General features: G+C 67.3%; 49 protein-coding genes and 1 riboswitch (2 of these 50 only partly in view). Of the genes, 24 read left to right on the top strand and 25 right to left on the bottom strand.

Annotated features, from left to right (window positions below; translation table 11 throughout):
• The 4 genes from gltB to ACQHGV_RS14665 form a co-directional block, all read left to right on the top strand.
• Positions 1-919 carry the end of a glutamate synthase large subunit gene (gene gltB, locus ACQHGV_RS14680; RefSeq protein ID WP_440978742.1) on the top strand. Its footprint begins 3,596 nt before the window's first position, so 919 of the gene's 4,515 nt are visible here — the last part of the coding sequence; the start codon falls outside the window, past its left edge; its stop codon occupies positions 917-919.
• A gap of 348 nt (positions 920-1,267) precedes the next feature.
• Positions 1,268-2,347, top strand: coding sequence for an AI-2E family transporter (locus ACQHGV_RS14675; protein ID WP_440978741.1), 1,080 nt, complete (start codon positions 1,268-1,270; stop codon positions 2,345-2,347).
• Positions 2,348-2,470: 123 nt separating this feature from the next.
• Positions 2,471-2,992, top strand: coding sequence for an OmpA family protein (locus tag ACQHGV_RS14670; protein ID WP_440978740.1), 522 nt, complete (start codon positions 2,471-2,473; stop codon positions 2,990-2,992).
• A 27-nt stretch (positions 2,993-3,019) separates the two neighbouring features.
• Positions 3,020-3,298, top strand: a complete 279-nt coding sequence (locus tag ACQHGV_RS14665; protein ID WP_440978739.1) for a hypothetical protein — start codon at positions 3,020-3,022, stop codon at positions 3,296-3,298.
• Between the two features lie 30 nt (positions 3,299-3,328).
• Here ACQHGV_RS14665 and ACQHGV_RS14660 read toward each other — a convergent pair whose 3' ends face one another.
• Together ACQHGV_RS14660 and ACQHGV_RS14655 are read right to left on the bottom strand one after the other, a co-directional pair.
• Positions 3,329-3,601 (bottom strand): hypothetical protein, encoded by a 273-nt coding sequence (locus ACQHGV_RS14660; RefSeq protein WP_440978738.1) that lies wholly within the window; start codon positions 3,599-3,601, stop codon positions 3,329-3,331.
• Between the two features lie 94 nt (positions 3,602-3,695).
• Positions 3,696-4,751, bottom strand: a complete 1,056-nt coding sequence (locus tag ACQHGV_RS14655; protein WP_440978737.1) for a threonine aldolase family protein — start codon at positions 4,749-4,751, stop codon at positions 3,696-3,698.
• Positions 4,752-4,798: 47 nt separating this feature from the next.
• Positions 4,799-4,910: riboswitch (SAM-I-IV-variant riboswitch) on the bottom strand.
• 112 nt (positions 4,911-5,022) lie between these two features.
• On the opposite strand from ACQHGV_RS14655, the gene ACQHGV_RS14650 reads away from it, so the two are divergent.
• Both ACQHGV_RS14650 and ACQHGV_RS14645 read left to right on the top strand, forming a co-directional pair.
• Entirely contained in the window at positions 5,023-6,090 is a 1,068-nt protein-coding gene (locus tag ACQHGV_RS14650) for a LacI family DNA-binding transcriptional regulator (protein ID WP_183949643.1), read from the top strand.
• A gap of 349 nt (positions 6,091-6,439) precedes the next feature.
• Positions 6,440-7,852 (top strand): sugar porter family MFS transporter, encoded by a 1,413-nt coding sequence (locus ACQHGV_RS14645; RefSeq protein WP_440978736.1) that lies wholly within the window; start codon positions 6,440-6,442, stop codon positions 7,850-7,852.
• A gap of 196 nt (positions 7,853-8,048) precedes the next feature.
• On the opposite strand, the gene ACQHGV_RS14640 is transcribed toward ACQHGV_RS14645, so the two are convergent.
• Entirely contained in the window at positions 8,049-9,290 is a 1,242-nt protein-coding gene (locus ACQHGV_RS14640) for an ROK family protein (protein ID WP_440978735.1), read from the bottom strand.
• 104 nt (positions 9,291-9,394) lie between these two features.
• The gene (locus ACQHGV_RS14635; protein WP_440980218.1) at positions 9,395-10,594 is read right to left on the bottom strand and encodes a PQQ-dependent sugar dehydrogenase; all 1,200 of its coding nucleotides are present in this window, start codon (positions 10,592-10,594) and stop codon (positions 9,395-9,397) included.
• Between the two features lie 192 nt (positions 10,595-10,786).
• Between ACQHGV_RS14635 and rimP the strand changes: the two genes are divergently transcribed.
• The 6 genes from rimP to rbfA all read left to right on the top strand — a co-directional run bounded on the left by rimP (position 10,787) and on the right by rbfA (position 17,377).
• Complete coding sequence (rimP, locus tag ACQHGV_RS14630) at positions 10,787-11,365, top strand: ribosome maturation protein RimP (protein WP_183949647.1); 579 nt, start codon at positions 10,787-10,789, stop codon at positions 11,363-11,365.
• Positions 11,365-12,981 (top strand): transcription termination factor NusA, encoded by a 1,617-nt coding sequence (nusA, locus tag ACQHGV_RS14625; RefSeq protein WP_440978734.1) that lies wholly within the window; start codon positions 11,365-11,367, stop codon positions 12,979-12,981. The genes rimP and nusA overlap by 1 nt, the downstream gene beginning before the upstream one ends.
• Positions 12,981-13,217 carry a tautomerase family protein gene (locus ACQHGV_RS14620; RefSeq protein ID WP_312490529.1) on the top strand — a complete coding sequence of 79 codons (237 nt, stop codon included), beginning with the start codon at positions 12,981-12,983 and terminating at the stop codon, positions 13,215-13,217. Before nusA ends, ACQHGV_RS14620 begins: the two co-directional genes overlap by 1 nt.
• Positions 13,198-14,001, top strand: coding sequence for a DUF448 domain-containing protein (locus ACQHGV_RS14615; protein ID WP_440978733.1), 804 nt, complete (start codon positions 13,198-13,200; stop codon positions 13,999-14,001). The genes ACQHGV_RS14620 and ACQHGV_RS14615 overlap by 20 nt, the downstream gene beginning before the upstream one ends.
• Positions 13,998-16,868 carry a translation initiation factor IF-2 gene (gene infB, locus ACQHGV_RS14610; protein WP_440978732.1) on the top strand — a complete coding sequence of 957 codons (2,871 nt, stop codon included), beginning with the start codon at positions 13,998-14,000 and terminating at the stop codon, positions 16,866-16,868. The genes ACQHGV_RS14615 and infB overlap by 4 nt, the downstream gene beginning before the upstream one ends.
• Before the next feature lie 101 nt (positions 16,869-16,969).
• Positions 16,970-17,377 (top strand): 30S ribosome-binding factor RbfA, encoded by a 408-nt coding sequence (rbfA, locus tag ACQHGV_RS14605; protein WP_440978731.1) that lies wholly within the window; start codon positions 16,970-16,972, stop codon positions 17,375-17,377.
• A gap of 549 nt (positions 17,378-17,926) precedes the next feature.
• Here rbfA and ACQHGV_RS14600 read toward each other — a convergent pair.
• Positions 17,927-18,496 (bottom strand): YceI family protein, encoded by a 570-nt coding sequence (locus ACQHGV_RS14600; protein ID WP_440978730.1) that lies wholly within the window; start codon positions 18,494-18,496, stop codon positions 17,927-17,929.
• A gap of 95 nt (positions 18,497-18,591) precedes the next feature.
• Between ACQHGV_RS14600 and ACQHGV_RS14595 the strand changes: the two genes are divergently transcribed.
• The 5 genes from ACQHGV_RS14595 to ACQHGV_RS14575 all read left to right on the top strand — a co-directional run bounded on the left by ACQHGV_RS14595 (position 18,592) and on the right by ACQHGV_RS14575 (position 24,732).
• On the top strand, positions 18,592-19,203 hold the full coding sequence (locus ACQHGV_RS14595; protein ID WP_440978729.1) for a thymidine kinase: 612 nt from the start codon (positions 18,592-18,594) through the stop codon (positions 19,201-19,203).
• A 10-nt stretch (positions 19,204-19,213) separates the two neighbouring features.
• Positions 19,214-20,233, top strand: coding sequence for a tRNA pseudouridine(55) synthase TruB (truB, locus tag ACQHGV_RS14590; RefSeq protein WP_440978728.1), 1,020 nt, complete (start codon positions 19,214-19,216; stop codon positions 20,231-20,233).
• 12 nt (positions 20,234-20,245) lie between these two features.
• On the top strand, positions 20,246-20,515 hold the full coding sequence (rpsO, locus tag ACQHGV_RS14585; RefSeq protein ID WP_007406197.1) for a 30S ribosomal protein S15: 270 nt from the start codon (positions 20,246-20,248) through the stop codon (positions 20,513-20,515).
• A 246-nt stretch (positions 20,516-20,761) separates the two neighbouring features.
• Positions 20,762-23,110 carry a polyribonucleotide nucleotidyltransferase gene (gene pnp / locus ACQHGV_RS14580; protein WP_440978727.1) on the top strand — a complete coding sequence of 783 codons (2,349 nt, stop codon included), beginning with the start codon at positions 20,762-20,764 and terminating at the stop codon, positions 23,108-23,110.
• 230 nt (positions 23,111-23,340) lie between these two features.
• Complete coding sequence (locus ACQHGV_RS14575) at positions 23,341-24,732, top strand: methyl-accepting chemotaxis protein (RefSeq protein ID WP_440978726.1); 1,392 nt, start codon at positions 23,341-23,343, stop codon at positions 24,730-24,732.
• A gap of 26 nt (positions 24,733-24,758) precedes the next feature.
• On the opposite strand, the gene ACQHGV_RS14570 is transcribed toward ACQHGV_RS14575, so the two are convergent.
• The 4 genes from ACQHGV_RS14570 to ACQHGV_RS14555 all read right to left on the bottom strand — a co-directional run bounded on the left by ACQHGV_RS14570 (position 24,759) and on the right by ACQHGV_RS14555 (position 32,625).
• Positions 24,759-25,754, bottom strand: a complete 996-nt coding sequence (locus ACQHGV_RS14570) for a glycosyltransferase family 2 protein (RefSeq protein ID WP_183949666.1) — start codon at positions 25,752-25,754, stop codon at positions 24,759-24,761.
• Positions 25,755-26,058: 304 nt separating this feature from the next.
• On the bottom strand, positions 26,059-27,474 hold the full coding sequence (locus ACQHGV_RS14565) for a M48 family metalloprotease (protein WP_183949669.1): 1,416 nt from the start codon (positions 27,472-27,474) through the stop codon (positions 26,059-26,061).
• Positions 27,475-27,894: 420 nt separating this feature from the next.
• Positions 27,895-29,994 carry a RelA/SpoT family protein gene (locus tag ACQHGV_RS14560; protein WP_440978725.1) on the bottom strand — a complete coding sequence of 700 codons (2,100 nt, stop codon included), beginning with the start codon at positions 29,992-29,994 and terminating at the stop codon, positions 27,895-27,897.
• 219 nt (positions 29,995-30,213) lie between these two features.
• Positions 30,214-32,625, bottom strand: a complete 2,412-nt coding sequence (locus tag ACQHGV_RS14555) for a ligase-associated DNA damage response DEXH box helicase (RefSeq protein ID WP_440978724.1) — start codon at positions 32,623-32,625, stop codon at positions 30,214-30,216.
• Between the two features lie 19 nt (positions 32,626-32,644).
• Here ACQHGV_RS14555 and ACQHGV_RS14550 point away from each other — a divergent pair, with 19 nt between their 5' ends.
• Positions 32,645-33,643 carry a ligase-associated DNA damage response exonuclease gene (locus tag ACQHGV_RS14550; RefSeq protein ID WP_440978723.1) on the top strand — a complete coding sequence of 333 codons (999 nt, stop codon included), beginning with the start codon at positions 32,645-32,647 and terminating at the stop codon, positions 33,641-33,643.
• A 99-nt stretch (positions 33,644-33,742) separates the two neighbouring features.
• On the opposite strand, the gene mdoH is transcribed toward ACQHGV_RS14550, so the two are convergent.
• Positions 33,743-35,542: a glucans biosynthesis glucosyltransferase MdoH gene (mdoH, locus tag ACQHGV_RS14545; protein WP_440978722.1), complete on the bottom strand. Its 1,800-nt coding sequence runs from the start codon at positions 35,540-35,542 to the stop codon at positions 33,743-33,745.
• On the bottom strand, positions 35,539-37,053 hold the full coding sequence (locus ACQHGV_RS14540; protein WP_440978721.1) for a glucan biosynthesis protein: 1,515 nt from the start codon (positions 37,051-37,053) through the stop codon (positions 35,539-35,541). The genes mdoH and ACQHGV_RS14540 overlap by 4 nt, the downstream gene beginning before the upstream one ends.
• A gap of 210 nt (positions 37,054-37,263) precedes the next feature.
• Here ACQHGV_RS14540 and ACQHGV_RS14535 point away from each other — a divergent pair, with 210 nt between their 5' ends.
• Positions 37,264-40,209 (top strand): TonB-dependent receptor domain-containing protein, encoded by a 2,946-nt coding sequence (locus tag ACQHGV_RS14535; RefSeq protein WP_440978720.1) that lies wholly within the window; start codon positions 37,264-37,266, stop codon positions 40,207-40,209.
• Between the two features lie 372 nt (positions 40,210-40,581).
• Here ACQHGV_RS14535 and ACQHGV_RS14530 read toward each other — a convergent pair whose 3' ends face one another.
• Complete coding sequence (locus tag ACQHGV_RS14530) at positions 40,582-41,190, bottom strand: TlpA family protein disulfide reductase (protein ID WP_440978719.1); 609 nt, start codon at positions 41,188-41,190, stop codon at positions 40,582-40,584.
• A gap of 16 nt (positions 41,191-41,206) precedes the next feature.
• Here ACQHGV_RS14530 and argH point away from each other — a divergent pair, with 16 nt between their 5' ends.
• From argH to ACQHGV_RS14505, 5 genes are all read left to right on the top strand, one after another.
• The gene (gene argH, locus ACQHGV_RS14525) at positions 41,207-42,574 is read left to right on the top strand and encodes an argininosuccinate lyase (protein WP_440980217.1); all 1,368 of its coding nucleotides are present in this window, start codon (positions 41,207-41,209) and stop codon (positions 42,572-42,574) included.
• Positions 42,571-42,807: a hypothetical protein gene (locus tag ACQHGV_RS14520; RefSeq protein ID WP_409789662.1), complete on the top strand. Its 237-nt coding sequence runs from the start codon at positions 42,571-42,573 to the stop codon at positions 42,805-42,807. The genes argH and ACQHGV_RS14520 overlap by 4 nt, the downstream gene beginning before the upstream one ends.
• Complete coding sequence (lysA, locus tag ACQHGV_RS14515; RefSeq protein WP_440978718.1) at positions 42,807-44,069, top strand: diaminopimelate decarboxylase; 1,263 nt, start codon at positions 42,807-42,809, stop codon at positions 44,067-44,069. Before ACQHGV_RS14520 ends, lysA begins: the two co-directional genes overlap by 1 nt.
• 148 nt (positions 44,070-44,217) lie before the next feature.
• Entirely contained in the window at positions 44,218-44,991 is a 774-nt protein-coding gene (locus ACQHGV_RS14510) for a precorrin-2 dehydrogenase/sirohydrochlorin ferrochelatase family protein (protein WP_440978717.1), read from the top strand.
• Positions 44,988-45,941: a zinc transporter ZntB gene (locus ACQHGV_RS14505; RefSeq protein WP_440978716.1), complete on the top strand. Its 954-nt coding sequence runs from the start codon at positions 44,988-44,990 to the stop codon at positions 45,939-45,941. Before ACQHGV_RS14510 ends, ACQHGV_RS14505 begins: the two co-directional genes overlap by 4 nt.
• A gap of 409 nt (positions 45,942-46,350) precedes the next feature.
• Here ACQHGV_RS14505 and ACQHGV_RS14500 read toward each other — a convergent pair whose 3' ends face one another.
• The 13 genes from ACQHGV_RS14500 to ACQHGV_RS14440 form a co-directional block, all read right to left on the bottom strand.
• A complete protein-coding gene (locus ACQHGV_RS14500) occupies positions 46,351-46,770 on the bottom strand; it encodes a flagellar export chaperone FliS (protein WP_183949691.1) in 420 nt (139 codons plus the stop codon).
• A 1-nt stretch (position 46,771) separates the two neighbouring features.
• Positions 46,772-48,256 (bottom strand): flagellar filament capping protein FliD, encoded by a 1,485-nt coding sequence (gene fliD / locus ACQHGV_RS14495; protein WP_440978715.1) that lies wholly within the window; start codon positions 48,254-48,256, stop codon positions 46,772-46,774.
• A gap of 76 nt (positions 48,257-48,332) precedes the next feature.
• Positions 48,333-49,460: an EscU/YscU/HrcU family type III secretion system export apparatus switch protein gene (locus ACQHGV_RS14490; RefSeq protein WP_409789675.1), complete on the bottom strand. Its 1,128-nt coding sequence runs from the start codon at positions 49,458-49,460 to the stop codon at positions 48,333-48,335.
• The gene (gene fliR / locus ACQHGV_RS14485; protein WP_183949698.1) at positions 49,460-50,233 is read right to left on the bottom strand and encodes a flagellar biosynthetic protein FliR; all 774 of its coding nucleotides are present in this window, start codon (positions 50,231-50,233) and stop codon (positions 49,460-49,462) included. Before fliR ends, ACQHGV_RS14490 begins: the two co-directional genes overlap by 1 nt.
• Before the next feature lie 19 nt (positions 50,234-50,252).
• Entirely contained in the window at positions 50,253-50,522 is a 270-nt protein-coding gene (gene fliQ / locus ACQHGV_RS14480) for a flagellar biosynthesis protein FliQ (protein ID WP_440978714.1), read from the bottom strand.
• A 409-nt stretch (positions 50,523-50,931) separates the two neighbouring features.
• Entirely contained in the window at positions 50,932-51,813 is an 882-nt protein-coding gene (gene fliP, locus ACQHGV_RS14475; protein ID WP_338110535.1) for a flagellar type III secretion system pore protein FliP, read from the bottom strand.
• A complete protein-coding gene (locus tag ACQHGV_RS14470) occupies positions 51,810-52,166 on the bottom strand; it encodes a flagellar biosynthetic protein FliO (RefSeq protein ID WP_183949700.1) in 357 nt (118 codons plus the stop codon). The genes fliP and ACQHGV_RS14470 overlap by 4 nt, the downstream gene beginning before the upstream one ends.
• 8 nt (positions 52,167-52,174) lie before the next feature.
• Positions 52,175-52,465: a flagellar motor switch protein FliN gene (gene fliN, locus ACQHGV_RS14465; RefSeq protein ID WP_440978713.1), complete on the bottom strand. Its 291-nt coding sequence runs from the start codon at positions 52,463-52,465 to the stop codon at positions 52,175-52,177.
• Entirely contained in the window at positions 52,462-53,448 is a 987-nt protein-coding gene (locus ACQHGV_RS14460) for a flagellar motor switch protein FliM (RefSeq protein ID WP_440978712.1), read from the bottom strand. The genes fliN and ACQHGV_RS14460 overlap by 4 nt, the downstream gene beginning before the upstream one ends.
• 3 nt (positions 53,449-53,451) lie before the next feature.
• Positions 53,452-54,126 carry a flagellar basal body-associated FliL family protein gene (locus tag ACQHGV_RS14455; RefSeq protein ID WP_409789684.1) on the bottom strand — a complete coding sequence of 225 codons (675 nt, stop codon included), beginning with the start codon at positions 54,124-54,126 and terminating at the stop codon, positions 53,452-53,454.
• Between the two features lie 10 nt (positions 54,127-54,136).
• The gene (locus ACQHGV_RS14450; RefSeq protein WP_440978711.1) at positions 54,137-55,921 is read right to left on the bottom strand and encodes a flagellar hook-length control protein FliK; all 1,785 of its coding nucleotides are present in this window, start codon (positions 55,919-55,921) and stop codon (positions 54,137-54,139) included.
• Positions 55,922-56,015: 94 nt separating this feature from the next.
• Entirely contained in the window at positions 56,016-56,450 is a 435-nt protein-coding gene (locus ACQHGV_RS14445; RefSeq protein ID WP_183949706.1) for a hypothetical protein, read from the bottom strand.
• Between the two features lie 21 nt (positions 56,451-56,471).
• Positions 56,472-56,760, bottom strand: partial view of a FliI/YscN family ATPase gene (locus tag ACQHGV_RS14440; protein ID WP_409789690.1) — the end only. The gene runs 1,049 nt beyond the window's last position; only the last 289 of its 1,338 coding nucleotides appear in the window; the start codon falls outside the window, past its right edge; the stop codon is at positions 56,472-56,474.

The raw sequence follows: 56,760 nt of genomic DNA, 5'->3' as shown, positions 1-56,760 counted from the left end.
GCATCTCGACGATCTCGACCTCAATCCGGTGCTGGCCAAGGTCGATGCGACCGATGCCGAGCGGCGGTTCAGCCTGTCGACCTTCCGCAACGAAGTGCCCGACAGCCTGGATGCGCAGATCATCAAGGACGCGGCCGCCGTCTTCTCGCGCGGTGAGAAGATGCAGCTGACCTATTCGGTGCGCAACACCCACCGCGCGGTCGGCACCCGCCTGTCGAGCGAGATCACCCGCAAGTTCGGGATGAGCAAGCTGGCCGACGGCCACGTCACCGTGCGGTTGCGTGGGAGCGCAGGCCAGTCGCTGGGTGCCTTCCTGTGCAAGGGCATCACTTTGGAGGTGTTCGGCGACGCCAACGACTATGTCGGCAAGGGCCTGTCGGGCGGCACGATCATCGTGCGTCCGGCGGTCAGCTCGCCGCTGGCCAGCCACAAGAACACGATCATCGGCAATACCGTCCTCTACGGCGCAACCTCGGGCAAGCTGTTCGCGGCGGGCCAGGCGGGCGAGCGGTTCGCGGTCCGCAACTCGGGCGCGACCGTGGTGGTCGAAGGCTGCGGCGCGAACGGGTGCGAGTACATGACCGGCGGCGTGGCCGTGGTTCTGGGTGAGGTCGGTGCCAATTTCGGCGCTGGCATGACCGGCGGTATGGCCTTCATCTACGACCCCGAAGAGCGCTTCGCGCGCCGCGCCAACCCCGAGAATATCGTGTGGCAGCGCCTGGCTTCGGCGCTTTGGGAAGGCGTGCTGCGCGGCCTGATTGAGGAGCATGCCGCGCGTACCGACAGCAAGTGGTCGAAGGGCCTGCTGGAGGATTGGGACCGTGTGGCCGGGCATTTCTGGCAGGTCTGCCCGAAGGAAATGCTGACCCGTCTGGCGCACCCGCTCGACGACAGCGTCGCGGCGGTGGCGGCGGAGTAGGGCTGTACTTTTCCTCCCCTGCAAGGGGAGGGGGACCATGCGAAGCATGGTGGAGGGGTGTCCCCGCTGACCGTGACACCCCTCCGTCAGCCCTCCGGGCTGCCACCTCCCCTTGCAGGGGAGGAATGACTAAAACCTCCGTTCAGCCTGAGCGAAGTCGAAGGCCACACGACTTCCTATCCACGCGCACGGGGCGACGGGATTCCCTTGGCCTTCGACGTCGCTCAGGCTGAACGGGGGGGGCGGGGGTTTGCGCATTCCTGCCATCGCCGCCATCCCCTGAACCAGATCACGGAACCGTTCCGCCGCCGTGACGGTTGGGGCGCGATGCGGAAAGGGGACGGCAGCATGACCATCGATCGGCAGAAGATCGAACGCGGGGGGTTCATCCTGTTCCTCGCGCTGATCACCATCGGCCTGACGGCGGTGATCTCCAGCTTTCTGATCGCGCTGCTCTGGGCGGCGCTGGCGGCGATCCTGTTCCGGTCGCTGTTCCAATGGCTGCTGACCAAGACCGGCGGGCGGCGCAATCTGGCCGCCGGGCTGACCATGTTGATCATCACCTTCGCGGTCGTCGTCCCGACGCTGCTGATCGGTAGCATGGTCGTCGACCAGGCGTCGGGCGTCTATCTGAAGATGCGCAGTGGCCAGATCGACTTCGCGCAATATTTCCAGCAGGTGCGCGACGCGCTTCCCACGCGCCTCCGCCAGGCGATGGACAATTCGGGCATGGGCAGCCTAGAGGGGCTGCAACAGCGCATCTCGCGCACGCTGAGCAGCAGCGTCAGCCAGATCGCGTCCCAGGCGCTGTCGATCGGTCGCAACGCCTTCGCCTTCGCGCTGGCCTTTGGCGTCGGCCTTTATGTCGCCTTCTTCCTGATCCGCGACGGTGAGCGTTTGGGCCCCGCCTTCGTCCGCGCGCTGCCGCTGGAGCAGGGGGTGGCCGCGCGGTTGACCGAGACCTTCGTCGCGGTGGTGCGTGCCACCATCAAGGGGTCGGTGATCGTCGGGCTGGTGCAGGGCGCGCTGGGGGCGATCACCTTCTGGATCGTCGGGGTTCCGGCCGCGCTACTCTGGGGCGTGCTGATGGCGATCGCGGCGCTGCTGCCCGCGATCGGGCCGGCGATCATCTGGGGGCCGGTCGCCATCTATCTGCTCGCCACCGGTGCGATCTGGCAGGGGGCGGTGGTCATCGCCTCGGGCGTGCTGGTCATCGGCCTGGCCGACAATATCCTGCGGCCTATCCTGGTCGGGCGCGACACCGGCCTGCCGGACTGGATCGTGCTGCTGACCACGCTGGGCGGGATCGAGTTGCTGGGGCTGAGCGGCATCGTCGTCGGCCCGGTGGTCGCGGCGCTCTTCCTGGCGGGCTGGCGCATCCTGAGTGAAGAGCGCGGCGTCGCGCTGCCCGAGACGGAAACCGCCTGACCCGCGCCGGCCCATTTCGGACCGGCGGCGCGTGCAAAGCCGGTTTGCGCCGGGCCCTCGCGCTACCTATGGTCCGCGCCCGGGGCGGGCCGGCCGGATCGGGCCGGACAATGGGGTAGGGACATGCGATTGCGACTGGGGGCCTGGGGGATGATGGCCGGGCTTGCCGGACTGTTGGCGGGGTGCGGCGATGGCGGTGCGGTGGCGCGCCGGGCGGGCTCCAGCGGTACCTCGCTCGAACTGCCCGTGCCCGAGCCTTCGCCGAGCGCCAAGGCACCCAGCACCACGGAGACGCGATCGGACGCGATGGTAATCGGCTTTCCCGAGGGCGGGGCTTCGCTGAACCGGGAAGCGAGGACGGTGCTCGACCGGCTGGCGGCCGAGCCGGCGGTGCGGAGCGGTCGCCTGACCCTGCGTGGTCATTCGGACAGCGATGGCGACGATGCGGGCAATCGCCGCATGTCGCGCCAGCGGGCCGAGGCGGTGCGCGACTATCTGGCGGGTAAAGGTATCGCGCGGGACCACATGCAGGTGATCGCGCTCGGCGAGACCCGTCCCATCGCCCCCAACGCCAAACCCGATGGCAGCGACGACCGCGCCGGCCGCGCGCGCAACCGCCGGGTGGAGATCGAGGTCACGAAATGAGTGCGCCATCGGCTTGTCACCTGTCGCATGCCCGCGCATCCTGACGCGATGGAAAGCCCGCACGCGATAACCTTCAAGCCATGGAAACTGGCCGTATCGGCCTTGATCATCGCCGGTGTGACGCTCGTAACCGTCATGGGCAACGCGGATGGCGACCGATGCCGGCAATATGGCCGCGACCATGGGGTCAAGACGCGGGCATGGTCGATCAACGAATGGGATTCATGCCAATATTTCGATGGCGGGTCGTGGCGCAGCGTGCATACCGATAAGCCGATGAAGCATCTGAGCTGGAGCTCCCGCTGAGGCCAGGGCGGGATCACCGCCCTTGGCCGCTCAATTCCGCCGGTTGCGCTCGTTGGTGCTGGTCATGTTGAGCGCGCGGCGAAACTCGCCCACGCCCTGCTGATTGACCCCGTCGAACTCGCGCCACTGGGCTTCGGTATTGCAGACGCGGGTCGGCATGAAGGACCCGGTCGGCGTCAGCGAGCGACAGGTCTTCTTTGGTTTCGGCGCGGGTGCCGGCGCTGGTTCGGCCGACTGGGCCATGGCCGGTGCGGCCGTTATCAGGATCGCCGTGGCGGCGATCGCTGTCCAGACTCGATTCATCCTGTCCTCCTCCCTCTTGTGTAGCGAGGATGCGACAGGAATGCAGACTTATCAAGCGGTTGAACGGGAAGGGGCCAGGGGCGGCCCCGATCCGTCACGCCGCCTGCAACGCCTCCATCGCCACGGCCGCGATGTCGTCACCCAGTTCGTCCACGCGCGCCGGATCGGCGTCCCAAGCGAACATGAAGCGCGCGCCGCCGCCGATGAAGGTATAGAAGCGCCAGCCCCTGGCGCGCAGCCCCTCCAGCACTGCCGGCGGCGCGCTCAGGAAGACGGCATTCGCCTCGACCGGGAACATCGGCGCGATGCCGGGCAGCCCCGCAACTCGCGCCGCCAGCCTTTGCGCACAGGCATTGGCGTGCGCGGCGTTGCGCAGCCACGCGCCGCTGTCGAGCATGCCGATCCAGGGCGCGGCCAGATAGCGCATCTTGGACGCCAGCTGCCCCGCCTGTTTGCAGCGATAGTCGAAATCCTCCGCCAGCGCAGGATCGAAGAACAGGATCGCCTCGCCGACCGCCATGCCGTTCTTGGTGCCGCCGAAGCACAATACGTCGACGCCCGCGCGCCACGTCATGTCGGCGGGCGAGCAGCCGAGCGCGGCACAGGCATTGGCGAAGCGCGCGCCGTCCATGTGCAGCCGCAGGCCCAGTTCGCGGCAGGTCGCCGACAGCGCGTGAATCTCGGCCAGCGTATAGACCTGACCCGTCTCGGTCGGCTGGGTGATCGTCACCGCGCGGGGTTTCGGGAAGTGGATGTCCGAGCGGCCGGTGGCGAGCGCGCGCACCGCCTCGGGGGTCAGCTTGCCGTCCTCGGTCTGCGCGACGAGCAGCTTCGATCCGTTGGAGAAGAATTCGGGCGCGCCGCACTCATCCGTCTCGACATGCGCGGAGGCCGAACAGATGACGCTGTGATAGCTCTGGCAAAGCGCGGCCAGCGCCAGCGAGTTGGCCGCTGTGCCGTTAAAGGCGAAGAAGACCTCGCACTTGGTCTGGAACAGCGTGCGGAACGCGTCGGCGGCGCGGTCGGTGAACGGGTCCTCGCCGTAAGCCGGGACATAGCCGCGATTCGCCTCGGCCATCGCCGCCCACGCCTCGGGACAGATTCCGGCGTAATTGTCGCTGGCGAATTGCTGGGGAATAACCGCGTCCATCACAAATCCTTCCGTCCGTGTCGCGAGTCGGAGATGAGGAATGTGGCGGATCGTCCCGTTGTTGCCGGTTCGGCCACATCCCTCCCCATATCCGGAGAGGCACCACCTTGCCGGGGGGCAGGTTGGTGCCGGGCATTGGCCCGACTCTTGATGCTGGCGCGGCGCCTAGCCCCAAGGACGGTGTGAATCAAGCGCGTATCGATGCGGCAACGGTCATAAAAGCCGCGCAAAGCATTGCGTATCGGGTGCGAAACGTGGAAGCGTAAACGTTATGAGCATCAGGACCACGCGGCGCGGCAGCAGCGCTCCCACGATCAGCGATGTCGCGCGGGTCGCCGGCGTGTCGTTGATGACCGTCTCGCGCGTCATCAACAACGAAGCCAATGTCCGCCCCGTCACCCGCGAAAAGGTGGAAGCGGCGATCGCGCAGCTCAACTATGCGCCCAATCCGGCGGCGCGCAGCCTGGCGGGTGCGGCACAGATCCGGGTCGGCATGCTCTACAGCAACCCCAGCCAGGGGTTCCTCAGCGAGTTCCTGCTCGGCACGCTCGACCAGGCCTCACGGCTCGACGTGCAGATGGTGGTCGAGAAATGCGAGATCGGCGACCATGAGGTCGAGGTCGCGCGTCACCTGATCAAGGGCGGGATCGACGGTGTGATCCTGCCGCCGCCCCTGTGCGAGGCGGAGGCGGTGCTGACCCTGCTGCGCGAGGCCGGGGTGCCCGCCGTGGTGGTCGCGACCGGCCGTCCGCCCGAGGAGATGCCCGAGGCGACGATGGCGGTGCAGATCGACGACCGCGCGGCGGCCGAGGCGATGACCCGGCATGTCATGACGCTGGGCCATCGGCGCATCGGCTTCATCTGCGGCAACCCCAATCTGACCGCCAGCGCACGGCGGTACGAAGGCTTCCGCGCCGCGCTCGACGCTCTCGGCGTGCCGTTCGACGAGGATCTGGTCGCGCCCGGCCTCTATACCTATCGCTCGGGACTGGACGCGGCCGAGCGGCTGCTCGACCTGGCCGAGCCGCCCACCGCGATCATCGCGTCGAACGACGACATGGCGGCGGCGACGGTGGCGGTGGCGCATCGCCGCGGGCTGGACGTGCCCAGCGACCTGACCGTCTGCGGCTTCGACGACACCACGCTGTCGACGACGATCTGGCCCGAGCTGACCACGATTCACCAGCCGATCGCCGACATGGCGCGCGCCGCCGTCGAGATGATGGCGACCGTCATCCGCCAGAAGAACGCCGAGGCACCGCCGCATCGCCTGCTCGACTATAGCCTGATCCGGCGCCAGTCCGATGCCGCGCCCCGGCGTAGGCCGCGCGGGATCTAGGGTTTCGTCTATTCCTCCCCTGGAAGGGAAGGTGGCAGGCCGAAGGCCTGACGGAGGGGTGTCCCGGCCGGAGAGCTGGGACGTTCCTCACCACCGGGGACACCCCTCCACCACCCTTCCGGTGGTCCCCCTCCCCTTGCAGGGGAGGAATCCGTGGCATTTGCTGGAATGTCGATCTGCTCTGCGGCGAAGCGGGACGAACCGTGTGTACATCCGCTTGACGGCGCGATGTTTTAAGATAGCGTTACCATTATGGCTGGCGGTGAATCGCGCCGGTGACAGGACATTGCCGTACGGATAGGCGAAGACGCCACGCACGGACGAGGAGAGGGCCCGAGTGACCGATAATGTGAGAGGATTGGACGCCGCGCGCGTCAATCATGGTTTCATCGCCGCCATCGTGGTCGTCGCGACCATTGGCGGCTTCATGTTCGGCTATGACTCGGGCGTCATCAACGGCACCCAGAAGGGGCTGGAGGCCGCGTTCGACCTCGGTCGCCTGGGCGTCGGCGTCAATGTCGGCGCGATCCTGGTCGGCTCGGCGATCGGTGCGTTCGGCGCCGGCCGGCTGGCCGATGCGATCGGCCGCCGCAACGTGATGATGCTCGCCGCCGGCCTGTTCCTGGTCAGCGCCATTCTGGCGGGGGCGGCCAACAGTTCGGCCATCTTCATCCTGGCGCGCATCATCGGCGGCCTGGGCGTCGGCGCGGCCAGCGTCATCTCGCCCGTCTATATTTCCGAAGTGACCCCGGCCTCGATTCGCGGCCGTTTGTCGAGCGTGCAGCAGGTGATGATCATCACCGGCCTGACCGGCGCCTTCGTCGCCAACTTCGCGCTGGCGCGTTATGCCGGTGGTTCGACCGCCGAATTCTGGCTGGGCTATCCCGCCTGGCGCTGGATGTTCTGGCTGCAGGCGATCCCGGCGGCGGTCTATTTCGCGGCGCTGTCGATCATTCCGGAAAGCCCGCGCTTCCTGGTCGCCAAGGGCCGCGATGCCGACGCGCATACCGTCCTGACCAAGCTTTTCGGCGAGGCCGAGGCGACCCGCAAGGTCGCGGACATCCGCCGCTCGCTTGCCGCCGACCAGCACAAGCCCAAGCTGTCCGACCTGATCGACAAGACCACCGGCAAGATCCGCCCGATCCTGTGGGCGGGCATCGGCCTCGCGGTGTTCCAGCAGCTCGTCGGCATCAACGTCGTCTTCTATTACGGCGCGACGCTGTGGGAGGCGGTCGGCTTTTCCGAGGATTACGCGCTCCAGACCAACATCCTGTCGGGCGTGCTGTCGATCGCGGCCTGCCTGTTCACCATCGCGACCGTCGACAAGATCGGCCGCAAGCCGCTGCTGCTGATCGGTTCGGCGGGCATGGCGGTGACGCTGGCGATCGTCGCTTATGCCTTCTCGACCGCCGTCACGGGTGCGGACGGCGCGGTGTCGCTGCCGGGTAACAACGGCGTGATCGCGCTGGTCGCGGCGAACCTGTACGTTATCTTTTTCAACGCCAGCTGGGGTCCCGTCATGTGGGTCATGCTGGGCGAGATGTTCCCGAACCAGATTCGCGGATCGGGCCTGGCCGTGTCGGGCTTTGCCCAGTGGATCGCCAATGCCGCCATCTCGGTCAGCTTCCCCGCGCTTGCGGTGTCGCCGGGCCTGAGCGTGACCTATTTCGGCTATGCGTTCTTCGCGGCGGTGTCGTTCTTCTTCGTCCGCGCCATGGTCAACGAAACCCGGGGTCGCGAGCTGGAGGATATGGCGGGATAATCGCCATCATGATGTGAGACGCCTGACAGGCCCGCCTTCCCCAAGGAGGCGGGCCTTTCTTTTTTCCACCCTCCGTTCAGCCTGAGCGAAGTCGAAGGCCAAGGGAGTCCGGTGGCCTCAAAGGCGTTGGGACAGGTTTCAGCGTGGCCTTCGACTGCGCTCAGGCTGAACGGAGCGGGGGATGGGAGTCGGGTGCCTAACCCCGCCCGGCCTGGATCAGGATCGAATCGGACGGCAGCAGCCTGTCCATGAAGGGCAGCATCGCCGCGCCGATCGCGGGGGCGTCCTGCGCCATATGCGCCGGGCGGATGTCGGGCCGGGTGGGCAGGTCGATCGCCGCCAGCGCCTGCGCGACGGCGGCCGCCAGCCGCGCGTTGAGGCAGGCGGGCAGGCGCCCACCGATCAGGATCGCGTCGGGGTCGAACAGGGTGGTGACCGCGACCAGCGGCTGGACCAGCGCCGCGACCGAATCGGCGACCCACCGGTCGATGACCGCGCGCGCCGCCGGATCGTCCATCGTCGCCAGCGCCTCGGGCGAGGCGAGGCTCTGCCCCACCGCCGCCAGCCGGGTGCGCAGCGCGGCGAGCGATACGCAGTCCTGCACCACCGCGCCCGCACGCCCGGCCGTCGGGTCGGGCATCAGCCCGATCTCCCCCGACCGGCCATGCGCGCCGCGATGATAGCTGCGATCGATCACCAACCCGCCGCCCAGGCCGGCGGTGATCAGCAGATAGAAGAAGCTGGGGCAGTCGAACGCTTCGTCATATTGCGTCTCGCCCAGCGCGGCGGCGGCGGCGTCATTGTCGCGGTAGATCGGCCAGGGCAGGACCGGGCCGAGCAGCGCGTCCAGATCGATCGCGTCCCACTGGTCATAGCCTTGGGGCTGGTCGGGCAGCGAGCGGCCGACATCGTCGGGCATCGCGACGCCGACGCCCAATATGCGGTCGTGCGCGACATCGCCCTCGACCAGCGCGGCGGGCAGCGCCTCCTGCACGAAGGCCAGTACCTGGTCGGGGCCGGCGAAGGCGATCTCGCGCGTCGTACGCGCCCGCACCCGCCCGGTCAGGTCGAGAATGGCGAGCGACAGGTGGTCGCGGTCGATGGTCAGGCCGATGCCGAACGCGCCGTCGGGACACAGCTCGATCTTGAGCGCCGGCTGGCCGCGCCCGCCATGCAGCCGCCCGGCATGGCGGATCAGCCCCATCTCGGTCAGCCGGCCGGTGATGTTGGCGATGGTCGGCGCGGTCAGCCCGGTCTGCTGGGCGATCGCGACGCGGGTCGACTCGCGGTGGACGCGGATGACCTGCAGCACGGTGCGTAGATTATAATCGCCCGCGCGCTCCAGATTGGTGCCCGACAGCCCGCGCGACAACCGGGCGTCGCGCGAATGTCCCTCGACGCGGCGGCGGCCCGGTGGAATCGGGTGCGGCGATGTCATCTATGTCTCTCCCCACCGCTTCTTCGACACGATGGGGGTATCAGGTCAAGCCGTGCCGTCACCGTCGCGCAAACGATAACGGCACGGATCGGGGGAGCGGGCGATCAGGCCGGGGTCAGCTTGATCAGGCGTCCCTGCGAATCGCCGCCATCCTCCAGGACATAGATGGCGCCGTCCGGCCCTTGCTCGACCTCGCGGATGCGCGCGCCCATGTCCCACTGGTCGCCCTTGGCGGCGCTGGTGCCGTTCAGGTCGACGCGGATCAGCGCCTTGCTCGACAGGCCGCCGATAAAGGCGTCGCCGCGCCATTGCGGGAAGAGCGAGCCCGAATAGATCATCAGCCCGCCCGGCGAGATGACCGGGTTCCACCAGACCTTGGGCGCTTCATAGCCGTCGCCGGCGCGGTGGTCGGGAATGTCGCGGCCGTCATAATGCGATCCGTTGGACGCATTGGGCCAGCCATAGTTGCGCCCCGGCAGGATCAGATTGACCTCGTCGCCGCCCTTGGGCCCCATTTCCTGTTCCCACAGATTGCCGCTGGCGTCGAAGGCGAGGCCGAGCAGGTTGCGATGGCCATAGGACCAGACGGCCGGATCGAACCCCTGCGCCGCCAGCGGATTGCCCGGCGCCGGCTGGCCTTCCGGGGTCAGACGCAGCACCTTGCCCAACGTCGCCTTGGGGTCCTGCGCGGGCGTGAACTTCTGTCGGTCGCCGGCGGTCAGGAACAGATACTGGCCATCGGGAGAGAAGGCGATTCGGCCCGAATAATGGCCGTCGCCCGTCACCGCCGGGGTCGCGGTCCACAATGTCTCGATACCGGTCAGCTGCGCGGTGCCGTTCGCCTCCTGCAAACGCCCGCGCGCCAGCACCACGCGCTTGCCGCCATCGGCGGCGGCCGAATAGGTGAAATAGACGCGTCGGCTCTGCGCGAAATCGGGGGCGAGGACCACGTCCATCAGGCCGCCCTGGCCCGCCGAATCGACCGCGACGGTCGCCACCGTCTGTCGCGCCTGCCCGTCGGCGGTGACGAGCAGCATCCGCCCGTCCTTCTCGGTCACCAGCATCCGCCGGTCGGGCAGGAAGGTCATCGCCCAGGGCGCATCGAAATCGGCGATGACGGTCCGGCCGAAGGGCTGTCCGTCGACGACCGTCGCGGGCGGGGTGGCGGAGGCGGAGGGCGAGGGACTGGGCGTGCCGGGGGTCACCGTCACCGGGGGCGTGTTCCCCGTCTCGTCGGGGCCGGGACCATTGCCCGAACAGGCGAGAAGGGCCACCGGCAGGGCGGCAAGCAACGGCATCTTCATCATCGACTCTCCCGGAGGGGCCATTTGGACCCGGATGGACCATGTCGGCCCGGCGGGCCGCTAACGCTTCGAGATGGCAGCTTGTTTCGTCATGCCATTCCAGCTATAGAATGGGCCATTCTCTTACATCGTCGGGTGAAAGAGGCTGCGGAACGGGTTCCGCGGCAGCGCACCGGCACATCTGGAGCTTTCATGGCGGACATCGCCCTTCTGACGCAACTCATCGAACCCGAGGCCAAGGCGCTCGGCTTCGAGCTCGTGCGCGTGAAGATGTATGGCGGCACGTCGGACCCGACGCTCCAGGTGATGGCCGAGCGTCCTGACACGCGCCAGCTGAACATCGACGACTGCGCCGACCTGTCGCGCCGCATCTCGGACGTGATGGACGCGCTGGAGGCCGAGGGCCGCGATCCGATCGACCATGCGTACCGGCTGGAGGTCTCCTCGCCCGGTATCGACCGGCCGCTGACCCGTCTCAAGGATTTCGCCGACTGGGCGGGGCATGAGGCGCGGATCACGCTCGCCGAGAAGCTGAACGGTCGCAAGCAGTTCAAGGGCGATCTGGCTGGCATAGAGGGCGAGACTGTCGTCATCGTCGACGGGGAGGAGGTTCGCCACGAACTGCCCTTCACCGCGATCGAGGACGCCAAGCTCGTGATGACCGACCGGCTGATCGCCGCGACGGTGCCGCTGTCCGTCGAGGGCGCGGAAGAGGTTTATTATCAGGACGCGCCCGAACAGGACGGCGCCACCACGGAAGGACGGCACTGATGGCTACCGCCATTTCCGCCAACAAGGCGGAACTGATCGCGATCGCGAATGCGGTCGCCTCGGAAAAGATGATCGACAAGGGCATCGTCATCGAGGCGATGGAGGACGCGATCCAGCGCGCCGCCCGTGCCCGCTATGGTGCCGAGAACGATATCCGCGCGAAGCTCGATCCGAACTCGGGCGACCTGCGCCTCTGGCGCGTCGTCGAGGTGGTCGAGCAGGTCGACGATTATTACAAGCAGATCGACCTGAAGGGCGCCGAGAAGCTGCAAAAGGGTGCCGCGATCGGCGACTTCATCGTCGACCCGCTGCCCCCGATCGAGTTCGGCCGCATCGCCGCACAGGCCGCCAAGCAGGTCATCTTCCAGAAGGTCCGCGACGCCGAGCGCGATCGTCAGTATGACGAGTTCAAGGACCGCCAGGGCGAGATCATCACCGGCGTCGTCAAGCGCGTCGAGTTCGGTCACATCGTCGTCGACCTGGGCCGCGCCGAGGGCGTGATCCGTCGCGACCAGCAGATCCCGCGCGAAGTCGTCCGCGTGAACGACCGCATCCGCTCGCTGATCCTGAACGTCCGCCGCGAAAATCGCGGGCCCCAGATCTTCCTGTCCCGCGCGCACCCCGACTTCATGAAGAAGCTGTTCGCGCAGGAAGTGCCCGAAATCTATGACGGCATCATCGAGATCAAGGCCGCCGCCCGCGATCCGGGCAGCCGTGCCAAGATCGGCGTGATTTCGCACGACTCGAGCATCGATCCCGTAGGCGCCTGCGTCGGCATGAAGGGCAGCCGCGTTCAGGCCGTCGTGCAGGAGATGCAGGGCGAAAAGATCGACATCATCCCCTGGTCGCCCGATACCGCGACCTTCGTGGTGAACGCGCTCCAGCCCGCCAATGTCAGCCGCGTCGTGATCGACGAGGAAGAGGACCGGATCGAGGTCGTCGTTCCCGACGATCAGCTCAGCCTCGCCATCGGTCGTCGCGGCCAGAATGTCCGTCTGGCCAGCCAGCTGACCGCCAAGGCGATCGACATCCTGACCGAGGCCGATGCCTCCGAGAAGCGCCAGAAGGAGTTCGTCGCGAATTCCGAGATGTTCCAGAACGAACTGGACGTGGACGAGACGCTGGCCCAGCTGCTGGTCGCCGAAGGCTTCGGCGCGCTGGAGGAGGTCGCCTATGTCGAGCTCGACGAGCTGGCCGCGATCGAGGGCTTCGACGAGGACCTGGCGCAGGAGCTGCAGAGCCGTGCGCAGGAAGCGCTGGACCGCCGCGAACAGGCCGCCCGCGACGAGCGTCGTGGCCTGGGCGTCGAGGACGCGCTGGCCGAGATGCCCTATCTGACCGAGGCGATGCTGGTCACGCTGGGCAAGGCGGGCATCAAGACGCTCGACGATCTCGCCGACCTGGCGACCGACGAACTGGTCGAGAAGAAGCGCGCTGAGCCGCGTCGTCGTGGTGACGATACCCCGCGTCCCGCCCCCAAGGGCGGCATCCTGGCCGAATATGGCCTGAGCGATGAGCAGGGCAACGAGATCATCATGGCCGCCCGCGCGCACTGGTTCACCGATGAGGACGAACCCGCAGCGGAAGACGCACAGGTGGAGGGCGACGAAGCCTGATGCCGTTCGTCTCGATCCGTCTGGCGGGCACCGCCTCCAAGCAGCAAAAGGCCGAGATCGTCGCCGACGTGACTCGTTCGCTGGTGGAGCGGCTGGGCAAGAACCCGGCCGCCGTCCAGATCGTGATCGAGGAGGTCTCCACCGAAAATTACGGGGCGGGCGGTCAGCTGATCGCCGACCGTGATGCGCCCACACCTCAACCCCGGGGAGACGCGCATGCGGAACCGGGACAATGAGCGCGCTGGCGTAAACAACGCTCCGGCCGAGAAGGGCCGGAGCCCCCGGAACGCAGCGAAGGCCGCCCGCGACTCGATCGACGGGCCGGTCCGCCGCTGCATCCTGTCGGGCGAGCATGACGCGCGCCCGCATCTGATCCGTCTGGCGCTCGCGCCCGATGGGCGGGTGCTGCCCGATGTCCGCGCCAAGGCGCCGGGTCGGGGCGGCTGGATTGGCGTGACCCGTACCGAGCTTGAGGCGGCCATCGCCAAGGGCAAGTTGAAGGGGGCACTGGCGCGCGCGTTCAAGACGGGCGAGTTCAGCATTCCCGACGACCTGCCCGATCTGATCACCGCCGCGCTGGAGCGGAATGCGCTCGACCGGCTGGGTCTCGAGTCGCGCTCGGGCATGCTGCTGACCGGATCGGACAAGATCGCGACGGCGGCGCGCTCGGGACAGCTGCATGCGCTCTATCACGCGTCCGATGCGGGCGAGGACGGCTGTCGCAAGCTGGCGCAGGCGTGGCGCGTGGGATCGGGGCGTGAAGGAACCGATCTCAAGGGGTTGGCACTGCCCGCCACACGCCCCATATTGTCAATGGCGTTGGGCCGCGAGAATGTGGTACATATCGGCCTGACAGATCGTAACGCGGCAAAGCGGGTGAGCGAAGCGCTCGACCGCTGGCTGCATTTTATCGGACCCGACCCTGTGGCAACGCCTTGCGAAACGGCCTCGCAAGGCGCATCGGCGTCCGACATTACCGGTGACCGAACGGCCGTGACCGTACACGAGGATTTTGAGTGAGCGAGACCGACAACGACAAGCCGAAACTCGGAATGCGCCAGCCTTTGGGGCTGAAGCGCACGGTCGAGACCGGCAAGGTGAAGCAGAGCTTCAGCCACGGCCGCTCGAACACCGTGATCGTCGAGACGAAGCGCCGTCGCGTCCTGGGCCCGCAGGGTGGCGCGCCCGAGGCGGCCGCCCCTGCGCCGACGCCGGCCCCGGCACCGGCCGCCCCCGTGGCGGCGGCGCCGGTCGCTCCGTCGCGCCCCGTTCCGTCGAACGAAACCCCGCAGGAGCGGCAGGCGCGCCTGCTGCGTGAGGCCGAGGAACAGCGCCTCGCCATGCAGGAAGAGATTCGGCGTCGCGAGGATGCCGAGCGTCAGCAGCGTGCCGAGGACGAGCGTCAGCGGGCCGAAGAGCGTGCGCGTGCCGCCGCCGAGGCCGCAGCCGCACCGGAACCGGCCCCCGCACCCGAACCGACGCCCGCGCCGGCTCCCGAGCCTGTCGCCGAGGCACCCGTGCAGGCGGACGCGCCCGCCGCGCCGACCATTTCGGTCCAGCCGCGCATGTTCCGCCCGGTCGAGCGCCCGGTGATCCCGGCGCCCGAGCCCAAGGCGGAAGAGCCGAAGGTCGAGGCACCCGCCCCGACTCCGGCCCCTGCGCCGACGCCCGCACCTGCTCCGGTCGCGGCGAAGCCCGCGCCTGCGCCCGCTCCGGCCCCCGCGCCGGTGGTGCCGACGCCGCCGATCCTGGGTCGCGATCCCTCGATGCCCGCACCGCGCCGCTTCTCGCCGGTGCAGCGTCCCGAAATCCCGAAGCCCGCGCCCAAGCCCGCGCCCGCTCCGGCCCCCGCACCCGCGGCGGCCAGCGCACCGGGCAACAACGCGGCCTCGGCACCGTCGGGCGGCGCACCGCGTTCGCTGCCCTCGGGCCAGCCGACCCCGCGCAACGCGCCCCCCAGCCGTCCGCAGCAGCGCGACCGCAAGGGTGACGAGCGTCGTGGCGGCAAGCTGACCGTCAACCGCGCCCTGAACGAGGACGGCGCCCGCGCCCGTTCGCTCGCCGCGCTGAAGCGTGCCCGCGAGAAGGAAAAGCGTGGCTTTGGCGGCCCGCGTGAGCCGCAGGTCAAGCAGGTCCGCGACGTGCAGGTGCCGGAGGCGATCACCGTCCAGGAACTGGCCAATCGTATGGCCGAAAAGGGCGCGGATCTGGTCAAGGCGCTGTTCAAGATGGGCATGCCCGTCACGATGACGCAGACCATCGACCAGGACACGGCCGAGCTGCTGGTGACCGAATTCGGCCACAACATCGTCCGCGTCTCCGACAGCGACATCGATCTGGCGCTCGACACCAGCGAGGATGCGGCCGAGAGCCTGCAGCCGCGCCCGCCGGTCGTGACGATCATGGGTCACGTCGACCACGGCAAGACGAGCTTGCTCGACGCGCTGCGCGGCACTGACGTGGTGCGCGGCGAGGCCGGTGGCATCACCCAGCATATCGGCGCCTATCAGGTCACGCTGAAGGACAAGTCGAAGATCACCTTCCTCGACACGCCGGGCCACGAGGCCTTCACCCAGATGCGCGCGCGCGGTGCCGACGTCACGGATATCGTGGTGCTGGTGGTCGCGGCCGACGACGGGCTGATGCCGCAGACGATCGAGGCGATCAACCACACCAAGGCGGCGGGCAAGCCGATGATCGTGGCGATCAACAAGATCGACAAGCACGACGCCAACGCCCAGCGCGTCCGCGAGCGCCTGCTCGAACATGACGTGCAGGTCGAGGACATGGGCGGTGAGACGCAGGACGTCGAAGTGTCGGCGCTCAAGAAGATCGGTCTGGACACGCTGATCGAGAAGATCCAGCTCCAGGCCGAACTGCTCGAACTGTCGGCCAACCCCGATCGCGCCGCCGAGGGCAGCGTGGTCGAGGCCAAGCTGGACAAGGGCCGTGGTCCGGTCGCGACCGTGCTCGTCACGCGCGGCACGCTGAAGGTCGGCGACGTGTTCGTCGTCGGCGCGGAAAGCGGCAAGGTCCGTGCGCTGGTCGACGACAAGGGCCGTCAGGTGAAGGAAGCCGGTCCGGCGATGCCGGTCGAGGTCCTCGGCCTGTCGGGCGTGCCCCAGGCGGGCGACCTGCTCCAGGTCGTCGAGAACGAGGCGCGTGCCCGCGAGGTCGCCGAGTACCGCCAGAGCGTGCTGCTCCAGAAGCGCACCACCTCGGCCCCGGCCAGCCTGGAGTCGATGTTCTCGGCGCTGAAGGCGAACCAGGCCAAGGAATATCCGCTGGTCGTGAAGGCGGATACGCAGGGGACGGTCGAGGCGATCGTGGCGTCGATCAACAAGATCGCGTCCGACCTGATCAAGGCGCGCATCCTGCATTCGGGCGTCGGTGGCATCACCGAGTCGGACGTAACGCTCGCCGCCGCCAGCGGTGCGCCGATCATCGGCTTCAACGTCCGTGCCAATGCCAAGGCGCGCGAGATCGCCGAGCGGAACAAGGTGGCGTTGAAATATTACGACGTCATCTACGACCTGATCGACGAGATCCGTGCGGGCATGGCCGGCGAGCTGGGCCCCGAGGCGTTCGAAACGGTCGTCGGCCGCGCCGAAATCCGCGAGGTCTTCTCGGCAGGCAAGATCGGCAAGGCCGCCGGTCTGCTGGTCACCGAGGGTGTCATCCGCAAGGCGCTCAAGGCGCGCATCACGCGCAACGACGTCATCATCTACCAGGGCGAGATCAACTCGCTCCGCCGGTTCAAGGACGATGTCGCCGAGGTTCGCGCCGGTCTGGAATGTGGTGTGACGTTCACGCAGAACTTCACCGACATCAAGGCGGGCGACTATCTCGAAACCTTCGAGGTCGAACTGCGCGAGCGTTCGCTCTGATGCGGGCAGGGTGGTGGGATCGCTCCTGCCGCCCGCCTCTGCCGGACATGATCGCGGTCGCCCGTCGGGCGGCCGCGATTTCCGTTTGAAGAAGAACTGACATGGTCCAAGCCAAGAACCCCACCGAACCCTCGGTCCGCCTGCTCCGCGTCGGCGAGCAGGTGCGTCACATCCTCTCCGACATCCTCGCGCGCGGCGACGTGCATGACGAGACGCTGGCCAAGCACATGGTCAGCGTGACCGAAGTGCGCATGTCCCCGGATTTGCGCCACGCGACGGTCTTCGTGAAGCCGCTGCTCGGCAAGGATGAGGAGGTGGTGATCAAGGCGCTGCGGACGAATACCGCGTATCTCCAGCGTGAGGTCGCGCACCGGGTGAAGATGAAATACGCCGCCAAGCTGAAGTTCCTGGCGGACGAGAGCTTCGACGAGGGTAGCCATATCGACTCGCTGCTGCGCTCGCCCAAGGTGTCGCAGGATCTGGAAGAGGGGGAAGCCGGGGAGGCGTAATCGCTTTCTCGTTTTGAGCCCCGCTGCCCACTATCCTATCCTCCGTTCAGCCTGAGCGAAGTCGAAGGCCACGCTTTGACCGCCGGACAATAGGGTTGCCGCGAAGTCGCGAAGGTTTTTGGATCGCGCAGAGGCGCGGAGGACGCAGAGAAGAAGAACCTTCACCCAATAGGGCAGTCCGCCCCGGCGAAGGCCGGGGTCCAGTATCTTCCACGTCGATGGCGCGCTGCGCCAAGGCGGGGGAGGCAAATGCCCCACGCCCTCGTGCATCCACTACAACTGGACCCCGGCCTTCGCCGGGGTGGTGCTTGGGGGAATTTAGGCCATGATGACATTACATGAAATCAACGCAAGCCCCTCCCCTTCAGGGGAGGGGTTGGGGTGGGGCCTCGCCACAGGCGGCATGCTTGCGGAGGTGCCCCACCCTCCGCCCCTAAAGGGGAGGGGTGAATCCATCTCATGTGATCACGCTTTAGCAGAATCCCTCTGCGTCCTCTGCGCCTCTGCGCGAACTAGAACGCTACGCCTTCGTGTGGCCTTCGACTTCGCTCAGGCTGAACGGGGGTAGGGGTTAACCCCGACCGGCATCAGATCGGCATCGATCGCGATCGTCACCTGCCGCCCCACGATCAGCGGATAGGCCGTCATGCCGAAGTCCCGCCGGTCGATCCGCGTCGTCGCGGCGATATGCACCGGCTCGCGCCCCGTCATCGCCGCGAAATCGCGGGAAAAGTCGACCGCCAGCGTCGCCGGACGCGTGACGCCGCGTGCGGCGATCGTGCCCGTGACGGTCGCACTGTGCGGCCCGGTGCGGGTCATGCCGGTCGCGTGGAAGGTCACGCGCGGATAATGGTCGACATCGAAAAAGTCCGGCCCCCGCAACCGCGACCGGGTGAGTGAATCGCCCGCTTCCAGCGCCTGGGCATCGATCCGCACGTCGAGCGTCACCGCCTTCGCGTCATGGTCGGACAAGGCGACACGCCCCTCCACCCTGGGAAAGCGCGCGGTCTTGCTGCCCAGCCCGAAAAAGCCGACCCTGGCCTGGACGCGGGCATGGGCGGGATCGATGGCATAGCCGATGGCGCCCGGACTGGCCGACCCATCCGCGGCACCGATCATGGTCGCCGCGATGATCGCCGCTCGTATCCCTGTCCTCGTCACGTCGATTCGTCCTGCCGCTCGAAATGGCGGCTCCCTTCCGATAAGGGCGGGCGATGGCCAAGCTCTATTTCTATTATGCCAGCATGAATGCGGGCAAATCGACCATGCTGCTGCAGGCCGATTTCAACTATCGCGAGCGGGGGATGAACACGATGCTGTTCACCGCCGCGATCGACGACCGCTTCGCCTATGGCACGATCGCCTCGCGCATCGGCCTGTCGCAGCCCGCCACGCCGTTCCATGCGACGACCGATCTGGAGGCCTGCGCGCTGGGCCAGCACGGCGAGACGCCGCTCGCCTGCATCCTCGTCGACGAAGCGCAGTTCCTGACGGCGGTGCAGGTGGATCAGCTGGCGCGGCTGGCTGATGTCCATCGCATCCCCGTACTGTGTTACGGCCTGCGCACCGACTTCAAGGGGCAGCTCTTTCCGGGATCGGCGCGACTGCTGGCGCTGGCCGATGCGCTCGGCGAGATCAAATCGGTCTGCGTGTGCGGCGCCAAGGCGACCATGAACCTGCGCGTCGACGCGCAAGGCCATGCCATCGCCGAGGGCGCGCAGACCGAGATCGGCGGCAATGACCGCTATGTCGCGCTGTGTCGCCGCCATTTCTGTGCGGCGCTGGCGGGAGAGCCGGTGCTTGAGGGGCGGGGCAAGCCCGACTAACGCCTTGGCGATGCATGGATGGATCATTCTCGACAAGCCGCTGGGACTGGGCTCGACGCAAGGGGTGAGCGCGGTCAAGCGCTGCTTACGCCAGGGCGGCTATGGCAAGGGCATCAAGGTCGGGCACGGTGGCACGCTCGACCCGCTGGCGACCGGCGTGCTGCCGATCGCGGTGGGGGAGGCGACCAAGCTGGCGGGCCGGATGCTCGACAGCGACAAGGTGTATGACTTCACCATTCGTTTCGGCGAGCAGACTGCGACGCTGGATGCCGAGGGCGAGGTGGTCGCGACCAGCGACGTGCGCCCGACTCGCGCAGCGCTGGAGGCGGTGCTGCCGCGCTTCACCGGGCCGATTAACCAGGTGCCGCCGGCCTATTCCGCGCTGAAGATCGATGGCGAGCGCGCCTACGACCTTGCGCGTGCCGGGGAAGAGGTGGTGCTGGCGAGTCGCGCGGTGACGATTCACAGCCTGCATTCCTCCCCATCTCCGATGGGGAGGGGGACCGCGCTCGAAGAGCGTGGTGGAGGGGCGGGGACGCTCGCCGCCGTTCTCGGCGCTGGCGCGCCGCCCCTCCACCATCCTGCGGATGGTCCCCCTCCCCAAGCGGAGCTTAGGGAGGAATTGGGGGAGGTTACCCTCACCGCCCATGTCTCGAAGGGCACATATATCCGCTCCCTCGCCCGCGACATCGCGCTGGCGCTGGGCAGCGTCGGTCACGTCACCATGCTCCGCCGCATCAAGGCCGGGCCGTTCACCCTGGCGCCTGCGATATCGCTGGACAAATTGAACGAAATGGGGCAGGCGGCCACCCTTGAACAGATACTCCTGCCGCTGAGGGCGGGGCTGGACGACATCCCGGCTCTTGCTCTCGACCCCGACCAGGCAGGGGCGCTCCGTCAGGGGCGTGTGCTGGCCGGGATTGCCGTGGACGATGGCCAATATTTCGCGATGCTGGGGGATACTCCGGTGGCGCTGGTGGAGGCGCTGGACGCTACTGTCCGGGTCGTTCGTGGTTTCAACCTCGATTAAGAAAGGATCACGATGTCGATCACCGCTGAACGCCGCCAGGAAATCATCAAGGATCATGCCCGCGCCGAGGGTGACACGGGTTCGCCCGAAGTCCAGGTCGCGATCCTGACCCAGCGTATTCAGAACCTGACCGAGCACTTCAAGACCCACGCGAAGGACAACCATTCGCGTCGCGGCCTGCTGATGCTGGTCAACAAGCGCCGCTCGCTGCTCGACTATCTGCGTCACAAGGATGGCGACCGCTATCTGGCGCTGATCGCCAAGCTCGGCCTGCGCAAGTAAGCCACGCGGCGATACGCCACGAAAAAGGGCATCCCTCACGGGGTGCCCTTTTTTTATCGGCTGGTGTATAGAGCCCCCGGCCGACCGGACGGCGCGGATGCGCCTCCCCAAAGCCCATATGTCATGAAACCCGTCGAACTGCGCGGGTAGGATCGGAGGATCGGCAATTCGGTCGACCTCCAGAGCCAATCTTGGCTCAACCCATAGGCCCCGGCGGGATAGGCCCGTCGGAGTGAAGGATATTCCATGTTCAATACCAAGAAAGTGGCCATCGAGTGGGGCGGCAAGACGCTGACCCTCGAAACCGGCAAGGTGGCCCGTCAGGCCGATGGCGCGGTGATCGCGACGCTGGGCGAGACGGTGGTGCTGTGCGCCGTGACGGCCGCGAAGACCGTGAAGGAAGGGCAGGACTTCTTCCCGCTCACCGTTCACTATCAGGAGAAGTTCTCGTCGGCGGGCCGTATCCCTGGCGGTTTCTTCAAGCGCGAGCGTGGTGCGACCGAGCGTGAGACGCTGATCAGCCGCCTGATCGATCGTCCGATCCGCCCGCTGTTTCCCGAAGGTTTCTACAACGAGATCAACTGCATCTGCCAGGTGCTCTCGTATGACGGCGAGAACGAGCCCGACATCCTGGCGCTGGTCGCCGCGTCGGCCGCGCTCACCATCTCGGGCGTGCCCTTCATGGGCCCGATCGGCGCGGCGCGCGTCGGCTATGTCGATGGCGAGTATCAGCTGAACCCGACCGACGCCGAGGCGCTGGCCGGTGACCTGGACCTGGTCGTCGCCGCCACGCACGACGCGGTGATGATGGTCGAATCGGAAGCCAAGGAGCTGTCCGAGGAAGTGATGCTGGGCGCGGTCATGTTCGCGCACAAGGCGTCGCAGCAGATCATCGACGCGATCATCGATCTCGCCGAACAGTCCGCCAAGGACCCGTGGGAGCTGAAGGTCGGCGACGACCAGAAGGCGGTCAAGGCCGAGCTGAAGAAGCTGGTCGGCAAGGACATCACCGCGGCCTACAAGCTGACCGACAAGCAGCAGCGCCAGACCGCGCTGGGTGAGGCCCGCGCCAAGGCGAAGGCCGCCATGGCCGACCGCACGCCGCAGGAGCAGCTGGTCGCCGCCAAGCTGGTCAAGAAGCTGGAAGCCGAGATCGTCCGCACCGCGATCCTGAAGGACGGCCGCCGCATCGACGGTCGCTCGACCACCCAGATTCGTCCGATCGAGGCGGAAGTGCACTTCCTGCCGCGTTCGCACGGCTCGGCGCTGTTCACGCGCGGCGAGACCCAGACGATCGCGACCACCACGCTGGGCACCCGCGACGCGGAGCAGATGATCGACGGCCTGAACGGCCTGTCGTACCAGCACTTCATGCTGCACTATAACTTCCCGCCCTATTCGGTCGGCGAAGTGGGCCGCTTCGGCGCGCCGGGCCGTCGCGAGATCGGCCATGGCAAGCTGGCCTGGCGTGCGCTGCACCCGGTGCTGCCGACCAAGGAGGAATTCCCCTACACCATCCGCGTGACCAGCGACATCACCGAGTCGAACGGCTCGTCGTCGATGGCCACCGTCTGCGGCGGCTCGCTGTCGCTGATGGATGCGGGCGTTCCGCTGAAGCGTCCGGTCTCGGGCATCGCCATGGGCCTGATCCTGGAAGGCAAGGACTTCGCGGTCCTGTCCGACATCCTGGGTGACGAAGATCACCTGGGCGACATGGACTTCAAGGTGGCGGGTACCTCCGAGGGCATCACCTCGCTCCAGATGGACATCAAGATCGCCGGTATCACCGAGGAGATCATGAAGGTCGCACTGGCGCAGGCCAAGGAAGGCCGTGCGCACATCCTGGGCGAGATGAACAAGGCGCTGGGCGAGACCCGCACCGAGCTGTCGGCCCATGCTCCGCGCATCGAGACGATGACGATCGACAAGTCGAAGATCCGCGACGTGATCGGCACCGGCGGCAAGGTGATCCGCGAGATCGTCGCGACGACCGGCGCCAAGGTCGACATCGACGACGAGGGCGTGATCAAGATCAGCTCGTCGGACGGTGCGCAGATCGAAGCCGCGATGAACTGGATCAAGGGCATCGTCGAAGAGGCCGAGGTCGGCAAGATCTACAACGGCAAGGTCGTCAACCTCGTCGATTTCGGTGCGTTCGTGAACTTCATGGGCGGCAAGGACGGTCTGGTCCACGTCTCGGAGATTAAGAACGAGCGCGTCGAGAAGGTCTCGGACGTCCTGACCGAAGGCCAGGAAGTCAAGGTCAAGGTCCTCGAGATCGATCCGCGCGGCAAGGTTCGCCTGTCGATGCGCGTCGTCGACCAGGAAACCGGCGCCGAGCTGGAGGACAATCGTCCGGCCCGCGAACCGCGTGAACCGCGCGGCGACCGTGGCCCGCGCGGTGACCGTGAAGGCGGTCGCGGTCCGCGCCGTGACGGCGGCGACCGTGGTGGCGAAGGTCGTGGTGATCGCGGCGGCGAAGGCCGTAGCGGCCCGCGTCGCGACCGTGGCGACCGTCCCCGTCGCGAAGGCGGCGAGCAGGGCGGTTCGTCCGAATTCGCCGCTCCGGCCTTCCTGACCGGTGATCGCGACTGATTCCGGCGCGAGTCGGAACGTAAACAAGGAGGCCCGGAGCGATCCGGGCCTCTTTTTTTATGCACCGGCCCGCATGTGGAGGGCATGTTGCAAAAATAATTTCAGTGATAAATTCATGATAGTGCGGCAAATGTCGCGCCTGCACGCCTAATGGCGCATCCGTTCACAACGGCTCGTTAAACCTCCCCGCCTAACCGTTCGCGCGATTGACGGAACAGAGGAACGGGCGAATGCTGGCGGTTAGGAACAAGCTGGAATGGCTGGCGACGCTGTGCAATCATTCGGGTGTGGGGCTTTGGGATGCGCTGATCCACAATGGCGATGCCGCCCATGCCAAATCACGCTGGACCTGGTCGTCCGAGTTTCGACGTCTGCTGGGCTATAGCTCCGAGGTCGATTTTCCCAATGTGATGACGTCCTGGTCGGATTTGCTGCACCCCGATGACGTCGCACCGACCTTCGCGGCCTTTGGCCAGACGCTGGAGAGCGGCATCCCCTATTGCGTGACCTATCGCCTGAAGGTGAAGAGCGGCGATTATCGCTGGTATCAGGCGACGGGCGGCGTGGTGAAGGGGCGCAACGGCAAGGTGCGGCGCGCCAGCGGCTCGCTCGTGGATATCCACACCGCCAAGACGCTGGAACTGGAGCAGCAGGAAGCCGTGTCGGTGCTGCTCGACCGGATGCGCGGGCTGGCCGCCGGACAGCTGGCGGTGCGCATCGGCGACGATTTCCCCGCACGCTTCGGGGAGCTGAAGAGCGATTTCAACGCGGCGATGGAGTCGCTGTGCACGACGATCGGCGGCGTGTCCAAGGCGTCGGGCATCATTCGCGGTGGCACCGACGAGGTTCGCACCGCGGCCGACGATCTGTCGCGCCGTACCGAGCAACAGGCCGCCTCGCTGGAGGAAAGTGCGGCGGCCATCGGAGAGATCACCGATACGGTCCGCCGCTCGGCCGAGGATGCGAGCCGCGCCAATGATCTGGTCGCGCAGGCGCGCAAGGAAGCCATCGAATCGGACGACGTCGTCGAGCGCACGATCAGCGCGATGCGCGGGATCGAGCATACCTCGAACGAGATCGCCGATATTATCGGCGTGATCGACGGCATCGCGTTCCAGACCAATCTCCTCGCGCTCAATGCGGGCGTCGAGGCGGCGCGCGCGGGCGATGCGGGCAAGGGCTTCGCGGTCGTCGCCTCCGAAGTGCGTGCGTTGGCGCTCCGCTCCGCCGATGCGGCCAAGGATGTGAAGGCGCGGATCACCGCCAGCTCCGAACAGGTCGGCACCGGCAGCAGGCTGGTGGTCGAAACGGGGCAGGCGCTGCAACGCATCAGCGGCCGGATCAACGAGATCAGCGGCCTGATGACCGACATGGCCAGCAACGCCCGGCAGCAGGCGGCGTCGCTGGAGCAGGTCAATATCGCGATCGGCGAGATGGACGGCGTGACGCAGCAGAACGCCGCGATGGTCGAGGAGGCGACCGCCCTCTCGCGCCAGTTGGCGGCGGAAGCCGAACAGTTGAACGGCCAGATCGCGCGGTTCGATGTCGGTGCCTATGGCGGACAGTCGGGCCACGCCGGGCGGGCCATGGGGCGTCCCACGCTACGCGCGGTCGGTCTGTAACGATCGGCCAGCGCAGGGGGGCCTGATCAGCGCGGCGGCGCCGTCGCCCCCTCATGCGCGCTATAGCCCAGCCGTGCATGGCCCTGCACCGGCCCGGCGACATCGGCCACCAGATAGAGCGGCCGCCGCTTCGATTCGATATAGAGCCGGCCGAGATACTCACCGATCATGCCCAGCACGAACATCTGCACCGCGCCCAGGATGACGGTGACCAGCATGGTCGAGGTCCAGCCCTGCACTGCCGTCCCCGTCAGCCAGCCGATCGCGATATAGACCAGCAGCAGCAGCGACGCCGCCGTCAGCGCCAGGCCGATATGGCTGGCCCAGCGCAAGGGTGCCGTGGAGAAACCCGTTACCGCGTCGAAGGCCAGCGCGATCATCTTGCCCAGCGGATAATGGGTCTCGCCCGCATGACGCTCGGCGCGGTCATAGGGGAAGGGGACCTGGCGGAAGCCGACCCAGGCGACCATCCCGCGAATGAAACGCGCCTGTTCGGGCAGCGACTGCAATGCGTCGAGCGCGCGCCGGCTCATCAGGCGGAAATCGCCGGTGTCGAGCGGGATCGGCGTGTCGGTCAGCCGGTCGAGCATCCGGTAGAAGAGCGCCGCCGTCGCCTTCTTGAACAGCGTTTCGCCCGCCCGCTTGCGCCGCACGGCATAGACCACATCGGCCTCTTGCGCCGCCATGGTCGCACGCATCTCGGTCAGCAGTTCGGGCGGGTCCTGCAAATCGGCGTCGATGATCAGGATCTGCTCGCCCGCGCACAGGTCGAGCCCGGCGGTCAACGCCAGCTGATGCCCGTGATTGCGCGACAGGTTGATCGCGACCAGATGCGGGTCGGCGGCGGCGAGCCGCTGCATCACCGGCCAGCTGTCGTCGCGCGAGCCGTCGTTGATCAGGACGATCTCATAATCCTCGCCCACCGCCGCGCGCGCCGCGCCCGAGATGCGCGCGTGCAGCACGTCCAGACAGGCGGCTTCGTTATAGCAGGGGACGACGACGGACAGGGCGGGGCGCTTCATGACGCCGCCGGTTTAGGGTCCGGCCCCATAAACGGCAATGGCCGTGACGGAGCCGATTTTGGTTCAGGGCAAGAAGCGAGGAGTGGAGCGATGCTTGCGCATCGAGACCGACGAGCGACGCCGTCCTGGGGCAAAATCGGCCCGCCGCACAGCGGTTGCCCTGTCGCGCCCGCCGCCTGCGTCGCACGTCTTGCAGGTAGCGCCGCTACCTGCTGCACCGCGCTCCTTGCCGGACGAACACGACAGGGCAATCACGACCGTTGCCGCTTATGGGGCCGGACCCTCGCGGCGTCCGAAGCGTCCGTCACCCGTTGACGACCAGCTTGACCAAGCGGCCCGGCGTCAGCGCCTGTTCCGCATCCAGCCCGTTCAGCGTGATGAAGCGTTCGCGCTTGTAATCGGGATAGGCCATGCGCGCCGCCAGGCTGTCGATCGTGTCGCCCTGACGGACGGTCACGATGCTGATCTTCTTGCCGCGAATGGCATTGGCCTCGGCGGTCGAGAGCGGCGCGACCGAGGCGAGCAGCGGCTGGAACGGCCCGATCCCCGAACCCGCCGGCGTGACCAGCGTGAAGGTATAGGTGGCCGAGGGGAAGCGGTACGCGACCACCGTCGCATCCACCGCGCGGCGATTGGCGGCGGCGCGCGTCGTCACATAGGCATAGGGGATGCCGTTGGCGGTGCCGTTCTGCAACTGGCCCGAGGGGGTGCCGGTGCCGAGCTGGCCGAAGCGCTGGGTGATCGCCTGGCCCAGATCGCTGCCCTGGGCGAGGCGCATCTCGGCCTGTCCGCCCTGGCCGACGATGCTCACCGCATCGCTGCCATTGGCGATGCGATAGCCGCTGGGCGCGGTGAATTTCAGCTTCAGGCCGGGATGACGGAAGGTCTGCCCGTCGATGATGCCTTCCTTGGGATCATCGTCATAGGGCATGCCGTCGAGCATCCGCAGGAAGGCGGTGTCCTGCGCCGGCGTGGTCTCGGGCCGGCCGGTCGCTTGCGCCAGCGCGGCGGCGCGGCGCACGCGGTCGGCGCTGTTGGGGTGGGTCGAGGCCCAGGTGGGCACGGCGTTGGCATCGCGCCCCGCCGTGCGCGCCGCCAGATTGCTCGACGCCGCCAGCGAGGCGAGCATGTCGGCCGAGGCATAAGGATCATAGCCGGCGGCGGTCATGTAGCGGATGCCCAGGCCATCGGCCTGATATTCCTGATCGCGCCCATATTTCAGCGTGTAGAGCTGCGCGCCGGTGCCGACGACCTGGCTGGCGAGATTGCTGCCGGTCAACAGCCCCGCACCCGCCGCCAGAATCGAGCCGATGGTCGAGCGGGTGTTGCGGCTCTGCGAGTGACGCGCGGCGACATGGCCGACCTCATGCCCCAGCACCGAGGCGAGCTCGGCCTCCGAGTTCATCAGTGCGAGCAACTGACGCGTGACATAGATATAGCCGCCCGGGATGGCGAAGGCGTTCTCGACCGGCGAGTTGAGCGTGGTGACGGTGAAGTCGCCTTGCGCGTTCGACAGGCCCGACTGGACCGCGACCCGCTTGCCGACGCGCTCGACGAACGCCGCCTGCGGGCCGGTGTAGCGGCCGCCATATTGCTTGACGAGTTCGGGATTGGCCTGCGCCCCTTGCGCCTTGTCCGAGGCGGAAATCGATCGCGCCTGCTGGGCGGCGGCGGGGGTCGCGACGAGCGCGAGCATGGCGGCGGCGGTGACGAAACGCATCGATGACGGACTCCCTGTTCGCGCTTTTCAAAGCGTGTCGCGGGTATGGGTTCCAGGATTTTGTTACGGGGGCGTCATTCTGGCGTCAGGATCGTCTCCAACGGCGGGGCGTACCCTGGCGAAGGCCGGGGTCCAGTTTCTTCTCGGCCTTCACTGGGGTACAAGAAGAGTTGTTTCGCGCGGAGGCGCGGAGGCGCGGAGGACGCGGAGGTGTCTGGCCTCGCCGTGCTGGCGTACTCGCCAATGACATTCGAGTCCAAAATTCCTCCCCTGTAAGGGGAGGGGGACCATGCGCAGCATGGTGGAGGGGTGTCACCCCTCTCGATAGTGCGACACCCCTCCGTCAGGGCTTCGCCCTGCCACCTCCCCTTACAGGGGAGGAAAGTGCAATTTTGGCGCAGCGCGCATCCTCTGCGCGACCTAAACCCGCTCCACCATACTCACCACATCGGCCGCCCGCAGCGCCGCGATCAGGCGCATCAGGTGCTGGAGGTCGTGCACCTCGACATCGATCAGGTTGGTATGGAAGCGCGTGTCCCGCGTATCCAGCCGGACGTTGATGATGTTGGCCTTATGCTGGCCGATGATCGTCGCCAGGATGCCCAGCGCGCCGGGCTCGTTCTTGACCATGACCGAGATGCGCGCGGTCGCGCCCTCGCTGTCGTCGCCCCAGGACACGTCGACCCAGTCGGTTTCCTCGTCGGTCCGGTCGGCCAGCTCGGCCAGTACCGGGCACTGGATCGCGTGCACCTCGATCCCGGCATCGGGACGGCGCAGGCCGACGATGCGGTCGCCGGGCACCGGGTGACAGCATTGCGCGAGGTCGTATGCGACGCCGGGCGTCAGCCCCTTGATCGAGATCGCGCTCGACTGCGGCGGGACTGCGGCGACATCCGCGCCCGCCGAGCCGGGCATCAGCGCTTCCATCACCGCGGCGTCGGACAGGGTGCGCCTGGCGATCGCGATCATCAGATGCGCCTCGTCGGGCATCTTCAACCGCTGGAGCGCGTGAGTCAGCGCATCGGAGCCGATCTGCGCGGGCAGACGCCGGACGATATCCTCGTACAGCTTGGTGCCGAGCGTCACCTGCTCGTCGCGCTCGGCATGGCGAAGATGGCGGCGGATCGCGGCCAGCGCCTTGCCGGTGATCGCCAGATTCAGCCAATTGGCCTGCGGCGTCTGTCCCGCCGAGCGCAAGATCTGCACCTGGTCGCCGTTCGAGATGACGGTCGACAGTGGCACGACGCGGCCATTGAGTTTGGCACCCACCGCCTGATCGCCCAGATCGGTGTGCACCGCATAGGCGAAGTCGATCGGCGTCGCGCCCTTGGGCAACTGGATCAGCTCGCCCTTGGGAGTGAAGGCGAAGATGCGATCCTGATACATCGCCATCTTCGTATGCTCGATCAGCTCTTCGGGGCTGTCCGAGGTGTCGAGGATTTCGACGAGATCGCGAATCCAGCTGACCTGCGCGTCGTGGCGGGTCGCCTGTTTATAGGTCCAGTGCGCGGCCAGGCCGAAATCGGCCTCGGCATGCATTTCAGGCGTGCGAATCTGAATCTCGATGCGCGCATTGTCGGCGTGGATGACGCTGGTGTGGAGCGAGCGATAGCCGTTGCGCTTGGGCGTCGAGATATAATCCTTGAACCGCCCCGGCACCATCGGCCAACGGCGATGGATCAGGCCCAGCGCGCGGTAGCAATCCTCTTCCGTGGGCACGATCGCGCGGAACGCCATGACGTCGGACAGCTGCTCGAAGCTGATGTGCCGCTCGTTCATCTTGCGGAAGATCGAGAAGGCGGACTTTTCGCGCCCCGTCACCTCGGCATCCACGCCGCCGCGCGACATGAGGAGCTTCAGGCCCGAAGCGATCTTGGCGATCCGGTCGCCGCCGCCTTCCTTCATCTGAGCGAGGCGAAGCGTGATCGATTCATACGCCTCGGGTTCGAGCTGCTGGAAGGAGAGCATCTGCATCTCCTTCATGAACTCGTACATGCCGATCCGCTCGGCGAGCGGGGCATAGATGTCCATCGTCTCCTTCGCGATGCGGCGGCGCTTTTCCGGCTTCGCGATGTGATGGAGGGTGCGCATATTGTGGAGGCGATCGGCCAGCTTCACTAAGAGGACGCGGATATCGTCCGACATAGCGAGCAGGAACTTGCGCAGATTCTCGGCGGCGCGTTCGCTCTCGGTCTGCGCCTCGATCTTGGACAGCTTGGTGACGCCGTCGACCAGTCGCGCGACATTGGGACCGAACAGCCGCTCGATCTCGTCATAGGTGGCGACCGTGTCCTCGATCGTGTCGTGGAGGATGGCGGTGGCGATCGTCTCGTCATCCAGATGCAGGTCGGTGAGAATCCCGGCCACCTCGATCGGGTGGCTGAAATACGGGTCGCCCGAGGCACGCTTCTGGCTGCCATGCGCCTTCATCGAGAAGACATAGGCGCGGTTCAGCAGCGCCTCGTCGGCCTGGGGGTCATAGTCGAGCACACGGTCGACGAGTTCATATTGGCGGAGCACGAAATCAGATTTGCGGGGTGGGGATAGGCAATGCAACATTTTTGATGCGATCAGGGTGATCGGAGGTCGTCATAAGCCCCTCTCTTCTTAAGCCCCTCCCGCAAGCGGGAGGGGTTTGGGGAGGGCAGGGAGTCTCATGGAAACCATCGCCTGTGGCGTTCCCTCCCCCATCCCCTCCCGCTTGCGGGAGGGGAGCGGCCAGAGGAAAGGCCACGCGCCTCACGCCCCCATCGCCTCCGCTGCCAAGGCTTCCGCCTCGATCAACAGATCGTCATCCGCACTCCCCGTTGCGACCTTTTCCCGCCCGATCAGCACCAGCACCGGGACCGCCAGCGGGCTCACCCGCTCCAGATCGACATGCAGCATCGTGCCCCCCGCCCGGTCGAGCAGGTTCGCCAGCCGCCCGACATCGGTCATCCGCGCCCGGGCATCGTCCCACGCCGCCTGGAGCAGCAGATGGCCCGGCTCGTATTTGCGCAGCACGTCGTAGATCAGGTCGGTCGAGAAGGTCACCTGCCGCCCGGTCTTGCGCTTGCCGGGATGCTGGCGGTCGACCAGCCCGCCGATCACCGCGACCTCGCGAAAGGCCCGCTTGAGCAGATGCGATTGCTGCACCCAGTCGACGAACTCGTTTTCGAGGATGTCGGGGGAGAAGAGGCTCGCCGGATCGGTCACCTTCTCCAGCCCGTAACAGGCGAGCGCATAGTCGCTGGCGACGAAGCCCAGCGGCTTCAACCCCTGCGCCTCCATCCGCCGGGTGATCAGCATCCCCAGCGACTGATGCGCATTCCAACCCTCGAAGCTGTAGGCGACCATGTAATGCCGCCCCTCGCGCGGGAAGGTCTCCACCAAAAGCTGGCCGGGGCGGGGGAGGACCGAGCGGCGGTCCTGCATCTCCAGCCAGTCATGCACGTCCGGGGGAAAACGATCCCACTCTTTCCGGTCGGCGAGGAACGCCCGCACTCGGTCGGCGAGGCTGGTCGACAGCGGCATCCGGCTGCCGCCATAGGTCGGGATGCGCGCGGGGCGGGAGGTGGCGCGGACGATCAGATCCTCGCCGTCGATCGATTCCACCTCCAAGCTGAGACCGGCGAAGAAGAAGGTGTCGCCGGGGGCCAGCGTCGCAGCGAATCCTTCCTCGACCCGGCCCAATTGGCGGCCGTTGCGGAAGCGGACCTTCAGCATCGTCGCTTCCACGATGATCCCGGCGTTGAGGCGGTGTTGGGCGACGAATTGCGGATGGGTGACGCGCCATAGGCCATCCGGCTGCTGGACCAGCCGCTTGAACCGGTCATAGGCCTTCAGCGCATAGCCGCCGTCCGCGATGAAGCGCAGCACCCGCTCGAACGTTTCGTCGTCCAGCGCCGAATAAGGCATGGCCGAGCGGATTTCGTCGAGCAGCGCGCCCTGCTCGAACGGCGCGGCGCACGCACAGGCCATGACATGCTGCGCCAGCACGTCGAGCGCGCCGGGGCGAAACAGGTCGGGGTCGAGTTCGCCCGCCTCCACCGCATTGAGCGCGGCGCGGGCTTCCAGATATTCGAAGCGGTTGCCGGGGACCAGGATCGCGCGGCTCGACTCGTCCAGCCGGTGATTGGCGCGGCCGATCCGCTGGAGGAGGCGCGACGAGCCCTTGGGCGCGCCCATCTGGATCACGCAATCGACATCGCCCCAGTCGACGCCGAGGTCCAGGCTGGCGGTCGCGACCAGCGCGCGGAGCTGGCCGTTCGCCATCGCTGCTTCGACCTTCTGCCGCGCCTCCAGCGACAGCGAGCCGTGATGGACGCCGATCGGCAGGCTCTTGTCGTTGGCCTTCCAAAGGTCCTGGAAAATCAGCTCGGCCAGGCTGCGGGTGTTGCAGAAGAGGATGGTGGTCCGGTTCGCCTCGATCACCCGCATTACTTGGCTCGCGGCGTAACGGCCCGAATGGCCCGCCCAGGGGATACGATCCTCCGGCAGCAAGATGGAAATGTCCGGCGGCGCGCCGGGCTCGCCGGTGACGAGGCCGACCGCGTCGATGTCGCCATCGGGTGCGAGCCAGGCGCGATAGCCGTCCGGGTCCGCCACCGTCGCCGACAGCGCCACCCGGCGTATGGCGGGGGCGATCCGTTGGAGCCGCGCCATGCACAGGGACAGGAGGTCGCCGCGCTTGCCGGTGGCGAAGGCGTGGACCTCATCGACCACGATGGTCTTGAGGCTGGCAAACATCGTTTCCGCGTCCGGGTAGCTGAGCAGCAGCGACAGCGATTCCGGCGTGGTCAGCAGGATCTGCGGTGGCTTCACCCGTTGCCGCGCCTTCTTGTCCGACGAGGTGTCGCCGGTGCGCGTCTCGACCCGGATGTCGAGGCCCATCTCCTCGATCGGCGTGACGAGGTTGCGGCGGATATCGACCGCCAGCGCCTTGAGCGGCGAGACGTAGAGCGTGTGCAGCCCCTCGCTTGGGCTTTCGATCAACTCGGTCAGCGTCGGCAAGAACCCCGCCAGCGTCTTGCCCGCACCGGTCGTCGCAACCAGCAGCGCGTGGCGTCCGGCGCGCGCTTCCTCCAGCATCGCCAGCTGGTGGCTACGCGGATGCCAGCCCTTGGCGGCGAACCAGTCGGTCAGGGCGGGGGGAAGGGAACCGGGGAGCATCCCGAAGGATATAGGTATCATGGTCAAGCTCGGCGACTGGATACAGCCCCATAAACACGGGATTTACGTGGCCCCCGCCGATGTGTGGGTCGATCCGTCCGAACCCGAGCCTAAGGCGCTGGTGACGCACGGCCATGCCGACCATGCGCGCGGCGGGCATGGCACCGTCTGGGCAACCCCGGAGACGCTGGCGATCATGGAGGCGCGCTACGGCCCGCAGAACGGTGTCGGCGTCGGCTATGGCGAGACGATCCGGCTGGGCGAGGTGGATGTCAGCTTCGTACCTGCGGGCCATGTGTTGGGATCGGCGCAGATCGTGCTCGATTACCGGAATGAGCGGGTGGTGGTGTCGGGCGATTACAAACGTCGCGCCGACCCGACCTGTACACCGTTCGAGCCGGTGAAATGCGATGTGTTCGTCACCGAGGCGACCTTCGCGCTGCCGGTCTTTCGCCATCCCGAAACGGGCGACGAGATCGACAAGCTAATCGCGCGACTCCACGCCAATCCGACGCGCTGCGTGCTGGTGGGGGCCTATGCGCTGGGCAAGGCGCAGCGGGTGATCGCGGAGTTGCGCGTGCGCGGGCATGAGGCGCCCATCTATCTGCACGGCGCTTTGGCTCGGTTATGCGCGCTCTATCAGGAACTGGGCGTCGATCTGGGCGAGCTTCGCATGGTGGCCGACACGCCCAAGGCCGAGATGGCGGGGCATGTCGTCATGTGCCCGCCCGGAGCCCTCAACGATCGCTGGTCGCGGCGGCTGCCGGAGCCCATCACGGCGATGGCGAGCGGCTGGATGCGGGTCCGCCAGCGTGCGCGGCAGAAGAATGTCGAGCTGCCGCTGATCCTATCCGACCATGCCGATTGGGACGAACTGACCCAGACACTGACCGAAATCGCGCCGCGCGAGGTGTGGGTGACGCATGGGCGCGAAGAGGCGTTGGTCCACTGGTGCGAGACCCGCCAAATGAAGGCGCGGGCCTTGGCGCTGGTCGGGTTTGAGGATGAGGATGATTGAGTCCCTTGGCCTTCGACTTCGCTCAGGCTGAACGGGGGTTTGGGATTGGGTCCTTTGCCAACAGCCGTTCAGGCTGAGCGAAGTCGAAGCCCAAGGGAATCACGCCAAGGCCAAGGGCCGAACCGGCTCCGCCACCTCCGACCCCGGCACCGCGAACACGCCCTTCTTCGCCAGCCGCTCGCCCGGCCGCACCTTGGCCGTCTCCATCGCCAACCACGGCGCCAGCAGCAAGCCCAGCGTCACCGGCGACAGCCACGCCCCCAGCATCGGGTTCAGGAACGACACGAAGACCAACGCGGCCCCCACCCCCAGATGCCAGTAATAGCGCGGCATCGCGTCCGCCGCCGCCAAGCCGTCGCGCACCCGGCTTTGCGGGTTCCAGCCCGAGGGCTTGCCGCGCACGATGTTGATCAGATCGATCGTCTGAGTGAGCGCGATGACGGGCGCGGTCAGGATCGACAGCGGCACGTCGAGCGCGACCGAGGCCAGGATGCCCTTCGCCCCGCCATAGCTCGCCCGCCGTTCGGCATCCGCCATCGCCCATATGATGCTCAACACCTTCGGCCCGAACAGCAGGACCAGCGTCACGACCAGCACCTGGGTCGAGGTGACCGCGCGCACCGTCGCGGCATCGTCGGACAGGCTTTGCGCGATCGAGGTCGCAATCAGGATCAGCCAGGCGGGCGACATCAGATAGGCCGAGGCGCCGATCAGCAACTGCAACCGGCTGATCCAGTGGAACCCGCTCGCCCCCAGCAGCTTCAGATGCTGGATGTTGCCCTGTGCCCAGCGCCGGTCGCGCACCGCCTGGTCGATCAGGGTCGGCGGAAACTCCTCGAAACTGTCCTCGACCATCAGCATGTGCAGCCGCCAGCCGCGCCGGCGGAGCAGCGCCGCCTCGACCATGTCATGGCTCATGATCGTGCCGCCAAAGGGCGGCCGGCCGGGCAGGTCGGGCAGGCCGCAACTCTCGGCGAAGGCGCGGATGCGGATCAGCGCGTTATGACCCCAGAAGGTCGATTCGGACCCCGACCACCAGACGAGGCCAGCGGTCGAGATCGGCCCGTAGAAGCGGCTCGCGAACTGCATCCAGCGCTGGAAGAAGGTCGTCGCGCCGATGATCATCGGCACGGTCTGCAACAGCGCGATCGACGGGCGCTGCTCCATCACCTGCGCCATGCCGACGATGGTGTCGCCGCCCATCAGGCTGTCGGCGTCGAGCATCAGCATGAAGTCGTACCCGCCGCCATGGTTGCGAATCCATTCGGCGACATTGCCGGGCTTGCGCCCGATATTCTCGGTCCGGCGACGATAATAGAGCGGCACCCGCAGGCGCGGTGCCCAGCATTGCCAGGCGGCACGCTCCTCGTCCTCCGCCGCCTCGCCCGAGTCGGACAGGACGAAAAAGGCGAAGCGGTCGGCCGCGCCCGCGCGGTCGATCATGACCGCCATGCGCGCGATCCGGTCGAAGACCGCGTCGACATCCTCATTGTGCACCGGCACCAGCACGGCGGTGCGCGCGGTCGGCGGCGCGGCGTTCTTGGGGGCGGCGGTGATGCCCGGATGCGCGCGCGAGATCAGCAGGATGAAGCCGATCGCCGCTGTCACGAAGCCGAACGAAATCCAGGCGAACAGCGGAAAGAACAGCAGCAGCAACAGCCCGTCGAGCAGGCTGAACCCGTCGCTGAGCAACGCCTCCTTCACCGAGGCGGAGGCGGCGGTGGCCAGCAACCCGGTCAGCAGCACCAGCAGCAGGCGGCGCGTCAATATGTCGTCGGGGGACAGGTTGATGCCCGGGCGCGGCTCGGGTGCGTTGTGCGGCGGCGGCGGGCCGTCGAACCGTTGGACCGGCATCGCCAGCGGCACCGGTTCGGGCATCATGACGCGCGACGTGTTCATGGCAGGAAGATCGGCGCCAGCACCGTCTCGGTCAGCGCCTTGGCCCCCCGCTTCAGGAACAGGCGGACATCGGCGGGCCCCTGACCCTCAGGCGCGACATCGGCGGTCACCCGCCAGCGATGGGCCTGCCCGACCACCGGATAGGCGGCCTGGGTCAGCAGCTTGCCCCGCGCGACCGAGATGTCGGCGGCAACGCCGCTCTGCCGGTCGAGCCCCGCCAGCGCCGGGCCGACGAAATCGACGACCAGCTTGCGCGCGCGCGGTGTCGGCTCGGCACCGGGGCGGCCGGCGGCGCCGGTCCACTGGTCGACCGCATGCGCCACGGCGGGCGCCACCGTCGGATCGGTCGAACCCCAGCTCAGCCGGTAATCGAACTGGCGCTTCTGTCCGGCCTTGGGCGCATCGGCGGGGTTCCAGAAGGCGACGATATTGTCGACCGTCTCCGAATTGGTCGGGAAAGCGTAGAGCATCACCTGGCCCCGGCCCCAATCGCCTTGTGGCTGGACCCACAGATTGGCACGCCGGTCGTAAAATGCACCATCGTCCTGATAATGGTCGAACGCCCGGTCGCGCTGGAGCAGGCCGAAGCCGCGTGGATTGGTGTCGGCAAAGCTGTCGAGGGTGGCGCGGGGCGGATTGACCAGCGGCCGCCACAGCCGCTCGCCCGCGCCGGTCAATAGCGCGAGGCCGTCCGAATCGTGAATCTCGGGCCGCCAGTCGCTGCCGGCGGCGCGATTGCCCTCGCCATACCAGAACATGCTGGTCGCGGGCGCGATGCCCAGCCGCTCGACGTCGCGGCGGAAGAACAGGACGGCGGACACGCGCTGTTCGACGCCGTTCGCGCCCTTGGCCGACTCGATCTGATAGGCACCGGTGACGCTCGGCCCGTCGAGCAGGGCATGGACGGTATAGGCCTGCGCCCCCGTCCGCTCGATCCAGAAATCGGTGAAGGCGGGGAATTCCTCGCGCCCGTCGATGCCGGTGTCGATCGCGATCCCCCGCGCCGACAGGCCGTACTGGTCCTGCGCGCCGGCGGTGCGGAAATAGGAGGCGCCCTGGAACGCCAGCCAGTCGCTCTTGCCGTCCGCCGTCATCGCGCGGAAGCCGGCGATGCCGAGCGGCGGCGCGTGACCGGCCTCGGCGGTGAACAGGTCGGCCGAGAAGGGGACGGTGCGTGCGGTGCCGCCCTCGACGATATGGATGCCGACCGGGTTGGGGGCATAGCGACCGAGCGGAAAGAGCCGGATACCGCCCGCCAGCGTCTTGTCGTCGCGGTAGCGGATGGTGCCGACGGCGTCATAATCGATCGCGGCGGCCGCATCGACCTTGGCCTGTGGGGTATAAGGCTGGCGGGCCAGCTGTTCGGCCCGGCTCTGGAGCATCGCCCAGGAAAAGGGCTGCGCCTTGCCCAGCGGCGCGGCACTCTGCGCGGCGAGGCGGGTGGCCATCGCCGGCGTCAGTCCCAAAATGGCGAAGGCGGCGACCAGCTCGCGGCGATTAGCCTGCATCATCGGCTCCCTGAAGCGTCATTCGTCACGTCCGATAGTTCGCTGGGCGCAACGATCCATTGGTGCAACGCAACATGCGATGATCGGTTGCCTGGGGCTGCCCACCCGACCTCCCATCCCAAAATAGCATCCTAAATACGGTATAATATATTTGACATGGACGTGATCTTAGGTCAGCCTTTGGTCCTATAAGATCAAAGAGGGGGGTCATACGTGACCGGAAATTACAAGAAGCTGGCCTGTTCGGCCGGCGCCATTGCGATTGCGCTGCTCTCGGTGTCGACGGCGCAAGCCCAGCAACAGACGACCACGTCCGATGCCGCGACGGTATCCAGCGATGGGTCGGCAGGGCAGGACGGCGAGGCGATCGTCGTCACCGGCACCCGCCTGCAACGGCCCAACCTGACCAGCAACAGCCCGCTGACCGTCGTCGATGCGACCGAAATCCGCTATCAGGGCGCGGTCCAGGTCGAGAATGTGCTCAACCGCCTGCCGCAGGTGACGCCGGACGCCAATGAGAATGGCTCGAACGGTTCGGACGGCACCGCGCGCGTCAACCTGCGCAACCTGGGCAGCAACCGCAACCTGGTGCTGATCAACGGCCAGCGCATGCTGCCGGTTCAGGCCAACGACCTGAACTTCGTGCCGACCGCGCTGATCAAGCGCGTCGACGTGGTGACCGGCGGCGCCTCGGCGGTCTACGGCTCGGACGCGATTTCGGGCGTGGTCAACTTCATCCTGCGCGACGATCTGAACGGCGTGCGCGCGGATGTGCAGTATGGCTTTGCCCAGCACCAGAACGACAACGACTTCGCGCGCGGCATCCAGCGTCAGGCCAATTACCGCCTGGCCCAGCCGATGATCCTCGACGGGCAGAAGCTGGACGTCAATTTGGCCTTCGGCACCAACTTCCCCGACGGGCGCGGCAATGTGACCGCCTATTTCGGCTATCGCGACACCAAGCCGGTGCTGCAGGGCAATCGCGACGTCTCGTCCTGCGCCTTCGATCCGGCGGGGGCGGGCAATTCGACGCTGACCTGCGGCGGATCGAGCAACAACCAGTACGGCCTGTTCGACCCGATCACCGGTCCCAGCGCCGATGCGGGCCGCTTCAACAACACCCGCGACGGCAACCGGACCTGGGTCCCCTATGATTCCAGCTTCCGCTACAATTATGCGCCGCTGAACTATTTCCAGCGCAACGACACGCGCTACACCGCTGGTGCCTTCGCCAAGTACGAGGTCACGCCCGCGATCGAGGCCTATGGCAGCGTGATGTTCATGGACGACCGCACCAATTCGCAGGTCGCCCCCTCCGCGCTGTTCCAGGGCTTCACCTACACGGTCAATTGCGACAATCCGTTCCTGAGCGCGCAGCAGGGGCAGATCCTGTGCGGCAACGCCTATGGCACCAACGCCTCGCAACAGGCCTATATCGGCTATCGCCCGGTCGCCGGGAACGCGCGACCGCGTCGCGACGATCTGCGCCATACCGACTACCGCTTCTCGGGCGGCGTGCGCGGCCAGATCGCCGAGGGCATCCGCTATGACGCCAACGCGCTGTTCTCGACGGTGTTGTTCAACGAGACCTATTCGAACGACATCGATCCCACCCGTGCCAATCGCGCGATCCAGGTGGTCAACCGCAACGGGACGCCCACCTGCAAATCGGTGATCGACGGCACCGACCCGAACTGCATTCCGCTCGACATCTTCCGTTTCAACGGCATCTCGGATGCGGCCTTCGGCTATATCTATGCGCCGACCTCGACCCGCGGCATCGACAAGGAAACCGTGCTCAGCGGCAATATCAGCGCGGACCTGGGCACGTACGGCGTCAAGTCGCCCTGGTCGGACGACGGCATCGGCCTCGTCCTGGGCGTCGAGCATCGTTACGAGAGCCTGGAGTTCAAGGCCGACGCGCTCGCCCTGCAAAAGGGGACGAAGGAAACCGAGGGCCGGTTCGACGTGAACGAGGTCTTCGCCGAAATCGAAGTGCCGCTGATCCAGAACAAGCCGTTCTTCAAGGACCTGTCGCTCAACGCCGGCTATCGCGGATCGGACTATAGCAACCTGTCCAAGATCGTCTCGACCTACAAGGCCGAGCTGTCCTGGGCGCCGAGCAGCGACATCCGCCTGCGCGGCAGCTATAACCGCGCGATCCGCGCCGCCAACGTGTCCGAGCTGTTCGGGCCGCAGGTCAACGGCAATGTCAGCGCGCAGGACCCCTGCGCCACCGCGACGCCGACCGCGACCTTCGCCCAGTGCGCACGCACCGGCGTGACCCAGGCGCAATATGGCCGCATCACCGACTGCCCGGCGGAAACCTGCACCGCGCAGTTCGGCGGCAACCCGGCGCTGCGCCCCGAAACCGCCGACACCTACACGGCGGGCATCGTCTTCACGCCCAGCTTCCTGCGTCGCCTGACCTTCTCGGTCGACTATTACGACATCCGCGTGCGCGACTATATCGGCTCGATCTCGGTCAACCAGACGATCAGCCAGTGCATCCAGACCGGCAACCCGTTCTTCTGCCGGCTGTTCAACCGCGATCCGCGCGGCGGCATCATCTTCGGCGATCAGGGCTATATCGTCTCGACGACGCAGAATACCGGCTCGCTGCGCACCTCGGGCGTCGATTTCGGGCTCAGCTACCTCCAGCCGCTGGGCGGCGCCGGTTCGCTGGGCGTCGATTTCCAGGGCAACTGGAACCGCAAGCTGGTCAACGAGCCGGTGCCGGGTCTCGGCTCCTATGACTGTGTCGGTTTCTTCGGTCCCGTATGCGGCCAGCCGACGCCCGAATGGCGGCACCAGGCGCGCTTCACCTGGACCGATGCGGCCAAGGTCGGCTCGCTGTCGCTCAACTGGCGCTATATCGGTGCGACGAACCTGACCAGCAACTCGTCCGATCCGAACCTGTCGGGCACGCCGTCGGCGTTCAACAGCCGGATCAAGGCGTATAATTACTTCGACCTCGCCGGCACCGCCAAGGTCCAGGACGGCATCGTCTTCCGCGCGGGCGTCAACAACCTGTTCGACAAGGACCCGCCGATCATCGCCCAGGGCCTGCTGACCTCGTTCGGCAACGGCAATACCTATCCGGGCCTGTACGATGCGGTCGGCCGGACCATCTTCATCGGCCTGACCGCCGAGTTCTGATGCCGGATGGGGGCGGCGCCCGTCGCCCCCGTTCGACGAGTTGGCGTGCGCATCTAAACCCCAGACTGCCCCGTTCGGCCCGAAGGCCGGGCGGGGTTCTTTTTGCGCATGTGCTGGCCCACCCCTCCGTTCACGCTGAGCGAAGTCGAAGCGAACGGGGCACCCTTGGCGATCGCAGGGCGTGGGCTTCGACTTCGGCGCTATGTGCCGAAGTTTATCCTGAGCGGCTGGCTTGCCAGCCAGCCGAAGGGCTCAGCCTGAACGGACGTAGGAGCGGTAGGGGAGGGGGCCTTAGACCGGGATGACATTGTCTGGAATCAACGCGAGCCCCTCCCCTGAAGGGGGGGTGGGTTCACTTCATGTCATCCTGCTTTAAACCTCGGCGAGCAGTTTCTGCGCTTCGGCCCCGGCCCAGTCGAAGCCGCCGGTGACGCGCCAGATTTCCTTGCCGGTCGCGTCGTACAGGATCGTGGTCGGCAGGTTGGCACGGTAATGGGTGCTCAGCCCCAGCTTGGGGTCGAGATAGACGGGCAGCGCGTCGAGCTTGCGACCCGCCAGAAACGGCGTGACCTTGGCCGCGCCGTCCAGGTCCTGGCTGACCGCGATCACCGCGACCTTGCCCTTCAGCCGTTCGGCCGTGGCCGCGAGCGTCGGCATCTCGGCGACGCACGGCCCGCACCAGGTCGCCCAGAGATTGACCAGCACCGGCTTGCCCCGGAAATCGGCCAGCGTCGCCGGTTTGCCGTCCAGCGTGGTGAAGCCCAGCGTCGGGGCGGCCTTGCCCTTATGGGCACGGTCGACCGCGCCGGCGGGCTTGGGTGCTTCGGGCGCGGGCGCGGCGGTGACTTCGCCGTCGGTCACTTCGCCGCTCGAAACTTCGCCGCTGGCGGTGTTGGCGGCTTGCTCCGGGGCGGGGCTTTGCTTATCGCACCCGGCGACCATCAGCCCCAGGAGACAGGCGATCACGGTACGCGACGACATGGGCGGCTCCAACGCAATGTGGGGCGGGCGCTTCGCAGAAGGTCCCGCCGCGGTGATGCGCGAGATAAACGCGTCCATCCCCTTCGACAAGCGACTGTGGAAACAGGACATCGCCGGGTCGAAAGCGCATGTCGCCATGCTGGGCAAACAGGGCATCGTCTCGACCGAGGATGCCGCGACGATCGCCGCCGGGCTGGACAAGGTCGCCGAGGATTATGCCGCGAACGGCGTGTCCGAGGACCTGACCCTCGAAGACATCCATATGCAGACCGAGGCGAAGCTCAGCCAGCTGATCGGCCCGGTCGCCGGACGCCTGCACACCGCGCGGTCGCGCAACGACCAAGTGGCGACCGATTTCCGCCTGTGGGTGCGCGATGCGATCGACGAGACGCTGACCGCGCTCGGCGCCCTGCGCGAGGCGCTGCTGACCCGTGCGGAAGAGCATGCCGACAGCGTGATGCCGGGCTTCACCCATCTGCAATCCGCGCAGCCGGTAACGCTGGGCCATCATCTGATGGCTTATCATGAGATGATCGTGCGCGACGCCAGCCGCTTTGCCGATGCGCGCGCGCGGATGAACCAGTGTCCGCTCGGCTCGGCGGCGCTGGCGGGGACGGGTTTCCCGGTTGACCGGCATATGACGGCCGCCGCGCTGGGTTTCGACTCGCCGACGCGCAACTCGCTGGACGCGGTCAGCGACCGCGACTTCGCGATCGACTATCTGCAGGCGGCGACCAACTGCTCGCTGCATCTGTCGCGCCTTGCGGAAGAGTTCGTGCTCTGGGCGTCGCAGCCCTTCGGCTTTGTAGCGCTGTCCGATCAATGGTCGACCGGCAGCTCGATCATGCCGCAGAAGCGCAACCCCGACGCCGCTGAGTTGGTGCGCGGCCATGCCGGGCGGATCATGGGCTGCATGACCAGCCTCATGGTCACGATGAAGGGCCTGCCGCTCGCCTATTCCAAGGACATGCAGGACGACAAGCCGCCGGTGTTCGAGGCGCACGACCTGCTGGCGCTGTCGATCGCGGCGATGACCGGCATGATCCAGAGCGCGACCTTCCGGACGGAGCGGATGCGCGGCGTCGCGGAGGCGGGTTTCTCGACCGCGACCGATCTGGCCGACTGGCTGGTGCGGGTCGGCGGCATCCCCTTCCGCGAGGCGCATCATATCACCGGCCGCGCCGTGAAGCTGGCCGAGGAGAAGGGCGTGATGCTGCACGAGCTGTCGATCGACGACCTGACTGCGATCGACGCGCGGATCGATGACGGCATCTATGACGTGCTGTCGGTCGATGCCTCGGTCGCCAGCCGGGTCAGCTTCGGCGGCACCGCGCCGGCCAATGTCCGCGCCGCCATCGCCACCGCACGGGGCCTGCGGCCATGAAGCGGGCGCTCGTCCTGATGATCGCGCTCGGCCTGTCGGCCTGTGGCGCGGCCAACCGGCTGCAACCGCCCAAGGGCGAGCCGCTGCCGGTCGCGCCGCGTGGTGCCAGCGCCCGTCCGACGGCGCAGCAATTGCTGACGCCCACCCCCCAACAACGCCCGCAACGCTCCGACGAACTGATGACCCAGTCGCAGGAACGGCGTTCGGACGAATTCGATTTGCCCCCCCGCTGATGGACCATTTTCACTTTTCGAACGGCGAACTCCATGTGGAGGATGTGCCCGTATCCAAGATTGCCGCGGACGTCGGTACGCCGGTCTATATCTATTCCGCGTCCACCTTCCGCCGCCATGCGCAGGTGTTCCGCGAAGGCCTGAGCGCCTTGCCGCGCGTGCATCTGGCCTATGCGATCAAGGCGAATCCGAACCTCGCCGTTCTGCGCGTGCTGGCCGACGAAGGGTACGGCGCCGACGTCGTCTCGGTCGGCGAGATGCGCCGCGCGCTGGCGGCGGGGATGAAGGCGGAGGACATCGTCTTCTCCGGCGTCGGCAAGACCCGTGCCGAGCTGGTCGCGGCGCTCGAGGCCGGGATCGGCCAGTTCAATCTGGAACTGGAAGAGGAGGGCGCGGTGCTCGCCGAGCTGGCGCATGCGCGCGGCCTCGTTGCGCCGGCCACGCTGCGCGTGAACCCGGACGTCGATGCCGGCACCCACGCCAAGATCTCGACGGGGCGGAAAGAGAACAAGTTCGGCGTGCCGATCGACCAGGCACTCGGCATGTTCGATCGGCTGGCGGGGCTGCCCGGCATCGACCTGAAGGGCGTCGCCTGCCACATCGGCAGCCAGCTGGGCGATCTCGCGCCGTTGGAAGCCGCCTATAAGCGTGTCGGCGAACTGGTCGCCGAGCTGCGCGGGGCGGGACATCGCATCAGCCGCGTCGATCTGGGTGGTGGCCTGGGCGTGCCGTACAAGCCGGGCGACGTGATGCCCGCGCCGGCCGCCTATGGCGAGATGGTGGCGCGCGTGACCAGGGACTGGGATGTCGAGCTGATGTTCGAGCCCGGCCGGGTGATCGCGGGCAATGCCGGGGTTCTCGCGACCGAGGTCGTCTGGGTGAAGCCCGGCGTCGCCAACCCCTATGTCATCGTCGATGCGGCGATGAACGATCTCGCGCGGCCGGCGCTCTATGACGCCTATCATGATTTCGTCGCGGTGAAGCCGACCGGCGAGACGATGATGGCGAATATTGCGGGGCCGGTGTGCGAGACGGGCGACACCTTCGCCATGAACCGCGAGATCGACGTGGTGCAATCGGGCGACCTCGCCGTGTTCCGCACCGCCGGCGCGTATGGCGCGACCATGGCGTCGACCTATAATAGCCGCCCGCTGGTCCCCGAGGTGATGGTCGAGGGCGACCGCTACGCCGTCGTCGCCGACCGCATCGCCGCCGAGACGATCATCGCCGCCGAGCGCGTGCCGGAGTGGCTGAAGAAGTGATGCCCGCCGCCCCATTCCTCCCCAAGCGATGCTTGGGGAGGGGGACCATTGCGTCAGCCATGGTGGAGGGGCAAGTCGGACCGGTCATGCCCCTCCACCACGCCCTGCGGGCGTGGTCCCCCTCCCCATCGGAGATGGGGAGGAATAGGTGAGTCTTAACAGCCTGCCCCTGTTCGTCCGGCTGGGCGGCCGCCCGGTGATCCTGCTGGGCGAGGGCGAGCCGGCCGAGGCCAAGCGGCGTCTGCTCGACCGCGCCGGGGCGCTGGTCGTGGGGGAGGACGCCGCCGCCACCCTCGCCATCGTCGCGATCGAGGATGAGGACGCGGCGCAAGCCGCCATTGCCCGGCTGAAGGCGCGCGGGATACTGGTCAACGCGGTCGACCGCCCGGCGGCGTGCGACTTCACCCTGCCCGCCATCGTCGAGCGCGGGCCGGTGATCGTCGCGATCGGGACGGGCGGCGTGTCGGCGGGCCTCGCGGCGGCGCTTCGCCAGCGGCTGGAGACGCTGCTGCCCGCCGACCTCGGCGCGCTGGCCGAGGGGCTGTTTGCCGCCCGTTCGGCCTTGCGCGCGCGCTTTCCCGACGGGGCCGAACGGCGGCGCGCGATCGGTGCGGCGCTGTCGCCCGGCGGCGCGCTCGATCCACTTGCGGGCGAGACCGATGTGGAGGGCTGGCTGGCCAGCGCCGACCGACCGGCGGCGCGGCTCGAGGCATTCGTGCTGACCTCGACCGATCCCGACAACCTGACGCTGCGTCAGGCCCGCGCGCTCGCCGCCGCCGACCGGGTCTATCACCGCGCCGACGTACCGTCCGCCATTCTCGACCGCGCGCGTGCCGATGCGGTGCGGATCGAAAGCGCTGCGCTGCCCGCCGATGCGGGCGAGGGGCAGGTCGTCGATCTGTCGATGGCGGCGCGCGCATGACCGGGTTCGCCTATCGCATCGATGAGGGCCGGGCCGAGGCGATCGGCGTGCGCGACGCCGTGTTGGTCAAGGCGCGGCTGGTCTGGGTGCATCTGGAGACCAACAATGCCGATGCGCAGGCCTGGCTGCATGATTCCGCGCATCTGCCCGATTATGTCGTCGACGCGCTGACCGCCGCCGAGACGCGCCCGCGTTGCGAGGCGGTGGGCGAGGGGGCGTTCCTCAACATGCGCGGGCGCAGCAGCCAGCCGCTCGACGGGTCGGACATGCTCGCCTCGGTACGCATCTGGGCGGTCAAGGGCCGTGTCTATTCGGTGACGCGCCGCCCGCTGCTGGCGGTCGATACGGTGCGCCAGGAGGTCGAGAGCGGTACGGTCGCCGATCCGGGCGACCTGATCACCGCCTTCGCCACCGCGATCACCAGCGATCTCGACCCCGATGTCGCCAGCCTGGGCGACGACCTCGACACCTGCGAGGAGCAGCTGGACGAACATCGCGTGTTTCAGCTGCGCCGGACCGTCAGCCGGGTGCGCGTCGCCGCGATCGGCTATCGCCGCTTCCTCAGCCCGCAGCGTGCGGCGTTGGAAAAGCTGGCGGCGCTGCCCGGCGACTGGCTGGCCGATGACGACCGGCTGCATCTGTCCGCCGCCGCCGACCGCGCCGCGCGCATGGCCGAAGAGCTGGAGTCGATTCGCGAGCGCGCTGCGCTGATCCACGAAACGCTCACCGACATGCGCGCCGAGCAGATCGACAATCGCGCGCTGCTGATCTCGATCGTGGCGATGGTGTTCCTGCCGCTGACCTTCATCACTGGGCTGTACGGGATGAACGTCAAGAACCTGCCCTATGCCGACGAACCCTGGGCGTTCGACGCGATCCTGGGCGCCTGCGCGCTGATCGCTGCAGGGATCGTCATCTATTTCGTCCAACGGCACTGGTTCCGGCGATAAGCCGGGGGCGCGGATCCTCAGCCTGGTCCGGCCTGAGCAGGAGGTCGGGGGATGGCGTCGGGCGTACGCTTCGACTTCGCTCAGCGTGAACGGGGGTGGGGTGTTGTTGCGCCGAGGCTCCATTCGACGCGCCTGTCTATTCCCCCCGCACCGTTCAGCCTGAGCGAAGTCGAAGGCCACGGGATGGCGTTTCTTGGCGCGGCGCGGGGCGTGCGCTTCGACTTCGCTCAGCGTGAACGGGGGGTGGGGTATTGTGGCCGGGGCTCGGTTCGATGCGCCGGCCTATCCTCCGCGCCGTTCAGTCTGAGCGAAGTCGAAGGCCACGGGGCGGGGTTTCGTCGCGCAGCGCAGGGCGTGCGCTTCGACTTCGCTCAGCGTGAACGGGGATGGGGTATTGTCAGCCCGAAACTCAGTTCCCGGCCTTGCCCGCGTTCATCTTGCGGACCGTTTCCCAGGCCTCGGCGATCTCGACCATGTTGGCGGCGACCGCGCGGAAGACATTGGCGTCCTGGCCCAGCGAGCCGTCGACGATCTGCTTGCGCGCGCCGGCATAGAGCTTTGCGAAGGTGATCGACATCTCGCCGCCATTGTCGAAGTCGAGGCCGGCTTCCAGCGCGAACAGGATGGCGGTGGCCCGGGTCACGCGCTCGCTCTTGCGCGCGAGCTGGCCATGTTCGGTCGCCCAGGCGGCCGAGCGCAAGGCCGCGATCAGTTCCTCGTAGAGCAGCTGCACCAGCGCGGGGCCGTCGGCCATCGCGGTGCGGCCGACCACGTCGATCTGGCGATAGACGGCGGCGGGATCGGTGAGAAAGGCGGACGCATAGGTCATGTCAGCTGCTCTTCGTCCACATCTTGACCTGCTGGTCCATGAAGCTCTGCACCGATTTATACGCCGAGACGCGGTTGTTCATTGCCGAGAAGCGCGCGGTCAGCGCGTCGCTTGCCCGGTCGCGATTGTCGGACAGCCGGCTTTGCTGGTCCGACAGGTCCTTCTGCGCTTCATTGAGATTGTTATACGACGCGGTCAGGCCATAGACGCTGCTGGTCGCCGACAGCTGGACGCTGTTCATCCGCGCCGACAGGCCGATCAGATTGTCGCCGCTGGCCTGGAACATCTTCTCGACCGAACCCGGAAAGTCCGACAGCGTCTTGGCCAGTCGCGTCTGGTCGATGCTGAGCGTGCCGTCCTTTTCGGTCTTCACGCCCAGATCGGCCAGCGTCTTGGGCCCCAGATCGACATCGTCGCCGGGCACCAGCTTGGTGGTGGTGAGCGTGCGCATCGTCTGCGCCAGCGAGCGTGCGGCGGGGTCGCTGCGCAGATCGCCGGTGATCGGATCGATCGCCTTGTTCAGCGCGCTCATATTGTCGTTGAAGGTCGACACGAAATTGGCGACCACAGTGCTCAGCGCGGCGGTGGGCGCGGTGCCGGTCAGCGACAGCGGCTTGGTCGATACCGCCGACAGGGTCATGGTCACGCCGGGCACCAGATCGTTGACGGTGTTGCTCGCGCGCTCGACGGTGACGCCGTCCATCGTGATGCTGGCATTGGCGGCGCTCGACGAGGTGACGGTGCCGCTCGCGCCGCTGCCGACGTTCAGCCGGGCCAGGCCCGCCGTATCGCCCTCGGTCGCGGTGATGGTGAAGCTGTTGTCCTTGCCGCTGGCACCGGTGAAGGACAGGAAGGCGTTGCCGCTGGCATCGGTGATGACCGACGCCTTGATCCCGGTATTGGCGGCGTTGATCTTGGCGGCGAGCTGATCGGGCGTCGAGTCGTCCGCGCCGAACGACACCGACACCGCGTCCTTCGACCCGACCTTGATCGACAGGCTGCCCGTGCCCAGCGACGCGGTCTTGGAATAGGCGTCCTTGGTCGAGGAGACCTGCGCGCTGGCCAGCGCATTGATGCTGATCGACTTGGACATGCCCGCCAGCTTGGCACCGGCGGCCGTCGTCACGCTCAGCGTCGAGGGATCGGAGCTGGTCGCCTGGGTCGCGAGCGTGCCGCCGCTGGCCAGCGAGGCGAGCGCCGCGGAGAAGTCGGTGATCGCGCTCTTGATCGACGACACGACCGAAATCTGCGCGGTCAGCGTGTCCGCCTTCGCCTTCAGCGCGGCGGTCTTGGCGGCGAACTGCGCCTCGATCAGCGAGGGGACGACGGTGGAGAGGTCGATGCCCGAGCCCGTTTGGAGCGAGTTGAACAGCTGCTGCGCGGCGGTCTTGGTCGCGGCCTGCGTGCCGCTGCCCGTCTTCGAGGTCGACGTGCTGCTCGTCGGCGTCGGTGTCGGGGACGATGTGCTCGAGGAAACGGTGGTCATCGACGATACTCCGGCGCGCGCTTGTCTTGCTTAACGGCCGTACGGCGCCGGACTTTAGGGGTTCGGGCACCGGCGATCATGGCTGTGCGACGCCGTTTTCGTCGAAGCGTGCGGTCGTCGGCACCTCGACCGGCGGCTGCGCGGTGCCGCCCGCGCCGGCATTGAGGCCGAAGACGAAGGCGAGGACGACGGCGATCGCCTGATACAGGTCGGCGCGCACCTCCTGGCCCTCGCGGCTGGTATAATAGAGCGCGCGGGCGAGCTGCGGATATTCCAGGATCGGCGTGGCGAATTCGCCGGCCAGCTCGCGAATGGCCAGCGCGGTCGCGCCGCGCCCCTTGGCGACGACCACCGGCACCTCGTCGCGCCCGCGATCATAGCGCAGCGCGACCGCGAAATGGGTCGGGTTGGTCAGGATGACATGCGCCTCCTGCACCGCCGCGCGCACCGCGCGGTGCGACATCTCGCGCTGCTTGGCGCGGATATGCGCCTTGGCCTCGGGATTGCCTTCGCTTTCCTTGTGCTCGTCCTTGACCTCCTGCTTGGTCATCTTCAGCTTGGACATCAACTGGACGATCTGGATCGGCACGTCGAACCCGGCGATCAGCACCAGGCCGAAGCCCATCACCAGCAGGATGGTGATGAAGGTGCCGCCCAGATAGCCGATCGCGCCGTTCAGGTCCGACTGCGCCAGCCCCAGCGTGGCGTGTGACGACGACCACAGCAGATAGCCGCCGATCGCGCCGAGCAGCACGACCTTCAGCAGCGACTTGCCCAGCTCGGTCCAGCCCTGCATCCCGAAGATGCGCTTCAGGCCCGAGGCGGGGTTCAGCTTGGACGGTTTGGGTGCCACCGCCTTGGGGTTGAACTGCAGCGAGCCGAGACCCGCCTGCGACGCGATGGTCGCGACGATGGTAACCGCGAACAATGAGGCGAGCGAGGGGATGACCTTCCACCCCGCCTCCAGGAGCGGGCGGAACGGCTCGAAATCCTCGACATCGGCATGGGTGAACTGGAAGCTGGTCGCCATCACCGCCTTGCACGCGCCGAGCAGGGTGGGGCCGGCGAACATCAGCCAGGCGATACCCGCCATCATCACCAGCGCCGCCGCCAAATCCTTGCTGCGCAGGATCTGCCCATCCTCGCGCGCTTTGTCGCGGCGCTTTTGGGTTGGGGCTTCTGTTTTCTCGCCGCCCTCCGACATCAGCCCATCACCAGATTTTCGGTGGCGGACAGCGCCTCGCGGATGATCACCAGCATGTAATCACCCATGGCGGGGAAGGCGACGGCGATGGTGATAACACCGATCGCCAGCGCGGCGGGCATGCCCACCGAGAAGAGGTTGAGCGAGGGCGCGGCGCGGCTCATCATCCCCATAACGAGGTTCAGGCTGAGCAGCAGGAAACCGACCGGCAGCGCGAGCAGCAGCCCGGCGAGAAAGGCATAGCTGCCGAACAGCGCGATCGCGCGGAACTGCGCCGGGGCCATCCAGGCCTGACCGGGCGGCAGCGCCTCATAGCTTTTGACGATCGTGTCGACCAGGATCAGATGCCCGTCGACCGACAGGAACAACAGCGTCAGCATGACGGTGAAGAACTGGCCCAGCGCCTGGGTCGAGCGGCCGTTGAGCGGATCGATCGTCGTGGCGAAGCTCAGCCCCATCGACCCGCCGATCAGCTCGCTGGCGACGAGCGGCGCGGTGAAGGCGACCTGCAGGATCAGGCCGAGCGCCAGGCCGACGATCGCCTCGGCCGCGACCGACATGATGGTGGGCAGCGAGAAGATGACCGGCGGCGGCACGACCGGATGGACCGAGTTGACCAGGAAGGCGATGGCGCCCGCCAGGCTGACGCGCACGGGCAGGGGGATCGCCACCGCGCCGAACACGGGCGCGGTGATGAACGCCGCCCCGATCCGGATCATGATGAACAGGATCGCCCAGGCCTGTGGCTCGATCGAAAGGCCGAAGCCGAGCATGGTTACTGCACCCGGACCGTCACTTGACCAGATCCGGGATGCGCTCGAACATGCTGACCATGAAGTCGCTGAGCAGTCCGACGATCAGGCCGCCGAAGATCAGGATCGAGACGGCGACGACGATCAGCTTCGGCACGAAGGACAGGGTCTGTTCGTTGATCGAGGTCGCGGCCTGGATCATGCCGATGAGCAGGCCCGAGACCAGCACGGGCAACAGGATCGGCGTGGCGGCGAGCGCCAGCACCCACATGCTCTGATTGGCCAGCGTCAGGAAATATTGGGCGTCCATGATGCTCGTGTGCTTCCCGGGGAGAGGGTTTCCCTTGGCGTTCGACTTCGGCGCAAAGCGCCGAAGTTTATCCTGAGCGGCTGGCTTGCCAGCCAGCCGAAGGGCTCAGGCTGAACGGGGTTATGGTCGAGATTGGTTAACGAAGGCCTGCTTCACCGACTATTTGCATGAGAGGAAGGTCGCTCCCCACGCCTCCCTCGCCCCTCATGGAGGGGAGAGGGTTGCGCAGACTTGGTCTTTGCCAAAGCAAAGGCCTAGTCGGAGCTGGGTGAGGGGTGGGCGCTCGAAGAGCGCGCGAGCCGCAGGCTCGCTCGACCCCTCACCCAAGCTGCGCTAGCCAGCACGCTGGCAAGCTCCGCTAACCCTCTCCCCTGTCCAGGGGAGAGGGGAAAAGCAGGTAAAACTATCCTCAGGTCGCGAAACTGTTCGCCAGGCTGCCCATGGTCAGCGCCCATCCGTCGACCAGCACGAACAGCAGCAGCTTGAACGGTAGGGATATGATCGAGGGCGACAGCATCATCATGCCCAGCGCCATCAGCACGGTGGCGACCACCAGATCGATGACGATGAAGGGCAGGAAGATCAGGAAGCCGATCTGGAATGCGGTCTTCAGTTCCGAGGTGACGAAGGCGGGCAGCAGCACCGAATAGGGAATGTCGTTGGGGCTGGCATAGGGGCCGGACTTGGCCATCTGCGCGAACATCGTCACGTCCTTCACCCGCGTCTGCTTGGCCATGAAGGCGTGGAGCGGCGCGCCGGCGGCCTTGATCATCTCGGTGCCCGGCAGGCGACCCTCGGCATAGGGCTGGATGGCGTTGGCATTCATCTGGCTGATCGTCGGCGACATGATGAAGAAGGACAGGAACATGGCCAGCCCGATCAGCACCTGGTTGGGCGGGGTCTGTTGCAGGCCCAGCGCCTGGCGCAGGATGGCCAGCACGATGACGATCCGGGTGAAGCTGGTCATCATCAGGACGATGCCCGGCAGGATCGTCAGCAGGCCCATGATGATCAGGACCTGGAGCGACAGGCTCAGCGAGCCGCTGCTGCCATTGCCGCCGCCCCCCAGCTGGCCGATCGCGCGGTCGACCGCGTCGCCGACACCGGGGGCCGGCGCGGCCGCCGGTGCGGCGGCGGGCGCGGCTTGGGCGAAGGCCGGCATCGCGATGATGAAGGCAAGGATGAGCGCCAGGATGATCCACAGCGGCTTCAGGCTGCGCTTGGGCGCGGCGTCCTGGCGCGGGCGGATCAGCGCGGGGCCGGTGCCCCGGCGGGTGACCGAGATGCTCACAGCTCACCCTGGGGCGGCTTGGGTGCGAAGCGCGACACGAAGTCGGTGCGGCGCGGCGGCACCGGGGGGACCGGCGCGGCGGGAACGGGCGCGCCGGCCTTGCCCTCGACCTTGTCGACCAGCTGGACGCCGCTGCGTCCGACTGAGACGAGCAGGTTGCGCCCCTCGAACTCGATGACCGCCAGGCGCAGGCCGGGCGAGATCATCATCGTCTCGCGCACATGGATCAGCTTGGTGGCGGGGCGACCCGGCATCCGGGTCTCCAGCCGCCGCCACAGATACAGGCACCCGATCATCAGACCGCAGATCAGCGGCAGCAGGATGACCAGCTTCAGGACATAGGACCAGAGCATGGCGTGGATCAGCCGCGCTTGTCGGGATTGACCAGCTCGGTCACGCGCACACCGAAGCGGTCGCCGACCGTCACCACCTCACCGCGCCCGATCAGCGTGCCGTTGACCAGCACGTCGAGCAGCTCGTTGGCCTGACGGTCCAGTTCGATCACGCTCGATTCGGACAGCGCCAGCAGCTCGCGCAGCGACAGCTGGGTCGAACCGATCTCGACGGTCAGCTTGACGTCGACGTCCTGGAGCAGCCGGAAATTGGCCGCGACCGAGGTGTCGACCGGAAATCCGCCGGCCATATCGTTCATTCTACGGGTCCTTCGTGGAAACTCTGCGCCAGGCCTTCGGCCGAACGGGCGAGCGAGGTGAGCTGGACGGCGGCGCGGCCATTGGCGGTGCCGACCGTGCCCATGCCGAGCAGATCGCCGCCGACCATCACCGGCACTTCCGGCCCGAAGCTGATCGGGATCACGTCGCCGGTCTTCAGCTCCATCAGGCGGCTGAGCGAGACGACGGGTTCGGCCAGCACCGAGCGGACCGGGAAGCGCACCGTCATCACCGCGCGGGTCAGGTCGCCGCGCCAGGTGGGATCGGCCTCGGCCTGCTTGTCGACGACCTTGCCGGTCAGCGCCGAGCCATGCGGCTTCAAGGCGGCGACCGGATAGAGGATGTCGAGCATGGTCGGGCGGCGATCCTGCCCGGCGATGCCGAAGCGGGTGACGATCATCGCGTCCTCGCCGTCGATCCGGGCGAGCATCGCGGGCGAGCTTTCGGGCGCGCCGGGCTGGAACTCGATCCGGGCCAGCGATTCCCAGGCCTGGCGCAGCGGCGTGGCCATCATGTCGCCCAGCTGGGTGATCATGGCATCGACGGCGGGCGAGAATTCGGTGGGCAGCGTATCGGGCGCGCGGCCCGCACCGCCAAAGAACAGGTCGATCAGCGACAGCATGAAGCCGCCCTCGACCACGCACAGCGCCTGCGCATCGGCCTGGATCGCCGGGCCACCGACCGACGTCATCGTCATCGGCAGCCAGGCGCTCAGGCCATCGCCGCGCTCGGCCCGGTAATCGGCGAAGCGCTGGACCACCAGAGGCTCGGCCCAGCAGCGCAGTTCCTCACGAAGAAGCGATTCGAACAGCCCGCGCAACGACCGCGCGAGACGCGCGGACAGATGCTGCATCGTGTGCAGGTCGCCGAACGGATTGAGCTTGGTCGTACCCAGCACGCCGTGATCGGCGGTCTGGGGACGATGACGCTCGCGTTCGTCGATCCGGGCTGTGGCGTTAACCATGCCTCACTGAACAACGAAATTGGTAAAGTAGACGTTAGCGATACCCCCGAATCCCTCTTTTTGACGCAGAATCTCGTTGATCGCGTTCACCAGCTTGCGTTGCAGATCGCGCTTGCCCTCGCTGCTGAACACCTGTTCCTCATTGGCGTCGCCCAGCGTCATCAGGATCGACGAGCGCACCGCCAGGTCGTTGGTCTTCAGATTGTTGATGACCGTGTCGTCATAGGGGGTAGAGACCGCCAGGCCGACCTGGATGACATGCACCGAGTCGCGCAGGTTCGAGGTGAAGTCCTTGGGCATCTCGTAATAATTGGAGGCATAGCGTTCGCCGCCATCGCCGATGGGGGTGGGCATGCCGACATTCTTCTTGGCCTCGCCACCCTCTTCGCCGTGACCGCCGCCTTCGCCGCCGCCGCCATGGCCGCCTTCGCCCTCGCCCTCGCCGCCCTCGCCGGCGCGCTTCTGTTCGGATTTGGGCACCAGCTTGGGGCCGGCATGCTCGGCTTCGGCCTCATGGCCCTTGTCATGGCCACCGCCCCCGATCAGCCCCGAATTGGCCGCGTACAGCCCGGCGCCGACGCCGCCGCCCAGCAGGACGAGCACGCCGACCACCATCGCCAGGATCTTGACCAGCTTGCCCTTTTTCTTGGGCGCCTTTTCGTCCTTCTCGTCGCTCATCTCTCAATCCTCACGCAATTCGGGTGGTGGCGCCGGCCGGCTGGTCGCCGGTTTCGGTGCCGGAGGGCGTGCCCGCGAAGGCGGGGCGCGCCGGAATGACGGGTTCGGGCTGGCGCTGCGGCGCCTGGCGCTCGCCACCGCCCGACTGGCCGAGATCGACCGCGGTCTGGCCCAGCCGCATGCCCTTGTCCTCGGCGAGCTGCGCCAGCGTCGGCCGCGCCTCGGCGAGCAGGGTCGCGGTCTGCGCCTGTTCGGCGGTGAAGTGGATATGAGTCGCGCCGTCCTCGCGTCGAATCGCGACCGCGATTCCGCCCAGCGCGTCGGGCGAGAGCTGGATACGCGAATCAGCGGTCGCGGCATCCTCGCGCATCCGGTCGATGCGTTCGATCATCGCCTGCGGCCAATGCGCCTGCGTCATGTCGAGCGGCGCGCGGTCCGGTCCGGCGGGCGCGGCGACCGGGGCCATCACCGGTGACGCGACCAGCCCGGCGGCATCGATCGTCGCGGGGCCGGTCGTCTTGGTGCGATCGCGCAAGGGTTCGCCCTCCTCCTGCTGGCCCGCGCGCATCAGCCCTGCGAACAGCTGCATCGCCGGCGCGGTCTGGCCCGGCTGGATGGTCAGCGCCGGTGCGTTGACGGGAAGCGGCGTGGCGACCGGCGTGGCGGCGATGCTGAACCGGGCCGGCAGGTCGGCGCGGAGCACGGGCCGGGGCTGGGTCTGGTCGGGCATGGCGGTCGGAGCCGCCGGGGCCGGCATCGGCTCGGTCACCCGCACCGGCCTATCGGCGCTGCGGTCGATTGGCGGCGCTACCGAAACGCGGCCGACATTCTCCGCCGGGGGTCGGGCATCCGGCAAGGGCGGCGCGCGGCCATCGTCATGCGGCGCGCCGGGCGTCGCGGGGGCGGACGCTATCGGAGCGGGCGCTTCGAGCGGATGGGACGTTGCCGCGTCGATCCTCGGCAGGGCCACCGGCGAGGCGATGTCTGTTCGGAGAGGGGATGCGCTATTGTCGGCGGCACCCGGGCGAGCGGACTTCGCCGCGATGCGAGTCGGCGACGAGAGCGGCGTCGCGTCGACCGCCTCCATTCCGGCGGGCAGGGCGATGCCGTCACCCAGTTCCGAACGTAGGGGAGCGGTACGGACGCCCGGCATGGACGGCGCGGTTTCGATCACGGAGTCGGGCCGTGCCTTGGCATCCGGCGACGCGGCGGTCAGCGCAGGGCCGGTATCGGACGCGATCCCGATATGAGAGGACGATCCGGCAGCGAGCTGGGCCAAACCTGAGTCCGGACGTACGGCCGGGACGTCATCGAATGTCCCGGCGTTCACCGGCGGCAGGTCCGTCGTCGCCGCGACCAGGCTGGCGGACGATTTGACGGGATCGGTCGCGCCACGGACACCCACATCGACCGACGGCAGGCCAGGCATCGCCGCGATCAGGCTGGGGGGCGGCTTGGTGGGATCGGTCGCGCCACGCACGCCCCTATCGACCGGCGGCAGGCCGGGCATCGCGGCGAGCAGGCTGGCGATCGGCGCGGGCGAGTCGGTGCTGGCGCGCAGTGTCGTGGTCGCCGCCGGGGGCGTGTCCACGACCGGCGGCAGCGCGAAGGGCATGAGCGGCATCGACGGCAAGAGGATGGCGTCGCTCGGCAAGTCCTTGCCGTCGTCTTCGGCCGTGCTGCCGTCCTTCCCGGCGTCGCCATCGCCCTTCGCCTTGGCCTCACCGGTTGCTGGGGCGGGCGCGTCGGCTATGCCGGGCATCAACGCGAAGAGCATCGCGAAGGCGGAAGTCATCGCGTCCCCGCCGCCGGGCGTCGCCGGCGATCCGGGGAAACCAGCGCCGCCGGGCGCGATCATAGAGGAGAGCGAGGAGATCATGACAGCTCTGTCAGCAAGGATCGTGCCGATTACGGCGACCGCCGCTGGCCGGCATATCCTCCAGCGCGCGCATCTCGGCACGGATCGCGGCGACGCGGGCGCGGTCGATCAGCTTTTCGACCGCGGTCTGGTCGCGCTTGGCGGCCTTGGTCTGCTCGCCGGCATGGGCGGCGCGCTGTTCGGCGACCTCGACACGGCGCGTCGCGGCATCGGCCGACTCGATCAGCCGGTGGCGGAAATGCGCGCTCGCCATCAGCGATGCGGCCGAGGCCGAGGGCGTCGGGGTGGGCGATACCGCCTGGATCAGCTGGCCGATGCGGTGCGACAATTGCTGCTCGGTCGCGACGCGCTCCTGCGCGCGCGCTTCCTCCGCCATCGTCAGGTTGAGTTGCAGGGTGCGGACCCGGTGGAGCCGGGTCAGCATCTTGTCGTGTCGCGATGCCATGAATGTCCCCCTGAAACGCTATCAGCCGGCGGGCTGGCCGAAGACGCCCACCAGTTCCTCGACCGCATGGTCGAGCGGTACGACCTCGTCGGCATCCTGCCGGATATATTCCATCACCGCCGGGTGGCAGGCGATGGCGGCGTCGATCGCCGGGTCCGCGCCCGAGCGATAGGCACCCATCAGCACCAGATCGCGATTTTCCTCATAGGTCGCCAGATGACGGCGCAGCGTGCGCGCGGCCTGGGCATGCGGACGGCCGACGATGTCGGTCATCACGCGGCTGACCGAGGGACCGATGTCGATCGCCGGA

It is taken from the genome of Sphingomonas pseudosanguinis (genome assembly GCF_052056765.1).
GTDB lineage: Bacteria > Pseudomonadota > Alphaproteobacteria > Sphingomonadales > Sphingomonadaceae > Sphingomonas > Sphingomonas pseudosanguinis.
This window is presented reverse-complemented; position numbering and strand designations above follow the sequence as displayed.

What these genes read in the sequence shown, in the direction of transcription:
- ACQHGV_RS14675 (WP_440978741.1), top strand. Translation starts at nt 1,268, where the DNA reads ATGACCATCGATCGGCAGAAGATCGAACGCGGGGGGTTCATCCTGTTC.
- ACQHGV_RS14670 (WP_440978740.1), top strand. Translation starts at nt 2,471, where the DNA reads ATGCGATTGCGACTGGGGGCCTGGGGGATGATGGCCGGGCTTGCCGGA.
- ACQHGV_RS14665 (WP_440978739.1), top strand. Translation starts at nt 3,020, where the DNA reads ATGCCCGCGCATCCTGACGCGATGGAAAGCCCGCACGCGATAACCTTC.
- ACQHGV_RS14660 (WP_440978738.1), bottom strand. Translation starts at nt 3,601, where the DNA reads ATGAATCGAGTCTGGACAGCGATCGCCGCCACGGCGATCCTGATAACG.
- ACQHGV_RS14655 (WP_440978737.1), bottom strand. Translation starts at nt 4,751, where the DNA reads ATGGACGCGGTTATTCCCCAGCAATTCGCCAGCGACAATTACGCCGGA.
- ACQHGV_RS14650 (WP_183949643.1), top strand. Translation starts at nt 5,023, where the DNA reads ATGAGCATCAGGACCACGCGGCGCGGCAGCAGCGCTCCCACGATCAGC.
- ACQHGV_RS14640 (WP_440978735.1), bottom strand. Translation starts at nt 9,290, where the DNA reads ATGACATCGCCGCACCCGATTCCACCGGGCCGCCGCCGCGTCGAGGGA.
- ACQHGV_RS14635 (WP_440980218.1), bottom strand. Translation starts at nt 10,594, where the DNA reads ATGAAGATGCCGTTGCTTGCCGCCCTGCCGGTGGCCCTTCTCGCCTGT.
- rimP (WP_183949647.1), top strand. Translation starts at nt 10,787, where the DNA reads ATGGCGGACATCGCCCTTCTGACGCAACTCATCGAACCCGAGGCCAAG.
- nusA (WP_440978734.1), top strand. Translation starts at nt 11,365, where the DNA reads ATGGCTACCGCCATTTCCGCCAACAAGGCGGAACTGATCGCGATCGCG.
- ACQHGV_RS14620 (WP_312490529.1), top strand. Translation starts at nt 12,981, where the DNA reads ATGCCGTTCGTCTCGATCCGTCTGGCGGGCACCGCCTCCAAGCAGCAA.
- ACQHGV_RS14615 (WP_440978733.1), top strand. Translation starts at nt 13,198, where the DNA reads ATGCGGAACCGGGACAATGAGCGCGCTGGCGTAAACAACGCTCCGGCC.
- rbfA (WP_440978731.1), top strand. Translation starts at nt 16,970, where the DNA reads ATGGTCCAAGCCAAGAACCCCACCGAACCCTCGGTCCGCCTGCTCCGC.
- ACQHGV_RS14600 (WP_440978730.1), bottom strand. Translation starts at nt 18,496, where the DNA reads ATGATCGGTGCCGCGGATGGGTCGGCCAGTCCGGGCGCCATCGGCTAT.
- ACQHGV_RS14595 (WP_440978729.1), top strand. Translation starts at nt 18,592, where the DNA reads ATGGCCAAGCTCTATTTCTATTATGCCAGCATGAATGCGGGCAAATCG.
- truB (WP_440978728.1), top strand. Translation starts at nt 19,214, where the DNA reads ATGCATGGATGGATCATTCTCGACAAGCCGCTGGGACTGGGCTCGACG.
- rpsO (WP_007406197.1), top strand. Translation starts at nt 20,246, where the DNA reads ATGTCGATCACCGCTGAACGCCGCCAGGAAATCATCAAGGATCATGCC.
- pnp (WP_440978727.1), top strand. Translation starts at nt 20,762, where the DNA reads ATGTTCAATACCAAGAAAGTGGCCATCGAGTGGGGCGGCAAGACGCTG.
- ACQHGV_RS14575 (WP_440978726.1), top strand. Translation starts at nt 23,341, where the DNA reads ATGCTGGCGGTTAGGAACAAGCTGGAATGGCTGGCGACGCTGTGCAAT.
- ACQHGV_RS14570 (WP_183949666.1), bottom strand. Translation starts at nt 25,754, where the DNA reads ATGAAGCGCCCCGCCCTGTCCGTCGTCGTCCCCTGCTATAACGAAGCC.
- ACQHGV_RS14565 (WP_183949669.1), bottom strand. Translation starts at nt 27,474, where the DNA reads ATGCGTTTCGTCACCGCCGCCGCCATGCTCGCGCTCGTCGCGACCCCC.
- ACQHGV_RS14555 (WP_440978724.1), bottom strand. Translation starts at nt 32,625, where the DNA reads ATGCTCCCCGGTTCCCTTCCCCCCGCCCTGACCGACTGGTTCGCCGCC.
- ACQHGV_RS14550 (WP_440978723.1), top strand. Translation starts at nt 32,645, where the DNA reads ATGGTCAAGCTCGGCGACTGGATACAGCCCCATAAACACGGGATTTAC.
- mdoH (WP_440978722.1), bottom strand. Translation starts at nt 35,542, where the DNA reads ATGAACACGTCGCGCGTCATGATGCCCGAACCGGTGCCGCTGGCGATG.
- ACQHGV_RS14540 (WP_440978721.1), bottom strand. Translation starts at nt 37,053, where the DNA reads ATGATGCAGGCTAATCGCCGCGAGCTGGTCGCCGCCTTCGCCATTTTG.
- ACQHGV_RS14530 (WP_440978719.1), bottom strand. Translation starts at nt 41,190, where the DNA reads ATGTCGTCGCGTACCGTGATCGCCTGTCTCCTGGGGCTGATGGTCGCC.
- argH (WP_440980217.1), top strand. Translation starts at nt 41,207, where the DNA reads ATGTGGGGCGGGCGCTTCGCAGAAGGTCCCGCCGCGGTGATGCGCGAG.
- ACQHGV_RS14520 (WP_409789662.1), top strand. Translation starts at nt 42,571, where the DNA reads ATGAAGCGGGCGCTCGTCCTGATGATCGCGCTCGGCCTGTCGGCCTGT.
- lysA (WP_440978718.1), top strand. Translation starts at nt 42,807, where the DNA reads ATGGACCATTTTCACTTTTCGAACGGCGAACTCCATGTGGAGGATGTG.
- ACQHGV_RS14505 (WP_440978716.1), top strand. Translation starts at nt 44,988, where the DNA reads ATGACCGGGTTCGCCTATCGCATCGATGAGGGCCGGGCCGAGGCGATC.
- ACQHGV_RS14500 (WP_183949691.1), bottom strand. Translation starts at nt 46,770, where the DNA reads ATGACCTATGCGTCCGCCTTTCTCACCGATCCCGCCGCCGTCTATCGC.
- fliD (WP_440978715.1), bottom strand. Translation starts at nt 48,256, where the DNA reads ATGACCACCGTTTCCTCGAGCACATCGTCCCCGACACCGACGCCGACG.
- ACQHGV_RS14490 (WP_409789675.1), bottom strand. Translation starts at nt 49,460, where the DNA reads ATGTCGGAGGGCGGCGAGAAAACAGAAGCCCCAACCCAAAAGCGCCGC.
- fliR (WP_183949698.1), bottom strand. Translation starts at nt 50,233, where the DNA reads ATGCTCGGCTTCGGCCTTTCGATCGAGCCACAGGCCTGGGCGATCCTG.
- fliQ (WP_440978714.1), bottom strand. Translation starts at nt 50,522, where the DNA reads ATGGACGCCCAATATTTCCTGACGCTGGCCAATCAGAGCATGTGGGTG.
- ACQHGV_RS14470 (WP_183949700.1), bottom strand. Translation starts at nt 52,166, where the DNA reads ATGCTCTGGTCCTATGTCCTGAAGCTGGTCATCCTGCTGCCGCTGATC.
- fliN (WP_440978713.1), bottom strand. Translation starts at nt 52,465, where the DNA reads ATGAACGATATGGCCGGCGGATTTCCGGTCGACACCTCGGTCGCGGCC.
- ACQHGV_RS14460 (WP_440978712.1), bottom strand. Translation starts at nt 53,448, where the DNA reads ATGGTTAACGCCACAGCCCGGATCGACGAACGCGAGCGTCATCGTCCC.
- ACQHGV_RS14455 (WP_409789684.1), bottom strand. Translation starts at nt 54,126, where the DNA reads ATGAGCGACGAGAAGGACGAAAAGGCGCCCAAGAAAAAGGGCAAGCTG.
- ACQHGV_RS14450 (WP_440978711.1), bottom strand. Translation starts at nt 55,921, where the DNA reads ATGACTTCCGCCTTCGCGATGCTCTTCGCGTTGATGCCCGGCATAGCC.
- ACQHGV_RS14445 (WP_183949706.1), bottom strand. Translation starts at nt 56,450, where the DNA reads ATGGCATCGCGACACGACAAGATGCTGACCCGGCTCCACCGGGTCCGC.